At 72.2% G+C, this 56862-nt stretch carries 49 protein-coding genes and 1 pseudogene (1 of these 50 running past the window's edge); 25 read left to right on the forward strand and 25 right to left on the reverse strand.

Going from position 1 to position 56862, the window contains the following annotated elements; all coding sequences use genetic code 11:
- Positions 1-108 precede the first annotated feature (108 nt).
- Both aceE and ACWDX7_RS06685 read left to right on the forward strand, forming a co-directional pair.
- Positions 109-2793 carry a pyruvate dehydrogenase (acetyl-transferring), homodimeric type gene (gene aceE, locus ACWDX7_RS06680; RefSeq protein WP_451492967.1) on the forward strand — a complete coding sequence of 895 codons (2685 nt, stop codon included), beginning with the start codon at positions 109-111 and terminating at the stop codon, positions 2791-2793.
- A 231-nt stretch (positions 2794-3024) separates the two neighbouring features.
- Complete coding sequence (locus ACWDX7_RS06685) at positions 3025-3543, forward strand: DUF4240 domain-containing protein (RefSeq protein WP_451492989.1); 519 nt, start codon at positions 3025-3027, stop codon at positions 3541-3543.
- Between the two features lie 57 nt (positions 3544-3600).
- Here the strand turns inward: ACWDX7_RS06685 and ACWDX7_RS06690 are convergent, their stop codons facing one another.
- Positions 3601-4374: an SDR family NAD(P)-dependent oxidoreductase gene (locus ACWDX7_RS06690; protein WP_451492966.1), complete on the reverse strand. Its 774-nt coding sequence runs from the start codon at positions 4372-4374 to the stop codon at positions 3601-3603.
- A gap of 87 nt (positions 4375-4461) precedes the next feature.
- Here ACWDX7_RS06690 and ACWDX7_RS06695 point away from each other — a divergent pair, with 87 nt between their 5' ends.
- The gene (locus ACWDX7_RS06695) at positions 4462-5127 is read left to right on the forward strand and encodes a TetR/AcrR family transcriptional regulator (RefSeq protein WP_451492965.1); all 666 of its coding nucleotides are present in this window, start codon (positions 4462-4464) and stop codon (positions 5125-5127) included.
- On the opposite strand, the gene ACWDX7_RS06700 is transcribed toward ACWDX7_RS06695, so the two are convergent.
- Positions 5112-5630, reverse strand: coding sequence for a hypothetical protein (locus ACWDX7_RS06700; protein ID WP_451492964.1), 519 nt, complete (start codon positions 5628-5630; stop codon positions 5112-5114). The two genes, ACWDX7_RS06695 and ACWDX7_RS06700, sit on opposite strands and share 16 nt — an antisense overlap.
- Before the next feature lie 300 nt (positions 5631-5930).
- Between ACWDX7_RS06700 and ACWDX7_RS06705 the strand changes: the two genes are divergently transcribed.
- Positions 5931-6284: a VOC family protein gene (locus tag ACWDX7_RS06705; protein ID WP_451492963.1), complete on the forward strand. Its 354-nt coding sequence runs from the start codon at positions 5931-5933 to the stop codon at positions 6282-6284.
- Positions 6285-6441: 157 nt separating this feature from the next.
- Here the strand turns inward: ACWDX7_RS06705 and glnA are convergent, their stop codons facing one another.
- Positions 6442-7851, reverse strand: a complete 1410-nt coding sequence (gene glnA, locus ACWDX7_RS06710) for a type I glutamate--ammonia ligase (RefSeq protein WP_451492962.1) — start codon at positions 7849-7851, stop codon at positions 6442-6444.
- A gap of 186 nt (positions 7852-8037) precedes the next feature.
- On the opposite strand from glnA, the gene ACWDX7_RS06715 reads away from it, so the two are divergent.
- A complete protein-coding gene (locus ACWDX7_RS06715; RefSeq protein WP_451492961.1) occupies positions 8038-8508 on the forward strand; it encodes an RDD family protein in 471 nt (156 codons plus the stop codon).
- Between the two features lie 127 nt (positions 8509-8635).
- Here the strand turns inward: ACWDX7_RS06715 and ACWDX7_RS06720 are convergent, their stop codons facing one another.
- From ACWDX7_RS06720 to ACWDX7_RS06740, 5 genes are all read right to left on the reverse strand, one after another.
- Entirely contained in the window at positions 8636-9334 is a 699-nt protein-coding gene (locus ACWDX7_RS06720) for a DUF4191 domain-containing protein (protein WP_451492960.1), read from the reverse strand.
- A 9-nt stretch (positions 9335-9343) separates the two neighbouring features.
- Positions 9344-9541: an SCO2195 family GlnR-regulated protein gene (locus ACWDX7_RS06725; protein ID WP_451492988.1), complete on the reverse strand. Its 198-nt coding sequence runs from the start codon at positions 9539-9541 to the stop codon at positions 9344-9346.
- A 291-nt stretch (positions 9542-9832) separates the two neighbouring features.
- Complete coding sequence (gene lipA, locus ACWDX7_RS06730; RefSeq protein WP_451492959.1) at positions 9833-10780, reverse strand: lipoyl synthase; 948 nt, start codon at positions 10778-10780, stop codon at positions 9833-9835.
- A 139-nt stretch (positions 10781-10919) separates the two neighbouring features.
- Complete coding sequence (gene lipB / locus ACWDX7_RS06735) at positions 10920-11735, reverse strand: lipoyl(octanoyl) transferase LipB (RefSeq protein WP_451492958.1); 816 nt, start codon at positions 11733-11735, stop codon at positions 10920-10922.
- A 77-nt stretch (positions 11736-11812) separates the two neighbouring features.
- Positions 11813-12133: a hypothetical protein gene (locus ACWDX7_RS06740; RefSeq protein WP_451492957.1), complete on the reverse strand. Its 321-nt coding sequence runs from the start codon at positions 12131-12133 to the stop codon at positions 11813-11815.
- A 172-nt stretch (positions 12134-12305) separates the two neighbouring features.
- Here ACWDX7_RS06740 and ACWDX7_RS06745 point away from each other — a divergent pair, with 172 nt between their 5' ends.
- Positions 12306-13745 carry a regulator gene (locus ACWDX7_RS06745; RefSeq protein ID WP_451492956.1) on the forward strand — a complete coding sequence of 480 codons (1440 nt, stop codon included), beginning with the start codon at positions 12306-12308 and terminating at the stop codon, positions 13743-13745.
- A gap of 104 nt (positions 13746-13849) precedes the next feature.
- On the opposite strand, the gene ACWDX7_RS06750 is transcribed toward ACWDX7_RS06745, so the two are convergent.
- Both ACWDX7_RS06750 and ACWDX7_RS06755 read right to left on the reverse strand, forming a co-directional pair.
- On the reverse strand, positions 13850-15121 hold the full coding sequence (locus tag ACWDX7_RS06750) for an NAD(P)/FAD-dependent oxidoreductase (RefSeq protein ID WP_451491197.1): 1272 nt from the start codon (positions 15119-15121) through the stop codon (positions 13850-13852).
- A 204-nt stretch (positions 15122-15325) separates the two neighbouring features.
- On the reverse strand, positions 15326-16225 hold the full coding sequence (locus ACWDX7_RS06755) for a TIGR01777 family oxidoreductase (RefSeq protein WP_451491196.1): 900 nt from the start codon (positions 16223-16225) through the stop codon (positions 15326-15328).
- Positions 16226-16381: 156 nt separating this feature from the next.
- Between ACWDX7_RS06755 and ACWDX7_RS06760 the strand changes: the two genes are divergently transcribed.
- The gene (locus ACWDX7_RS06760) at positions 16382-17500 is read left to right on the forward strand and encodes a PP2C family protein-serine/threonine phosphatase (RefSeq protein ID WP_451491195.1); all 1119 of its coding nucleotides are present in this window, start codon (positions 16382-16384) and stop codon (positions 17498-17500) included.
- A gap of 101 nt (positions 17501-17601) precedes the next feature.
- Here ACWDX7_RS06760 and ACWDX7_RS06765 read toward each other — a convergent pair whose 3' ends face one another.
- Entirely contained in the window at positions 17602-17856 is a 255-nt protein-coding gene (locus tag ACWDX7_RS06765; protein ID WP_451491194.1) for a hypothetical protein, read from the reverse strand.
- A gap of 107 nt (positions 17857-17963) precedes the next feature.
- On the opposite strand from ACWDX7_RS06765, the gene ACWDX7_RS06770 reads away from it, so the two are divergent.
- The 3 genes from ACWDX7_RS06770 to pdxR all read left to right on the forward strand — a co-directional run bounded on the left by ACWDX7_RS06770 (position 17964) and on the right by pdxR (position 19998).
- Positions 17964-18335: an ArsC/Spx/MgsR family protein gene (locus tag ACWDX7_RS06770; RefSeq protein ID WP_451491193.1), complete on the forward strand. Its 372-nt coding sequence runs from the start codon at positions 17964-17966 to the stop codon at positions 18333-18335.
- 119 nt (positions 18336-18454) lie between these two features.
- On the forward strand, positions 18455-18589 hold the full coding sequence (locus tag ACWDX7_RS06775) for a hypothetical protein (RefSeq protein ID WP_451491192.1): 135 nt from the start codon (positions 18455-18457) through the stop codon (positions 18587-18589).
- Positions 18586-19998 (forward strand): MocR-like pyridoxine biosynthesis transcription factor PdxR, encoded by a 1413-nt coding sequence (gene pdxR, locus ACWDX7_RS06780; RefSeq protein WP_451491191.1) that lies wholly within the window; start codon positions 18586-18588, stop codon positions 19996-19998. Before ACWDX7_RS06775 ends, pdxR begins: the two co-directional genes overlap by 4 nt.
- Positions 19999-20037: 39 nt before the next feature.
- On the opposite strand, the gene ACWDX7_RS06785 is transcribed toward pdxR, so the two are convergent.
- On the reverse strand, positions 20038-20907 hold the full coding sequence (locus tag ACWDX7_RS06785; protein ID WP_451491205.1) for a Gfo/Idh/MocA family protein: 870 nt from the start codon (positions 20905-20907) through the stop codon (positions 20038-20040).
- 370 nt (positions 20908-21277) lie between these two features.
- Here ACWDX7_RS06785 and glnII point away from each other — a divergent pair, with 370 nt between their 5' ends.
- Positions 21278-22297, forward strand: coding sequence for a glutamine synthetase (gene glnII, locus ACWDX7_RS06790; RefSeq protein ID WP_451491190.1), 1020 nt, complete (start codon positions 21278-21280; stop codon positions 22295-22297).
- Positions 22298-22793: 496 nt separating this feature from the next.
- On the forward strand, positions 22794-23390 hold the full coding sequence (locus ACWDX7_RS06795; RefSeq protein WP_451491189.1) for a winged helix-turn-helix domain-containing protein: 597 nt from the start codon (positions 22794-22796) through the stop codon (positions 23388-23390).
- 60 nt (positions 23391-23450) lie between these two features.
- On the opposite strand, the gene ACWDX7_RS06800 is transcribed toward ACWDX7_RS06795, so the two are convergent.
- Together ACWDX7_RS06800 and ACWDX7_RS06805 are read right to left on the reverse strand one after the other, a co-directional pair.
- Positions 23451-24878, reverse strand: coding sequence for a PepSY-associated TM helix domain-containing protein (locus ACWDX7_RS06800; RefSeq protein ID WP_451491188.1), 1428 nt, complete (start codon positions 24876-24878; stop codon positions 23451-23453).
- An 81-nt stretch (positions 24879-24959) separates the two neighbouring features.
- Entirely contained in the window at positions 24960-25877 is a 918-nt protein-coding gene (locus tag ACWDX7_RS06805) for a hypothetical protein (RefSeq protein WP_451491187.1), read from the reverse strand.
- A 65-nt stretch (positions 25878-25942) separates the two neighbouring features.
- Here ACWDX7_RS06805 and ACWDX7_RS06810 point away from each other — a divergent pair, with 65 nt between their 5' ends.
- From ACWDX7_RS06810 to ACWDX7_RS06840, 7 genes are all read left to right on the forward strand, one after another.
- Complete coding sequence (locus ACWDX7_RS06810; RefSeq protein WP_451491186.1) at positions 25943-26530, forward strand: rhomboid-like protein; 588 nt, start codon at positions 25943-25945, stop codon at positions 26528-26530.
- A 47-nt stretch (positions 26531-26577) separates the two neighbouring features.
- Positions 26578-27372 (forward strand): tyrosine-protein phosphatase, encoded by a 795-nt coding sequence (locus tag ACWDX7_RS06815; protein WP_451491204.1) that lies wholly within the window; start codon positions 26578-26580, stop codon positions 27370-27372.
- Between the two features lie 79 nt (positions 27373-27451).
- Positions 27452-29374, forward strand: coding sequence for a hypothetical protein (locus ACWDX7_RS06820; RefSeq protein ID WP_451491203.1), 1923 nt, complete (start codon positions 27452-27454; stop codon positions 29372-29374).
- An 85-nt stretch (positions 29375-29459) separates the two neighbouring features.
- On the forward strand, positions 29460-30404 hold the full coding sequence (locus ACWDX7_RS06825; protein WP_451491185.1) for a metal-dependent hydrolase: 945 nt from the start codon (positions 29460-29462) through the stop codon (positions 30402-30404).
- Positions 30401-31447, forward strand: coding sequence for a PDR/VanB family oxidoreductase (locus ACWDX7_RS06830; protein ID WP_451491184.1), 1047 nt, complete (start codon positions 30401-30403; stop codon positions 31445-31447). Before ACWDX7_RS06825 ends, ACWDX7_RS06830 begins: the two co-directional genes overlap by 4 nt.
- 56 nt (positions 31448-31503) lie before the next feature.
- Positions 31504-32340, forward strand: coding sequence for a TetR/AcrR family transcriptional regulator (locus ACWDX7_RS06835; RefSeq protein ID WP_451491183.1), 837 nt, complete (start codon positions 31504-31506; stop codon positions 32338-32340).
- A gap of 34 nt (positions 32341-32374) precedes the next feature.
- Complete coding sequence (locus ACWDX7_RS06840; protein WP_451491182.1) at positions 32375-32911, forward strand: N-acetyltransferase family protein; 537 nt, start codon at positions 32375-32377, stop codon at positions 32909-32911.
- A gap of 82 nt (positions 32912-32993) precedes the next feature.
- Here the strand turns inward: ACWDX7_RS06840 and pulA are convergent, their stop codons facing one another.
- The 8 genes and pseudogenes from pulA to ACWDX7_RS06880 form a co-directional block, all read right to left on the reverse strand.
- Complete coding sequence (gene pulA, locus ACWDX7_RS06845) at positions 32994-38357, reverse strand: pullulanase-type alpha-1,6-glucosidase (RefSeq protein ID WP_451491181.1); 5364 nt, start codon at positions 38355-38357, stop codon at positions 32994-32996.
- Positions 38358-38450: 93 nt separating this feature from the next.
- Positions 38451-40157 (reverse strand): carbohydrate-binding module family 20 domain-containing protein, encoded by a 1707-nt coding sequence (locus ACWDX7_RS06850; RefSeq protein WP_451491180.1) that lies wholly within the window; start codon positions 40155-40157, stop codon positions 38451-38453.
- Between the two features lie 278 nt (positions 40158-40435).
- Positions 40436-40636 (reverse strand): annotated as a pseudogene (locus tag ACWDX7_RS06855) (HAD family hydrolase); the annotation flags it as partial.
- A gap of 388 nt (positions 40637-41024) precedes the next feature.
- Entirely contained in the window at positions 41025-42047 is a 1023-nt protein-coding gene (locus ACWDX7_RS06860) for a LacI family DNA-binding transcriptional regulator (RefSeq protein WP_451491179.1), read from the reverse strand.
- Positions 42032-43633, reverse strand: coding sequence for a glycoside hydrolase family 13 protein (locus tag ACWDX7_RS06865; protein WP_451491178.1), 1602 nt, complete (start codon positions 43631-43633; stop codon positions 42032-42034). The genes ACWDX7_RS06860 and ACWDX7_RS06865 overlap by 16 nt, the downstream gene beginning before the upstream one ends.
- A gap of 52 nt (positions 43634-43685) precedes the next feature.
- Entirely contained in the window at positions 43686-44525 is an 840-nt protein-coding gene (locus tag ACWDX7_RS06870) for a sugar ABC transporter permease (RefSeq protein WP_451491177.1), read from the reverse strand.
- A gap of 2 nt (positions 44526-44527) precedes the next feature.
- Entirely contained in the window at positions 44528-45586 is a 1059-nt protein-coding gene (locus ACWDX7_RS06875; RefSeq protein ID WP_451491176.1) for a carbohydrate ABC transporter permease, read from the reverse strand.
- 6 nt (positions 45587-45592) lie between these two features.
- The gene (locus ACWDX7_RS06880; protein ID WP_451491175.1) at positions 45593-46867 is read right to left on the reverse strand and encodes an extracellular solute-binding protein; all 1275 of its coding nucleotides are present in this window, start codon (positions 46865-46867) and stop codon (positions 45593-45595) included.
- 221 nt (positions 46868-47088) lie between these two features.
- On the opposite strand from ACWDX7_RS06880, the gene ACWDX7_RS06885 reads away from it, so the two are divergent.
- The 3 genes from ACWDX7_RS06885 (at position 47089) to ACWDX7_RS06895 (ending at position 51021) form a co-directional block, all read left to right on the forward strand.
- Entirely contained in the window at positions 47089-48933 is a 1845-nt protein-coding gene (locus ACWDX7_RS06885) for a glycoside hydrolase family 13 protein (RefSeq protein WP_451491174.1), read from the forward strand.
- Between the two features lie 24 nt (positions 48934-48957).
- Positions 48958-49989: a LacI family DNA-binding transcriptional regulator gene (locus ACWDX7_RS06890; RefSeq protein ID WP_451491173.1), complete on the forward strand. Its 1032-nt coding sequence runs from the start codon at positions 48958-48960 to the stop codon at positions 49987-49989.
- A 141-nt stretch (positions 49990-50130) separates the two neighbouring features.
- Positions 50131-51021, forward strand: coding sequence for a phosphatase PAP2 family protein (locus ACWDX7_RS06895; protein ID WP_451491172.1), 891 nt, complete (start codon positions 50131-50133; stop codon positions 51019-51021).
- 40 nt (positions 51022-51061) lie between these two features.
- On the opposite strand, the gene ACWDX7_RS06900 is transcribed toward ACWDX7_RS06895, so the two are convergent.
- Together ACWDX7_RS06900 and ACWDX7_RS06905 are read right to left on the reverse strand one after the other, a co-directional pair.
- Complete coding sequence (locus ACWDX7_RS06900) at positions 51062-51322, reverse strand: DUF397 domain-containing protein (RefSeq protein ID WP_451491171.1); 261 nt, start codon at positions 51320-51322, stop codon at positions 51062-51064.
- Positions 51319-52179, reverse strand: coding sequence for a helix-turn-helix domain-containing protein (locus tag ACWDX7_RS06905; protein ID WP_451491170.1), 861 nt, complete (start codon positions 52177-52179; stop codon positions 51319-51321). Before ACWDX7_RS06905 ends, ACWDX7_RS06900 begins: the two co-directional genes overlap by 4 nt.
- A gap of 97 nt (positions 52180-52276) precedes the next feature.
- Between ACWDX7_RS06905 and ACWDX7_RS06910 the strand changes: the two genes are divergently transcribed.
- The 3 genes from ACWDX7_RS06910 to ACWDX7_RS06920 all read left to right on the forward strand — a co-directional run bounded on the left by ACWDX7_RS06910 (position 52277) and on the right by ACWDX7_RS06920 (position 54925).
- Positions 52277-52741, forward strand: a complete 465-nt coding sequence (locus ACWDX7_RS06910; RefSeq protein WP_451749779.1) for an ATP-binding protein — start codon at positions 52277-52279, stop codon at positions 52739-52741.
- 204 nt (positions 52742-52945) lie between these two features.
- Positions 52946-53866, forward strand: a complete 921-nt coding sequence (locus ACWDX7_RS06915; RefSeq protein ID WP_451491168.1) for a helix-turn-helix domain-containing protein — start codon at positions 52946-52948, stop codon at positions 53864-53866.
- A gap of 180 nt (positions 53867-54046) precedes the next feature.
- On the forward strand, positions 54047-54925 hold the full coding sequence (locus tag ACWDX7_RS06920) for a DMT family transporter (RefSeq protein ID WP_451491167.1): 879 nt from the start codon (positions 54047-54049) through the stop codon (positions 54923-54925).
- Between the two features lie 199 nt (positions 54926-55124).
- Here the strand turns inward: ACWDX7_RS06920 and ACWDX7_RS06925 are convergent, their stop codons facing one another.
- On the reverse strand, positions 55125-56862 hold the final stretch of the coding sequence (locus ACWDX7_RS06925; RefSeq protein WP_451749783.1) for a tetratricopeptide repeat protein. 1769 nt of this gene lie beyond the right edge of the window; only the last 1738 of its 3507 coding nucleotides appear in the window; the start codon falls outside the window, past its right edge; it ends in the stop codon at positions 55125-55127.

The following is a 56862-nucleotide window of genomic DNA, read 5'->3' on the forward strand; positions in this document are numbered from 1 at the left end:
GATCAGCGACTTACAGTCATTGCGGACCCCAACCGGGTCCACCCACCCTGTCCTGCCCGTCAGGGATTTTTCACCACCTCTCCTTTGTCCGGAAGGCGGCGCACACCGATGTCCGACCCCGTAGGAAAGCTTCCGAGCGAGCTCGACCAGCTCCCGGACCGCGACACCGAGGAGACCGCCGAATGGGCGGCCTCCCTCGACGCCGTCGCCAAGGCCGCCGGTACGCGCCGCGCCGAATACCTGCTCCGCCGTACGCTCCAGCACGCCGAGGCCGCCGGCCTCGCGCTGCCGAAGCTGCTGGAGACGGACTACGTCAACACCATCCCCACCTCCGCCGAGCCGGAGTTCCCCGGCGACGAGGAGATGGAAGCCCGCATCACCGCGTGGAACCGCTGGAACGCGGCCGCCATGGTGACCCGCGGCTCCAAGTACGGCGTCGGCGGCCACATCGCCACCTTCGCCTCCGCCGCGTGGCTGTACGAGACCGGCTTCCAGCACTTCTTCCGCGGGAAGGAGGCCGACGGATCGGGTGACCAGCTCTACATCCAGGGCCACGCGTCCCCCGGCATCTACGCCCGCGCCTTCCTCGACGGACGCATCAGCGAGCAGCAGCTCGACAACTTCCGCCAGGAGTCCGGCGGCAACGGCCTGCCCTCCTACCCGCACCCGCGGCGCCTGCCGTGGCTGTGGGAGTTCCCGACGGTCTCCATGGGCCTCGGCCCGCTCTCCGCGATCTACCAGGCGCGCTTCAACCGCTACCTGCAGAACCGCAGCATCAAGGACACCGCCGGCTCGCACGTCTGGGCCTTCCTGGGCGACGGCGAGATGGACGAGCCGGAGTCGACCGCCGCCCTGGCCCTCGCCTCGCGCGAGCAGCTCGACAACCTGACCTTCGTCATCAACTGCAACCTGCAGCGCCTCGACGGTCCGGTCCGCGCCAACTTCCGCGTGGTGCAGGAGCTGGAGGCCCAGTTCCGCGGCGCCGGCTGGAACGTCATCAAGTCGTTGTGGGGCTCCGCCTGGGACGAGCTGTTCCAGCTCGACACCACCGGCGCCCTGGTACGCCGCCTGCGCGAGGTACCCGACGCGCAGTTCCAGACGTACGCGACCCGCGACGTGGCCTACATCCGCCAGCACTTCTTCGGCGCCGACGCCGAGCTCGTCCAGCTGGCCGGTGTGCTCTCCGACGCGAAGATCGCCGAGTGCTTCCACAGCTCGCGCGGCGGCCACGAGCCCCGCAAGGTCTACGCCGCCTACAAGGCCGCCCTGGAGCACAAGGGCGCGCCGACTGTCATCCTGGCGCAGACCGTCAAGGGCTACACGCTGGGTGCCGGGTTCGAGTCGAAGAACGCGAACCACCAGATGAAGAAGCTGACGATCGACGAGTTCAAGAGCATGCGCGACCTGCTCGGACTGCCGATCCCGGACAGCGCCTTCGCCGACGGCCAGGTCCCGTACGGCCACCCGGGCGCGAACAGCCCCGAGGTGCGGTACCTCAACGAGCGCCGCGCGGCCCTCGGCGGCCCTGCCCCGGCCCGCAAGGTCAAGCACGTGGCCCTGCCGGCTCCGGCCGACCGCTCCTTCGCCCCGCTGCTCAAGGGCTCCGGCAAGCAGGAGATGGCCACCACCATGGCCTTCGTCCGGCTCGTCAAGGACCTGATGCGGGACAAGGAGACCGGCAAGCGCTGGGTGCCGATCGTCCCCGACGAGGCCCGCACCTTCGGCATGGAGTCCCTCTTCCCGTCGGCCGGCATCTACTCGCCGCTGGGTCAGACGTACGAGCCGGTCGACCGCGACCAGCTCATGTACTACAAGGAAGCCAAGGACGGCCAGATCCTCAACGAGGGGATCACCGAAGCCGGCGCCATGGCCGATTTCATCGCCGCCTGCACGTCGTACGCGACGCACGGCGAGCCGATGATCCCCTTCTACATCTTCTACTCGATGTTCGGCTGGCAGCGCACCGCCGACCAGATGTGGCAGCTCGCCGACCAGCTCGGCAAGGGCTTCATCGTCGGCGCCACGGCGGGCCGCACCACCCTCACCGGTGAGGGCCTCCAGCACGCGGACGGCCACTCGCACCTGATCGCGTCCACGAACCCGGCGTCGCTGAACTACGACCCGGCCTTCGCGTACGAGATCGCGGTGATCGTCAAGGACGGTCTGCGCCGGATGTACGGCGAGCGGCCGGAGGACGTCTTCTACTACCTGACGGTCTACAACGAGCCGAAGGTGCAGCCGGCGATGCCGGAGGGCGTGGAGCAGGGCATCCTGCGCGGCCTCTACCGGTTCAACCAGGCCGCAGACCTGGGGGAGGCGGCCCCGGCCGCCGACGCCCCCAAGGTCCAGCTGATGGCCTCCGGTACGGCGATCCACTGGGTCCTGGAGGCGCAGAAGCTGCTCGCCGCCGACTGGAACGTGGCCGCCGACGTCTGGTCCGCCACCTCCTGGGGCGAGCTGCGGCGCGACGCGCTGGAGTGCGACGAGGCGCTGCTGCGCGGCGAGGTGCGCACCCCGTACGTCACCCGCGCGCTGGAGGGTGTCACCAGCCCGGTCCTCGCCGTCTCGGACTGGATGCGCCAGGTCCCGGACCAGATCAGCCAGTGGGTGGAGCAGGACTACACCTCGCTGGGCACGGACGGCTTCGGCCTGTCCGACACCCGCGAGGGTGCCCGCCGCCACTTCGGTGTCGACGCCCCGTCCATCGTGGTGGCCGCGCTGGCCCAGCTCGCCCGCCGCGGCGAGGTGCCGGCGTCCTGCGTCAAGGAGGCCCGGGAGCGCTACGGCCTCTGAGCCGTGCGCGCCGCAGGTCCTCGACCGTGAGGCGGTCCGACCCTTCGGGGGCGGGCCGCCTCACGGCGTTTCGCGGGCCGGCGGTACACGTCCCACCCGCCGGGTACGCTGCTTCGGCCGCCCGGTACGGTGCTTCGGCCGCCGGGTGTGGGGCCGAGAAGGTGGCACAACCGGCCTTTCGCGGCCTGCGCGGTGGCGGCACGCGGGTGGACCCGTGATGCTGGACCCGTGATGGACGAGACGGAGTTCTGGGAGATCGTGGACAGCACCCGCGAGGCCGCCGAGGGCGACCCCGTGGAACACGCCGAGCTGCTCGTGGAGCGGCTGGTACAGCTCGACCCGGACTCCGTCCTGGACTTCGCCCGCCACTTCGAGTCCCGTTACAACCGGGCCTACACCTGGGATCTGTGGGGCGCCGCCTGGGTGCTGCTCGACGGGGCGAGCGACGATGCCTTCGACTACTTCCGGTGCTGGCTGATCGGCCAGGGGCGGGAGGTCTTCGAGGGGGCCGTCCACGATCCCGACCACCTGGCGGAGCTCCTGGAGGACTTCGACGAGGAGATCGACGGGGACGGCGAGGAGCTGGGGTACGCGGCCGACGAGGCGTACGAGCAGCTGACGGGTGCGGTGGCGCCGGACCTGGGCGTCCCCCTCCAGCCGGCGGAGCCGGAGGGCACGCCCCTGGACTTCGAGAACGAAACCGTGCTCGCGGAGCGCTTCCCCCGGCTGTGGGACCGCTTCAGCTCCTGACGCCCCGTCATGTGCGGTGACTTCTGTGCGGGCCGGGCGGCCTTGGTGCGGGCCGGGCTAGTAGTGCGTACCGCCGTCGACGCGGATCTCCGTACCGGTGATGAACGCACCGTCCTCCGAGCCCAGCATGGCGACGACGCCGGCCACGGTCTCGGGACCGGCGAAGCCCTGACCGAGGGCCGGGGCGAGTTTGGCGAAGAGCGACCAGTCGGTGTCTTCGGGCAGGCCGGGGCCGGTCCCGGTGGTCATGCCGCTCTCGATGGAGCCGGGCGCGACGCTGACGAAGCGCAGGCCCCGCTTGCTGTACTCGGCGGCCAGCGCGTGGGTCATGGACTGGATGCCGCCCTTGCTGGCGGCGTAGGCGGACATGTAGGGGTGGGCGAAGGACGCCGAGGTGGAGCTGAAGTTCACGACGACGGGCCGGTCGCCCTCCAGCAGCGCGGGGAGGGACTCGCGGATCATCAGGAAGGTGCCGGTCAGGTTGACCCCGATGACCTGGTTCCACAGGTCGAGCGTGGTGCGGTGGGTGTGCGCGGAGCGCAGGATGCCCGCCGCGTTGACGAGGACGTCGAGTCCGCCGAGGCGCTCGACGGCAGCCGTGACACCGGCCTGAACGGCGGCCTCGTCGGATATGTCGAGGACGGCGGTGGTGAGCCGGTCCGCCTCGCGCCCCGCGGCGGCGGCCTGCTCGGCGGTGGTCTTCAGGCCTGCCTCGTCGACGTCCGCCGCGTGGACGCGGCCGCCCTCGGAGAGGATGCGGTGGACGGTGGCACGGCCGATGCCGGAGCCACCGCCCGTGATGAGGACGCGGCGCCCTTGATAACGGTTCATGGCGCGGAGCGTACCGACTGACTGACACGCTTTGCCAGAGTGTCTCCGTACGCCGTCAGGCAAGCGACCGAGAGGTACGCTTCATTGGTGAGATCCCCTCGGCCGTACTCTCCCCAGACGGGTCCCGGAGCCCAGTCCCTGACCGAGCGCCGCAAGGCCGCCACCCAGCTCGACATCGCGCGGGCGGCGTACGAACTCTTCGCGGAGCACGGCCCCGACGGAACCACCGCCGAGGACATCGCCCGCCGGGCGGGGGTGGCGCTGCGTACGTTCTACCGCTACTTCCGCAACAAGCAGGAGGCCGTGGCCCCGCTGCTCGCGGGCGGCGGCGACACCTGGCGCGCGCTGCTCGCCGAGGAGGAGCCGGGCACCCCGCTGGGCGAGGCACTGGAGCGCGCCGTCCTTCGCTCCCTCACCGACCCGCGGGCGGTCGCGGAGGGCCTGGAGGCGACCCGCGGGCTGTTGCGCGCCGCGGCGGCCGACCCGGCGCTGCGGGGAGTCTGGTACCGCGTGAACCAGGACTCCGAGGAGCACCTGGTCCCGCTGATCTCCCGCCTCGCCGGGCCGGCCGCCGACCCGCTGTCCGTACGCCTGCTGGCCGCGGCCGCCACCGACGCGATCCGGGTGTCCCTGGAGGTGTGGTCCTCGACCGACGCCCCGGTCCAGGGCCCCGGATCGCCGTCGGAGCTGGCCGTTCGTGCCGTGCGCGAGCTCACGCGCGGGATGTCTCTCCTGGATCAGTGGCCGCCGTAGCCGCCCCGACCGTCGTGGTCCCCGTGGCCGTTGCCGCCGTAGCCGCCGTGGCCACCGTGGCCGCCCCGACCGTCGTGGCCGCCCCAACCGTCGTGGTCGCCATGGCAGTTGCCGCCGTAGCCGCCGTGGCCGCCCCGACCGTCGTGGTCGCCATGGCCGTTGCCGCCGCGACCGTCATGGCCCCAGTGGCCGTTGCCGCCGCGACCGTCGTGGTCCCAGTGCTTCCAGTGGCCGTTGCCGCCGTTGCCGCCGCGACCGTCGTCGTCCCAGTGACTCCAGTGGCCGTGGCCGCCGTTGCCGCCGCGACCCGGCTCGTCCCAGCACCACGCCGGGAACTTACCCGAGTCGTTCCAGCGGTTGTCGCAACAGCGGTAGTCGCGCGAGCTGTCGGAGCACCTGTGGCCGTCGTGGGAGCCACCCGCGAAGGCGGAGCCCACCGGCATCAGTCCGAGCGCTATTCCAGCAGCCCCCGCGAGGACCCCCGAGACCATCCTGCGATGCATATCCATACACCTCCGAGCCTTGCTTGTTTGTGACACATCGGGCATTTCCACCCTCCGCCCACCCCATCCCGATGTCAAAGCCAAGCGTGACCCTCCGCAGTCATCCATCACTCTGTGTAGAGAATGACGGGCGACTCCCTACTCCCGCCTGGTCGAACTTTTTTCAGACCGCCGGTGGACGCGTCGACCGACCCGCCGTGGATCGAGACACCCTCAGGCCGCTCCGGCAACCGACAGACCGCACGGGAAGCAAGACCTCGGGCCTGTTTTCCGCAGCCCCGGCAGATCTAAGATCAGCGGATGACCTTGGAATGGGAACAGGTAATCGTTCACTCGGTGGATCCCGCGGCCTTGGGGCAGTGGTGGGCCGAGGCTCTGGGCTGGGTCGTCGTCTACCAGTCTGATGACGAGTTCGAGATCCGCCCGGAGCCGGACCGCCTGCCGGGACTGGACTTCGTCCGGATCGATGAGAGCAAGAAGGTCAAGAGCCGACTGCATCTCGACTTCAGGCCGGATGACCAGGACGCCGAGGTGGCTCGCCTGCTGGCCCACGGCGCCGAGCGGGTCGACATCGGCCAGGGCGATCAATCCTGGGTCGTCCTGGCAGACCCGGAAGGCAACGAGTTCTGCATCCTCGGCCACCGCCCCCAGTAGGGTCCCCTGGCAGGTCTCCGCCCGGCCGTAGCGGGCCGCGCCACCCGAGGACCCCGGCGCTCAGAGACCGCATGAAAAACAGGCCGTGACCACGCTGTTCGGCGTGGCCACGGCCTGGCTCAGTCTCTAACGAAACCGCGGGTCAGAAACCTGCGGCTTAGAGGTCGAAGTAGAGCTCGAACTCGTGCGGGTGGGGGCGCTGGGCGATCGGGGCGATTTCGTGGGTGCGCTTGTAGTCGATCCACGTCTCGATCAGGTCGGGGGTGAAGACACCGCCGGCCAGCAGGTACTCGTGGTCGTTCTCCAGCGCGGTCAGGACCGCGTCGAGCGAGGTGGGGACCTGGGGGACGGCCGCGTGCTCGTCGGGGGCGAGCTCGTAGAGGTCCTTGTCGATCGGCTCCATCGGCTCGATCTTGTTCTTGACGCCGTCGAGGCCGGCCAGCAGGAGGGCCGAGAACGCCAGGTACGGGTTCGAGGACGGGTCCGGCGCGCGGAACTCGACGCGCTTGGCCTTCGGGTTCGAGCCCGTGATCGGGATGCGCATGGCCGCGGAGCGGTTGCGCTGCGAGTAGACCATGTTGACCGGCGCCTCGAAGCCCGGCACCAGGCGGTGGTAGGAGTTCACCGTCGGGTTGGTGAACGCCAGCAGCGACGGGGCGTGCTTGAGGATGCCGCCGATGTAGTAGCGCGCGGTGTCCGAGAGGCCCGCGTAACCGGCCTCGTCGTAGAACAGCGGGTCGCCGTTGGCCCACAGCGACTGGTGGACGTGCATGCCCGAGCCGTTGTCACCGAAGATCGGCTTCGGCATGAAGGTCGCGGTCTTGCCGTTGCGCCAGGCGACGTTCTTCACGACGTACTTGAAGAGCATCAGGTCGTCGGCCGCGGCGAGCAGCGTGTTGAACTTGTAGTTGATCTCCGCCTGGCCACCGGTGCCGACCTCGTGGTGCTGGCGCTCGACCTGGAGGCCCTGGGCGTCCAGTTCGAGGGAGATCTCCGCGCGCAGGTCGGCGAAGTGGTCGACCGGGGCGACGGGGAAGTAGCCGCCCTTGTAGCGGACCTTGTAGCCGCGGTTGTTCTCCTCGGAGCCCGTGTTCCAGGCGCCGGCCTCGGAGTCGATGTGGTAGAAGGACTCGTTCGCCGAGGTCGCGAAGCGCACGTTGTCGAACACGTAGAACTCGGCCTCGGGGCCGAAGTACGCGGTGTCGGCGATGCCGGTGGAGGCGAGGTACGCCTCGGCCTTCTTCGCGATGTTGCGCGGGTCGCGGCTGTAGGCCTCGCCCGTGATCGGGTCGTGGATGAAGAAGTTGATGTTCAGCGTCTTGTCACGACGGAACGGGTCCAGGCGCGCGGTCGACAGGTCGGCGCGCAGGGCCATGTCCGACTCGTGGATCGCCTGGAACCCGCGGATGGAGGAGCCGTCGAAGGCCAGTTCCTCGTCCGGGTTGAAGACCCCTGCCGGGATGGTGAAGTGCTGCATCACACCCGGCAGGTCGCAGAAGCGGACGTCGACGAACTTGACGTCGTTGTCTGCGATGTACTTCTTCACGTCGTCGGCGTTCTGGAACATCCAACTCCTCCTACTCCCGGCCCCGGGGTAGGGACGGGCTGTATAGCTCGTGGTGCGTCAGTGCGGTGCCGCACGCTGACCCGACCATAAGCAGACGGGATTTCTCAAGCATGACCCATTTGTTTCGCACAAGTTAACCAGGGTCCCGCGGGAGTGGTGTGGAGCACCACGGGTACCGTGGGTCGGGTGGACAACAGGCAAGCAATCGGATCATGGCTCTCCGGCCCCCGCGCGGCCGCCGAGGACATGGGCGTCGACTTCGGCTATCCGGGCCAGCGGCTCGGTCTGCCGCAGGAGGGCCCCGGCTCCCTGGCGCGACCGGGGCGCCGGCTCGGCGCCGTCGCCCTGGACTGGATCGGCTGCCAGCTGATCGCGTACGGACTGATCACGGGCGGCAGCCTGGCCGCGGCGGGCAACTGGACGCTCGGGCTCTTCGTGGCCCTGAGCATCCTGACCCTCGGCACCGTGGGCTCCACCCCCGGCAAGCGGCTCCTGGGCCTGCGGGTTGTCTCGCAGGACGGCGGCCGGCTGGGCATCGTCCGGGTGGTGGTGCGCACCGCACTGCTGGCCCTGGTCATCCCGGCGCTGATCTGGGACCGCGACGGCCGCGGCCTGCACGACCGGCTGGCGCGCGCCGTCCAGGTCCGTATCTCGTGAGCATCTGGTAGCGGGCACGTAGCGGGCATCACACGGAGGCGCCCCCCGAAGCTGTCAGCTTCGGGGGGCGCCTCGCGTCGTACCCGTGTGTCGCGTCGTATCCGTGTGTTCGTATACGAAAAGCGGGTCAGCGCATCTTTCCGCCGCGCGGCATCTTCATGCCCTTGGGCATCGGGCCCTTCGGCAGCGGCATGTTGCTCATGAGGTCGCCCATGGCGCGCAGCTTGTCGTTGACCTGGGTGATCTGGGGGCCGGCCAGCACGCGCGGCAGCTTCAGGAGCGTGGTGCGCACCTTCTGGAGCGGCACCTCGCCCTCGCCCGTACCCACGATGAAGTCGTGGACCGGCACGTCCGGCATGATCCGGGCCAGCTTCTTCTTCTCGTTCGCGAGCAGGGGCTTGAGGCGGTTCGGGTTGCCCTCGGCGATCAGGACGACGCCGGCCTTGCCCACGGCCCGGTGGACGATGTCCTGGTTGCGGGTCATCGCGATGGCCGGGGTGGTCGTCCATCCCCGTCCCACGTTGTCCAGTACGGCCGCGGCCGCGCCCGGCTGTCCCTCCATCTGCCCGAAGGCAGCCCGCTCGGCCCGTCGCCCGAAGACGATCGCCATCGCCAGGAACGCCACCAGGAAGCCCAGGATGCCCAGGTAGACCGGGTGGCCGATCAGGAAGCCGATGGCGAGAAAGACACCGAAGGTGACGATTCCCACGCCCGCGACGATCAGACCGACCTTCGGGTCTGCCTTGCGCGTCATCTTGTACGTCAGGGCGATCTGCTTCAGTCGCCCGGGGTTCGCAGCAGTCTCTGCGTTTGACTTCCTCGCCATAGGGCGAGTTTACGTGGCCTGCGGGGTCCGGGTCGCCGCGGCCTCAAGTACGTGTTCGGTTTGGACCCGGTCCTTGGCCCTGCGGCGGTCTTCGAGGACGGCCGTCCAGGCGTTGCGGCGGGCCCCGCTCATGAGCAGGGACTCGATGCCGCGGAAGGCGTCGGTGAAGGACGGAAGGGCGGTGGCGCGTACGGGCGCGGCCTGCATGATGTCGGTCCCTTTCACGGTGCTCACGTCGGCAGGGTGTGCGGTACATGCTGTGCGTCGTGTCCGAAGACACGGGTGTACGGCGACTGCGCACGGCGAACCCGGCGTCCGAAGCGCGCCGGGAAGCGCGTGTGCGAAGCGTGGATCCATCGTCACTGATTGGTGTTACCAGCGCATGACCGGTCGGTCAAACGTGTCGAAACATTGACGCGGCCCGCCGGACTCTTCCGAGGAAAAGCCTAGGGGCCGCGTCGCTGCGGGTTACCGCCTAGTAGGACTTTGTGCGCGATTTCACACGCCCGCGCGCTTCTCCATCGCCTGCTGGTAGAGGCGGCCCGCGCGGTACGAGGACCGGACGAGCGGGCCGGACATCACACCGGAGAAGCCGATGTCCTCGGCCTCCTTCGCCAGCTCCACGAACTCGGCCGGTTTCACCCAGCGCTCGACGGGGTGGTGGCGCGGCGAGGGCCGCAGGTACTGCGTGATGGTGATGAGCTCGCAGCCGGCCTCGTGCAGGTCCTTCAGGGCCTGGGTGACCTCTTCGCGCTCCTCGCCCATGCCGAGGATCAGGTTCGACTTCGTCACCAGGCCGTACGCGCGGGCGCGGGTGATCACATCGAGCGAGCGCTCGTAGCGGAAGCCGGGGCGGATCCGCTTGAAGATCCGCGGCACGGTCTCGACGTTGTGCGCGAAGACCTCGGGGCGGGAGGCGAAGACCTCCTCCAGCAGCTCCGGGACGGCGTTGAAGTCGGGGGCCAGCAGCTCGACCTTGGTGTGACCGCTCTCGCGGGCCGCCGTCTGCTGGTGGATCTGGCGCACGGTCTCGGCGTACAGCCAGGCTCCGCCGTCGGGCAGGTCGTCGCGGGCCACGCCCGTGATGGTGGCGTAGTTCAGGTCCATGGTGACCACGGACTCGCCGACGCGGCGGGGCTCGTCCCGGTCCAGCGCCTCGGGCTTGCCCGTGTCGATCTGGCAGAAGTCACAGCGCCGCGTGCACTGGTCGCCACCGATGAGGAAGGTGGCCTCGCGGTCCTCCCAGCATTCGTAGATGTTGGGGCAGCCGGCTTCCTGGCAGACCGTGTGCAGTCCTTCGCCCTTCACCAGGGCCTGCATCTTGGTGTACTCGGGACCCATCTTCGCCCGGGTCTTGATCCACTCGGGCTTGCGCTCGATGGGGGTCTGGCTGTTCCGGACCTCCAGGCGCAGCATCTTGCGTCCGTCGGGTGCGACTGCGGACACGACCGGCTCCCTGTGACTTCGATTCTTCGGCGCCCACCAGGGTACGCCCGTAATTTCATACGCTCTTACGTCGGCCAACCTGCGGGGGGGCCGACCCCATTCCCCGGACCTCGGCCTCCTCGCCGAAGCCGCACCCGTCCTACGAGCCCACCGCCGGTTCCACTTCACGCGGCCGCAGCTCCGCGTGCTCCAGGACCTCCTTCAGGTGCCGCTCGATGACCGGCAGCACCTCGGCGATGGTGATCTCGCGCCCCAGCTCGTACGAGAGCGAGGTCACACCGGCGTCCCGGATGCCGCAGGGCACGATCCGGTCGAACCAGGTGTTGTCCGGGTTCACGTTGAGGGCGAAGCCGTGCATGGTGACGCCCTTGGCGACCCGGATGCCGATGGCGGCGAGCTTGCGGTCCTCGCGGCGCTGGCCGGCATTGGACGGGGCGTACTCGGGCCCGGCCAGCCGGGGGTCGAACTCCTCGTCGTCCGGGCGCGGGGCCGGCGGGGAAGCGGGGAAGTCGAGGGACAGGCCGCCGGCCTGCGGGCGCTCGTGGACGGGATCGCCCAGCACCCAGACGCCCGAGCGGCCCTCGACGCGGCTGGTCTCCAGGCCGAATTCGGCGGCGGTGCGGATCAGTGCCTCCTCCAGCCTGCGGACGTGGGCGACCACGTCCACCGGGCGGGGCAGCTTCATGATCGGGTAGCCGACGAGCTGCCCGGGGCCGTGCCAAGTGATCTTGCCGCCGCGGTCCACGTCGACGACCGGCGTGCCGTCGAGCGGCCGCTCGCTGTCGTCGGTGCGCCGGCCGGCGGTGTAGACCGGAGGGTGCTCCAGCAGGAGGCAGGTGTCGCCGATCTCGTCGGCGAAGCGGGCGGCGTGCACCCGGCGCTGCTCTTCCCAGGCCCGGGTGTACTCGACGGATTCCGGTCCGAAGCCCAGACGCACAAACCCAAGCTCAGCCACCGCAGCGCCTCCTCGTTGAACCTGCCGTGTGCACGTATCGCACTCAGCCAAGGGTACGGCGGCCCGCGCGGGCGTTTTCAGCGCCCCGTCCCCGGGCCCGTACCGGCCTCCGCCGCCGGACTCGGCGCCGCCTCCGCGGGGTCGGGAAGCCGCCTGGGGCGGCGCCTTCCCCGGGCGGCGGGGCGGTCCGGGTCCTCGTCGGCCCGGGGTAGCCGCCGGTGGCCCTCCGAGTGGTCGTTGACCCAGCCGCACACCCCGCACGCGTACCGCCCGTCGAGCCCCGTGATGTAGGTCCCGCAGCGCCGGCACTCCGCCTCCGTCAGTTCGGGCGCGGGCAGCGGAGCTGTGGATTCCGTGTACGCGTGGGGGAGGTGTGTCGCGGGGGGCCGGCGGGTCATGGGCCGCAGCGTACGCGGGCGCAGGGGGGCGATCCGTAAAGGGTCCCACCCGTTCTGCACACGATCGGATGAATGTGGGACAGAGCGGGCGGTCCGGGCGAAGTTCGCCGCTACATTCACGCCGTCACAGGGCCGGGACTCCGGTCCGTCACGTCAGGAGACCGTGGAGCCGATGACGGAACGACCTGCCCAGCGCGTCCCCAACCGGCAGCTCGCGGCACTGATCGCGGAAGCCGGCTTCTCCAACGCCGGGCTCGCCCGCCGCGTCGACCAGCTCGGCCTGGAGCACGGTCTCGACCTGCGGTACGACAAGACCTCGGTGACCCGGTGGCTGCGCGGGCAGCAGCCTCGCGGGACCACGCCCGCGCTGATCGCGGAGGTCTTCACCAGACGGCTCGGGCGGCGGCTGTCGGCGCAGGACCTCGGCCTGGACGCGTGCGCGCCCGTGTACGCCGGGCTGGAGTTCGCGGCCACCCCGGAGGAGGCCGTGGACATCGCGAGCGGCCTGTGGCGCAAGGACTCCGGCTCCCACGCCGAGCTGCGGAAGATCGCCTTCACCCCGGCGGGCCTGGTCGTGCCCAGCCGGGACTGGCTGATCGGGCGGGCCGACGAGCGGGTGGGCCGGAGCACGGACCTGGCCCATACCCGGGTCCCCGCGCAGGGCCGGACCTCGGTGCCCCGCCAGCGCCAGATCGACCGGGGGCCCGGGCAGCGGGTGACCGCCGGTGACATCGCGGCGCTGAGATCGGTCAGCGAGCTCTTCCGCACCCTGGACCACGCCTACGGCGGCGGCCACGCCCGGCAGGCACTGGTGCGCTACCTGGAGCACGAGGCCGAGCCGATGCTCCGCGGCACCTACGGGGAGACCACCGGGCGCCGGCTGTTCTCCGCCGCCGCGGACCTGACCCGGCTCGCGGGCTGGACCTCGTACGACATCGCCGCGCACGGGCTCGCCCAGCGGTACTTCGTGCAGGCGCTGCGCCTGGCGCAGGCCGCCGGCGACCGGCCGTACGGCTCGTACGTGCTGGTCACCATGAGCCGGCAGGCGGTCTACCTGGGCCACGGCCGGGAGGCGGTGCAGCTGGCCCGGGTCGCCCAGCAGGGGGTCGGCGCCGGGCCGCCGCCGGTGGTGCAGGCCCTCCTGCACTCGGCCGAGGCGCGGGGGCACGCGGTGATGGGCGAGGTACGGGCGGCCACGGCGTCGCTGGTGCGGGCCGAGCGCTCGCTGGGCGCGGCCCGGCCGGGGGACGACGTGCCGCCCTGGGCGCGGTACTACGACGAGGCGCAGCTGGCGGACGAGTTCGCGCACTGCCACCGGGACCTGCAGCAGTTCCGGGCCACGGCGCAGCACGCGGAGCGCTCGCTCCAGCTGCGGGCGCCCGCTTACGCGCGGTCGCGGCTGTTCTGCCGGGTGGTGCTGGCCACGGCCCGGCTGGGGCTCGGGGAGCTGGAGCAGGCGTGCACGCTGGGCGCGGAGGCGGCGCAGCAGGCGATGGAGATGCGGTCGGTGCGGGCCGTGGAGTACGTACGGGACTTCGAGCGACGGCTGGAGCCGTACCGGGACGCTTCGGCCGTGCGCACCTACCGGGACCGGGTGGCGGCCCTGTCCTGACCCTCCCCCGCCCCCGGTCGCCCGCGCCGGACCCCAGCGCCTCCGGCGCCCGCGCCGAGGCCGTCGGCGGGGCGCGCATGCGGCCCCGCCGACGGCCTCGACCCTCAGGCAGCCATCGGAAGCGCGGATTCCGGGGTGGCCGGGAGCGGGATGCCGAAGTCCCGGAGGACCGCCGTGGTGGCGCGGCGCGCCGAGTGCAGGGCGCCCTGGACGGTGTTCGTGTCCCGGTGGTCGCCGCACACGTACAGCCCGGCGAGGACCCGCACGGGGCGGCGCCGATCGTAGGGCGGCGGCATGGCGGGGACGGCCTCCGGGGTGTGGTGGACGGCCAGCAGCTCCCAGTCCCGGGTGGCGCTCTCGTAGAGCCGGGCCAGCCGTGAGGCGACGGTGCGCGGCGGTGGCGGCGGGCCGAGCACGGTGGTGGTGACCAGGCTGCGGCCGGCCGGGGCCCGGGTCGGATCCACCGCGCTCATCACGGCGGTGTGCGAGACGGGCCAGCTGGGGTCCCCGTCCAGGAGCAGCGAGCCGTCCCACGGCAGCGGCTCGGCGGTGGCGTGGTGCAGGACGGTGACCTGGTGGAAGTCCGGGACCCGCAGACCGGGCAGCAGGCCGGCGGCGGCGCGGGCGCCGGTGGCCAGCAGCACGGAACGGCAGACGAAGTCGCCGTGCTCCTCGGTGGTGACGAGGTTGGTCGCCACCGAGCGGACCCGGACGCCGGTACGCAGCGTGCCGGGCGGCAGGCCCCCGGCCAGCAGGTCGGGCAGGGCCGCCGCGCCCCCCTGCGGCACCGCGAGGCGGCCACGGGCGAAGCCGCGCAGGGCCAGGTCGGCCACCCGGCTGGAGGTGGTGAGCTCCGGGTCGCGCAGCAAGGTGGCGAGCAGGGGCCGCAGTACCCCGTTGAGGGTGCGCGGCGGCAGACCGCGGGAGCGCTGGGCGGCGAGCGCGGTGCGTTCGGGGCGGGCGAGCAGGCGCTCCTCCGGCAGGGCGGCGAGCCGGCCGAGAGCGGCGCTGAGCCGGGCCTGGTCGAGGGAACCGCTGGCCAGGGCACGGGCCGGGGTGAGAGCCCCCGCGCGGAGCTGCCTGCCGTCGGTGTGGACCAGGACCCCGGGCGCGAAGGGGCGCAGGGTCAGGGTCTCCAGGCCCGGGGTGCGGGCCAGTTCCGTGTACGAGGTGTTGAGCAACTGGCCGATCCGGTCCAGCCGGAATCCGTCGGCCGATTCCGTGGCCATCCGGCCGCCGGGGTCGTCGGCGGCCTCCAGGACGGTGACGGTGACCCCCGCTGCGATCAGGTGGTGCGCGGCCGCGAGTCCTGAGACTCCGGCTCCTACGATGACGATGTCCGCATGGTGTGCGGCGTGGTGCGCGCTGCTGAGCACGTGCCCCTCCCCGAGGTCGGCGCGGCTGTGTCTGCTCCTCCTTCCCCTAACCCGCTGCGCCGGAACCCGAGTTTGCCCCGTGTTTCCGGTCAACTCCGGTCGCACGGCGGTCGCATTCGGGTCACGAACGGTCGCACGGCGATCACGCCGCGCCCCCGCCGGTGCGCTCCGCGCGGGGGGTGCGGGGCTTCGCCGGGGGTGCCGCTAGTGGTTCCCGTCGAGGGCGGCGCGGATCGCCTGCTCGATGCCGGGGTCGCGGAAGACGAAGCCCGACTCCAGCAGCCGGGCGGGCCGGGCGCGCTGGCTGCCCAGTACGTCCTCGGCGAACTCCCCGAGCGCGATGCGCAGGGCCACGGCCGGTACGGGCAGCACGGCGGGCCGGCGCAGTACCCGGCCCATGGCCGCCGTGACCTGGCGGTTGGTCAGCGGCTCGGGGGCGGTGAGGTTGACGGGACCGCTGAGGGACGGGGTGTCGATGATGTGGCGCAGAGCCGCGATCTCGTCCCGGAGCGAGATGTGCGACCAGTACTGGCGGCCGTTGCCGAGCCGGCCGCCGACGCCCGCGCGGAAGACGGGGAACAGCCGCCCCCAGGCACCGCCCTCGCGGGCGACGACCAGGCCGGTACGGGCGAAGGCCGTACGGATCCCGGCCGCGCGGGCGGGCGCGGCGGCGGCCTCCCACTCCACGCAGACGGAGGGCAGGAAGCCGTGTCCGGGCGGGGCGTCCTCGTCGACGGTGCGGTCGCCCGTGTCGCCGTAGTAGCCGATGGCGGAACCGCTGACCAGGACGGCGGGCGGCTGCTCCATCGCGGCGAGGGCCTGCGCGAGGGCCGCCGTCCCGAGGACCCGGCTGTCGCGGATCTCCTTCTTGTACGCGGCGGTCCACCGGTGCTCCCCGACCCCGGCCCCGGCCAGGTGCACGACGGCCGCGCAGCCGGCCAGCCCGGCCGGATCGACCTGCCCGCGCGCGGGATCCCACCGGGCCTCCTCCGGGGCGGCGGTCGCCCGGCGCACGAAGCGGACGACGTCGTGCCCGTCGGCGCGCAGGGACCGTACGAGGGCTTTGCCGATGAGTCCGGACGAACCGGTGACCGCGATACGCATGCCCCCATCCTGCCGGGTCGCCTCCCGGCGGGCCGGGCGGTGACGGCGGGGTCGCCCCCGCGGCGACCGGGTGACGCCGCCACCTCCACCGGCCCGCGGCAGCCCCTTCGCACCGTCCGGGGTGCGGGCTTCGCGGACCCGTACCAGGGTGGAGGGGTGAGACGCGGACGCGGGGAACCGGGCTGGCTGCGCGGGGAGCCACCGCCGCTCTGGGCCCGGATCGCGCCCGCGGTGGCCCTGGTGCTGCTCGTCCTCGCGCAGAAGGCCACGCCGGGCGTCGAGCTGGGGTTCTTCCTGGCGGGTCTGCCGCCGGTGGCCGCCTTCGCGTACGGGGCGGTCGGCACCGCCTTCTTCGCGGCGCTGGTGCTGGTACTGCTGGGCGTGCCCGAGCTCGGCATCACCCAGGCCCGCGGCTCGGACGTGGCCACGGTGGCCGCCATCGGAGTGCTGAGCGTGGTGATCGCCCTGGTCCGGCGGCGCCGGGACGCGCAGCTGGTGAGCGTACGAACGGTGGCGGAAGCCGCCCAGCTGGCCGTCCTGCCGCCCGTGCCGGGGCGGGTCGGGCATGTGCGGTGCTCCCTGCTGTACCGGGCGGCGCAGCGCGGCACCCTGGTGGGCGGGGACCTGTACGACGTACGCGCGGGGCCGTACGGGGTACGCGCGCTGGTCGGCGACGTGCAGGGCCACGGTCTGGACGCCGTGGCCACGGTCGCCGCGCTGCTCGGGGCCTTCCGGGAAGCCGTGCTGGACGACACGGAGCTGGCGGCGGTGGCCGGGCGGCTGGACCGGCGGCTGGTGGCGGATGCGGCGGCGGGCCCCGTGGACCGTCCGGAGCTGTTCGCGACGGCGCTGCTGCTGGAGTTCCCGCCCGGCCTGGACCTCGTACGCATGGTGTCGTGCGGCCATCCGCCCGCCCTGCGGCTGCGCGGGGCCGCCGTCGAAGAACTGGCCGTGGAGCCGGGCCCGCCGCTCGGCCTCGGACTCGCGGGGCCGGCCCCGCCGACGGTGGCGGAACTGCCGGTGCGGCCCGGGGACCGGCTACTGCTGCACACCGACGGCGTGACGGAGGCCCGCGACGCGACGGGGCACTTCTATCCCCTGGCCGCCCGCGTACCGGTGCTCGCCCGGGACCCGGGCGGGCTGGTCGAGGCGGTGTGGCGGGACCTGGAGTCCTTCACCCACGGTGGTCTGCGGGACGACGTGGCGCTGCTGCTGCTCTCGCTGGACGGCGGCGCCCCGGCCGAGAGGCGCGCTGAGCGCCGCACGGTGGCCTGACCCCTCCCCCTCCTCGCCCGGCGCACCGCACTCGTCACCCGGATCCCCGGGAGCCGCCGCCGCGGCGGCTCCCGAAGACCCCGTAGCTGCGGCCGTGACGATCAGGCGCAGTCGCGCATGAAGGCGCGGACCAGCTTGCAGGTGACATTGGACGGCCGGTGGATCCCCGTCCGGACGGCCATCGTCCGTATCTTCCGGTTGGTGGCGCGCCGCTCGTCATAGGTGCCCGAGTCGAGCAGGGATATCGCCAGCCGCATCGCCTTCAGGCGGCGGTTGTGGCTCTCGTACCACTCGCGGGGCAGGCCCGCCGGCAGCGGCTTCTTCTTGACGTGCTGGACGATGGTGGCAGTGGCCATCTACAGCCTCCCAAACGGTAGTTGGCGTCCTGTCGTTGTCCCTCGATTCTACCGGCGACCACTGACAGAAGGCCCTGGCCAGGCTCCCTCTGGATAGGCTGGGCGGCATGGAGATCTGGATCAATCCGGCCTGTTCGAAGTGCCGCAGCGCCCTGACCCTCCTCGACGCGGAGGGCGCCGACTACACGGTGCGCCGCTACCTGGAGGACGTGCCCTCCGAGGACGAGATCCGCGAGGTGCTCGGCCGCCTCGGGCTGGAGCCGTGGGACATCACGCGTACGTCTGACCCGCTGGCGAAGGAAACCGGCGTACGGGAGCTGCCCCGCGAGGAGACCGACGCGGCGCGGGGGCGCTGGATCGCGCATCTGGCCGCGCACCCGAAGCTGATCCAGCGGCCGATCATCACCGCCGAGGACGGCACCGCCGTCGTGGCCCGCTCCGAGGAAGCCGTCCGCGAGGCGCTGTCCCGCAAGGCGTAGCCAGCCGACCCCCGCCCGGCCGGGCCGGGCCGGGCCGGGCTGCGCAGGACGCCCGGCGGCTCTCGCCCTCCCGCCGGGCGGTAGGGTCGCTGGGCTGGTGATGCCGGGGCGGAGGCGATGTGGACGACGGGCGGAAACTGGGGCCGGTGCCGCGGCCGGCGACCGCCGGCCGCCGCCTCCTGCCGGTGACGGCCATGGCCACGGCCACGGCTACGGCCACCCGTACGGTCCTCACCTCGGAGCCGGGCGCGTGACGGCCCCCGGTGACCGCCCCGGCGGCGATGCGGGCTCCGGCGCCGACCTGCACCTCGAACTCCCCGCCGAGGGCGCCCGGCGGACCGCCCTCGCCCAGGCCCTGCGGAGCGCCGTACGCAGCGGCCGACTCGCCGGGGGGACCCGGCTGCCGCCCTACCGGGCCCTGGCCGCCGACCTGGGGCTGGCCCGCAACGCCGTCGCCGACGCCTACGCCGAGCTGGTCGCCGAGGGCTGGTTCACCGCCCGGCAGGGGTCCGGGACGCGGGTCGCCGAGGGCGCGGCCACCGCCGCCGTACGGGCCGCCGCGGCCGGGCCCGCACCCGCGGGCCCCCGCCACGACCTGCTCCAGGGCAAGCCGGACCCCGCCTCCTTCCCGCGCGGCCCCTGGGCCGCCAGCACCCGGCGCGCCCTGTCCGAGGCACCCACCGAGGCCTTCGGGCCGGGCGACCCGCGGGGCCGCCCGGAGCTGCGGCGGGCGCTGGCCGCGTACCTGTCCCGGGCGCGGGGCGTGCGTACGGGCCCGGAGAGCATCGTGGTCTGCTCCGGCTTCGCCAACGGACTGCGGCTGCTGGCCTCCGTACGGCCCCGGGACTGGGCGGTCGAGGCGTACGGACTCCCCTTCCACCACGCCATACTCGACGCGGCCGGAGTGCGCCCGCACGCCGTCCCCGTCGACGAGGACGGCGCCCGGACCGGTCAACTGCCCTCGCGGGCCCGCACCTTGATGCTCACCCCCGCCCACCAGTTCCCGACCGGCGGCCGCCTGCTGCCCGGCCGGCGCGCCGCCGCCGTGGAATGGGCCCGTACGACCGGCGGCGTGATCGTGGAAGACGACTACGACGGGGAGTTCCGCTACGACCGCAAGCCGGTCGGCGCCGTGCAGGGCCTGGCGCCCGAGCACGTCGTCTACGCGGGCTCGCTCAGCAAGAGCCTGTCCCCCGCCATCCGCCTCGGCTGGATGGTCCTGCCCGACCACCTGATCGGCCCGGTCCTGGAAGCGAAGGGCCTGCGGGAGTCCTGGGCGAGCGCGCTGGACCAGCTGGCGCTGGCCGACTTCATCGAGTGCGGCGCCTACGACCGCCACGTCCGCCGGATGCGAAGGCGCTACCGGGACCGCCGCGACCAGCTGGTCTCGGTCCTGGCCGCCCGCGCCCCGCAGGTCCGGCTGACCGGCATCTCCGCCGGACTCCACGCCGTGGTGGAGCTCCCGCCGGGCACGGAGGCCCCCGCCCTGGCCGCCGCCCGCGCCGCCGGGCTCGCGCTGGACGGCCTCTCCGGCTACCAGCACCGCGCCGACCCGGATCCGCCGCACGAGGGGCTGGTGGTCGGGTACGCGGCCCCCGCGGACTCGGCCTTCAGCCGGGCCCTGGACGCCCTCGCGGAGGTGGTCCGCCGGGTGGGGCCGTAGGCCGTCTTCCACGCCCGCTGCCCTCGGGGGCCCGGTGGCTCAGCCGGCCGGGAGCTGCGCCTGCGCCTGTTCGAGGATCTCCGTCAGCCGGGCCCCGAACTCCGCCCCGCGCGGGTCCGGTACTCCTGTCCGGGCCGCGGTGAGCAGCGCGTCGAGGGCGCGGCCGTAGGCGCCCGGCACGTCGCTCCAGCCGGGCAGCGCGAAGACGCCCTCGGCGCCGCGCAGCTCCAGCCCGACCCCTGCCGCCGCCTGCGGGGCGCCCAGGCTGAGCACGGCGGTACTGGCCGCTCCGGAGGTGTGCCGCAGGGCCAGCTGGACCACGTCGGAGGGGCCGCGGGTGGCGCTGACGGAGGTGACGTCGCCGAGGACCGGGATCAGGACGGACAGGGCGTGCGGGCCGACGTCCCACAGCCCGCCCTTGGCCTTGCGCCAGGGGGAATCGGCGTACGGGCTGGGCGCGCCGTCGGGCGGGAAGACGGCGCCGAGCCAGTGGGCGGCGGCCGTGAACCAGCCCGGGCGGGCGGCCTGTTCCGCGACCCAGCCGGCGGTGGGCTCGGCGAAGCGCAGGGTGAGGAAGACGACGGAGGCGACCTGGTGCCGCGCCGCCGCGTCGGCGACGGCCCGGGCGTCCTCGGCGGTCGTCGCGACGGGTTTGTCGAGCAGCAGGTGGCAGCCGGCGGCGGCCGCGCGCACCGCGAGCGGAGCCTGCACGTCCGGCGGCAGGGCGAAGGCCACGGCGTCGCAGTAGGCGAAGAGCGCGTCGGGGTCCTCGTAGACCTTCACGCCGTACGTGTGCGCCAGCTCGGCCGCGGCTTCGGGACGGCGGCCCCACACGCCGGCGAAGTCCAGGCCGGTGTGTGCGGCGAGGGCGGGGGCATGGGTGCGGTGGGCCCAGGGGCCGGTGCCCATCAGCCCGACCCGGGGGCGGGGACCGGCGGGTGTCCGGCCGGTGGCGCCCTCCGCCGAATCTCCGGCGGGGGTGGGGCCGGCGGGATTCACATCAGATGAAAAGCTCACCCGCCCAGTCTGCCGCACCGGGGCGGGGGCGCCTCCGCCCGCGCCGCCATCCGCCCGCGCCGCCGCCGTCGATGCCGTCGTCGATGCCGTCGATGCCGCCGTCGTCAACCCGCACGGCGCGCCGGGCCCGCGGCGCACACCTCGGTAACACGGGGTTCACACACGGGCAACCGAAGAGAAACGGCGGGCGGGCACGCTGCGGTCATCACCCGAGCGAGTAGCAGCGACCAGCAGCACCCGCAGAGTCTGAGGATGGGGCCCCGTGAGCTACAAGGCTGAATACATCTGGATCGACGGCACCGAGCCGACGGCGAAGCTTCGCTCCAAGACCAGGATCCTGGCGGACGGGGACGCGCTGCCGATCTGGGGCTTCGACGGATCGAGCACCAACCAGGCCGAGGGCCACGCCTCCGACCGCGTGCTGCAGCCGGTCTTCTCCTGCCCCGACCCCATCCGCGGCGGTGACGACCTCCTCGTGCTGTGCGAGGTCATGAACATCGACATGACCCCGCACGAGTCGAACACCCGCGCCCTGCTGCGTCCGGTCGCCGAGAAGTTCGCCGCGCAGGAGCCCATCTTCGGCATCGAGCAGGAGTACACCTTCTTCGACGGCGCCCGCCCGCTCGGCTTCCCGGTGAACGGCTTCCCGGCCGCGCAGGGCGGCTATTACTGCGGTGTCGGCTCGGACGAGATCTTCGGCCGCGAGATCGTCGAGAAGCACCTGGACCACTGCCTCGCGGCGGGTCTGAGCATCTCCGGCATCAACGCCGAGGTCATGCCGGGCCAGTGGGAGTTCCAGGTCGGCCCGGTCGGGCCGCTGGAGGTCTCGGACCAGCTGTGGATCGCGCGCTGGCTGCTCTACCGCACCGCCGAGGACTTCAACGTCTCCGCGACGCTGAACCCGAAGCCGGTGAAGGGGGACTGGAACGGCGCGGGCGCGCACACCAACTTCTCCACCAAGGCGATGCGCGAGGACTACCGCGCGATCATCTCGGCGTGCGAGGCGCTGGGCGAGGGTTCGAAGCCGCTGGACCACGTGAAGAACTACGGCGCCGGCATCGACGAGCGCCTGACCGGTCTGCACGAGACGGCCCCGTGGAACGAGTTCAGCTACGGCGTCTCGGACCGCGGCGCGTCGGTCCGCATCCCGTGGCAGGTGGAGAAGGACGGCAAGGGCTACATCGAGGACCGCCGCCCGAACGCGAACGTGGACCCGTACGTGGTGACCCGCCTCATCACGGACACCTGCTGCGCCGGCCTGGAGAAGGACGGCCTGGTCTAAGTCTGGTCTAGGTCTGCGCGGGCCCTGTCCGGGACCCTGCGCCCGGCGCCGACGCCCGCCGCGCCCTCCGGGGCCGGCGGGCGTCGCCGTGCCTTGTGGCAGGCCGGCGGCCCCCAACAGCTCCCGCGGCGAAGCGCGTTGCGGTCCCTCCAGGCGGGACGGGGACACCGGAGTCCGGAGATGAGACGCTCGTCCGCCCATTGAGACGCACTCTGCCCCGGGCGGCGGACATCTGCTTCAATGAGCGCATGGCCAGCCATTCGCACGCCTCGACCGGTCGCAGCGACCTTGAGCCGTTCTGGCCGTCCCGTCAGCATCACGATTTCGACCGGGTGTGTTGCCGCGCGAAGAACGCGCCGGCCCTCTAAAGCCTCCGGGATCCTCCGCACCCTCCGGGATCTCCCGCCGGAGCTTCCCCCGAGGCCTTCGGTCCGCGCGGTACGACGACGTCCGTACGTCTCCTGTCGACCACTTCGCGTGAAAGAGCTGACCACTCATGGCCCACACCCGTCCCCTGACCTCCGCCGCCTCCGTCCCGGCCGCTGCGACCACCACTCCCCTGCCCTTCCCGCCCGGTCCGCGCCAGCGGCTCCGAGCCGTGGAGCGGGATGAGGTGGCCCGCGTGGTGGACCTCCTACCGCCCGGCGCCACCTGGCTGCCCGCGCCCGCGCACACCCTGCCGACGCTGCCGGGCCGGCCTCCGATGGTCGGCTACCTGCTGCTCGTCCCGGCCGACCAGCATCCGTCCGCCGTCGTCGCCCCGCAGGCCGTCCCCGCCCCTCGGACTTCCGGCACCCCGGCCGGCCCGGGTGACGCCCTGGTCCGCATTGACGCGGCGCTACGCACCGCCGAGGTCGACGGAAGGGCGCTCGACCTGACGTTCCTGGAGTTCGAGCTCCTGGCCCACTTGGTGGCGCACCCGTACCGGGTGCACAGCCGGGACCAGTTGGTCACCACCGTGTGGGGTTACGGGCACGTCGGGGACGGCCGGACCGTGGACGTGCACATCGCCCGCCTGCGCCGCAAGCTCGGCGCCGCCCACCGCGACGCGATCCAGACCGTGCGCCGGGTGGGCTACAAGTACGCGCCCTGACCGGTTCGCCGGCCCGCGCGTGGGCCCGTACTCCCGCTCCCGGAGCACGGGCCCACCCGGCTACGCGGCCTCGGTGCGGCGGCGGGCCGCGAGGCCGAGCAGTACGTCGACCGCGAGGAACGCCAGCAGGCTGATGCCGAGCAGCGGCAGGAACCAGCCGAGCACGGCGGTCACCGCGGCCGTCGGGAGCAGCACGGTCACCGGCAGCCTCCGCCAGGCGCCGCGCGGCTGCGGGCGGCCGGCGGACAGCTTCCGGTCCTGGGTGGGACGGCGCAGCCACCACATGCGGTAGCCCCAGACGACGAGGAACATCACCGCGACGGCGAGCGCGGCCAGTGCGAGCTGGTTGGCGAGGCCGAAGGTCAGCCCCATGTGCAGGTCGATGCCGAAGCGGGTGAACTGGGCGAGCAACGGGTAATGGGCGAAGCGCAGTTCGTCCACGATCCGGCCGTCGGCGGGATCGACGGCGACGGTGTCCAGGTGCACCGGGACCTGCTTGTCCTTCTCCTTGACCACGTACCCCTTGCCCTCGGCCGGCAGCGTGACCTGGAGGTGCTCGGTGACCCCGGCCGCCCGGGCGGCGGCCACGGCCCCGTCGATGCCGATGTCGGCGGCGGGGGCCGGGGGCGGCATCTCCATGCCCTCGGTCATGTGGTGTCCGGCGTGCTCCCCGGCCCCGGCCCCGGCCCCGTTGACCGACGCGGAGACGGTGGGCGTGGCCCCGCCGAGGCGGTCCTGGACCTGCCCGATGTTCTCGCCCGCGTACCGGGACCAGGTCAGTCCGGTCGCGGACAGGGCGACGAGTCCGGCCACGGCCCAGAGCCCGACGGCCCCGTGCCAGGACAGGGTCCGGCGCCGGCCGGTGGCCTTGGGGTCCGGGAGGACGAGCCGCGACTTCCGCTCGCGGCGGCGGCCGATCCACAGGGCGAGCCCGCCCAGCGCGACCACCCACAGCCAGCTGGCGGCCAGTTCGCTGTAGAGGCGGCCGAACTCGCCGAGCTGGAGGCTGGAGTGGAATTCGCTCAGCCAGGCCCGCAGCGGCAGTGCGTCACCGGCGGTGGTGAGCTGTCCGCGCACCTGGGCCGTATACGGGTCGACGAACACGGTGAGGGTCTCGCCCTCGGCAAGCCCCGGGCTCTCCATGATCACGCGGGTGGTGGCCTCGGCGTCGGGCGCGGGCCATACGGACACGATCTCGCCCCGGGGCGCGGCGCCCTTCGCCGCTTCCACCTGGGCGCTGAGCGGCAGCGGGCTCCCGCCCGCCCGGTCGACGGTCAGTTCGTCGGCGTAGAGGATCCTCTCGGCCTGCCACGAGGCGGCGTACAGCAGCCCGGTCGCGGCGGCGGCGAACAGCAGCGGGGCGATGAGCAGGCCCGCGTAGAAGTGCATGCGCAGGAGCAGTGGCCGCAGGGCGGCCCAGCTCCCGCGGCGGTCGGCGGGTATGTCGGCGTCCGCGGCGCGGACGTCCTGAACCTCGTCAAGGGACATGATGGTCCTAGGTGTTGGCGAAGACATGGGGAAATCGGCCCCGGGTCTCGCCTCTCACCTCGCGCCGGTCGCGTGCGCGACTCAGGCGGGGGCAGGCCGGCCGGGGGCCGTGGCACGCGGTTCGCGCCGGGCGGGCGGCCCGCGGCGCACCACGGCATGGGCGGGTACGGCGCCGCGCAGGCGGCGCGGCCGCCTGCGCGGGGGGCGCTTCACGGACACCGGCGGTGGCGGTACGACGGCCGCCCGCGCCCGCACCAGGGCGAGCGCGCGGGCGAGCGGCCGGGCGGCCAGCAGCGCGGCCGATCCCAGGACCCCGGCCAGCCGGAAGACGGCGGCCTCGCCCCGGGCCAGCCAGGCGGCGCAGAACAGTCCGGCGAGCAGGTGCGCGAGGATCATCCCGGCGCCGCCGTGCCCGGCCATGGCGGCCAGGTCGGCCAGGTCGGCCAGGCCGGTCGGATCGGCCAGGCCGCCCAAGCCGCCCAAGCCGCCCAGGTCACCCAGGTCACCCAGGTCACCCAGATCGGCCGCACCGGGCAGATCGGTCGGGCCGGTCACGTCGGTCACGCCGCCCCCGCCCGCCGCGTCCGCCCCATGGGGCGGTCCCGGCACGGCGTGGGTCCCGGCGTCCCGCGGGACCCCGCCCCCGCCCGGCATGTGCACGCCCGGCTCATGGTGCGCCTGGTGCGCGTGGTGGTGCCCGGGCATCGGGTCCGGCGCGGGTGCGGCCGTGGCCGCGGACTTCGCCGCCTGGCCGCCCGAGAAGACCAGGTGCAGCACGGCTTGCACGCCGAGCAGCGCCGCCGTGATCCCGCCCGGGCCCCGGCGCCGCCCGGCGCCGAGCCATGCGAGCGCTCCGGTCACGGCGAAAGCCCCCAGAAGCCCCACGAACGGGATATCCATCCCAGACATGGACGAATGCCCCATCGCACCCAGGGCGACGCACACCGCCGCGAACATCGCGGCCCGTACGGCGCGCATCGGCGCTGGGTTCTCGGACATGGCGCAGACATGCTCCCACGGGGCCCGGTGATGCCGGGCCCGGGGCCGTATCCGATCATGTGCGGGTGAAGCCATTGCCACTGGGAGCGGTCTACGGCGTCGGGGTCCAGCTCGGGGCGTACGCGCTGGAGCGGATGGGCGCCGCGGAGCGGGAGCAGGTGCTGCTGAGCTGCTCGACGAATGTCGACAATCTCGCCGCCGGACGCTGGGAGACGCTGCTGAGCAGCGCCTTCGTCGTGGAGGAGCCCATGCCCCTGCCCTACGTGCTGCTGCTGGTCGCGGTCCTGGGCTACGCGGAGTACGCGTACGGGGCCTGGTGGGCGGCGGGCGTGTTCCTCCTCGGCCACGCCGCGGCGACCCTCCTCGTCTACGGCGCCCTGCGCGGGAGGGCCGGTCCGCTGACCCGCCGCGCCCTGGACGTGGGGACCAGCTACGGATTCAACGCCGTACTGGGCGCCCTGACCTCGGCCCTGCCGCGCGGGCCGGTCCGCACGGCCACCCGGCTGGGCCTGCTGGCCCTCGCGGCGGCCCCGGTGGTCAAGCGCGGGCGCACCTTCACCGACGCCGGGCATCTGGCGGCGCTGGGCATCGGCATCGCGGTGTCACTGGCATCCGATTATCTTTCCGGGACGAACCGGCAGAAAATTGCATGACGCCGCCGCCTGACACGAACACCTCGCACACCACGGGAGCCACCAGGATGTCCGCCACCCCCTCCACCACCGTCGCCAACCTCCGCGACCTCGGCGGCACCCCGCTCTCCGGCGGCCGGACCGTCCGTCCCGGCCTGGTCCTGCGCTCGGGCCAGCTCGACCGGCTCGACCTCGACGCCGATCCGGTCGTGGCCGCGCTGGGTGTGCGTACCGTCATCGACTTCCGCACCGAGGCCGAGCGCGCCGACCACCCCGACCGGCTTCCGGACGGTGTCCGGATCATCGTCGGGGACGTCCTCGCGGACCAGCTGAGCTCCGCCGAGAAGCCCGCCGCCGTACAGCTCAAGGACCTGCTGTCCGACCCGGTGGTCGCCGAGGAGCACCTGGGCGGCGGCAAGGCGCAGGCGCTGTTCGCCGACACCTACCGGGCCTTCGTGCACTCCGGCTCCGCCCAGGCCGCCTACCGGACCCTGCTCACCGCGCTGGCCGACCCCGGGGCCGGCCCGCTGCTCTTCCACTGCACCGCCGGCAAGGACCGTACGGGCTGGGGCGCGACGGTCGTCCTCGCGCTGCTCGGCGCGGACGAGGAGACGATCATGGCGGAGTACCTCTCCGTCAACCCGGCGGTCAAGCAGGCCTTCGCCCCGCTCATCCAGGGTTTCACGGCGGCCGGCGGCGACCCGGACATCGCCCTGGCGCTGATCGGCGTCTTCCCCTCCTACCTGGAAGCCGCGTTGGCCGAGGTCGAGACGCGCTACGGCTCCATGGAGAAGTACGTGCGCGAGGGCCTCGGCGTGGACGACGCGACGGTCGAGGCCCTGCGCGCCCGCCTGGTGGCCTGACGCTCATCGCCCAGGCCCGGCACGTTTTGACCCGAACGGGTGCGCTGGGGGCGGGTGACCATCCGACGATTCGCTCGTTCTGCTGAACGTGACTGCGCCGGATACCGCCAACCGCCCCCTGTCTCCCGATGTCGAGCAGGCCGAGGCCGCCATCGTCGAGCACTACCCGCGGCTGGTGCGGCTCGCCTACCTGGTGCTGCCGCCCACCCTCGGCCGCAACCGCCGGGTGCTCACCGCCCATGCGCTCGTCCAGCGGGCCCTGCCGCGCGGGCGCCGGCACGCTGCCGCCGCCGTGCGGGGCGGGATCCCCGGGCAGCGCGGGCCGGACTCCCAAGCGGGGTACGCGTACGTCCGGCTGCGGGTGCTGCGCGCCGCCCTGGAGGCCGGGATCCCCCTGACCTTCCGCGCCCTGCCCCGGCGTGCGCAGCTGCCGCCGGTGCTGCCCCAGGTGTGGGGGCTGCGGCTGTTCCCGCGCTCCGGCGGGGCCGAGGAGCTGGCGCTCGACCAGTGGCTGGCGACCCTCGACGGGCCCGGCCGCGCCGCGTGCGTGCTGCGCGCCCTGGAACGGCTGCCCGAACCGGAAGTGCTGCGCGTGCTCACCGAGGCGGGGGTCGCGGATCCCGCCGCCGCGGTCGCGGAATCCGGGGACCCGGCGAACGACGCCCTCTTCACCTCCCCCGAGTTCGACGCGTGCGTGCTCCAGGCCCGCCCCACCGACCTGCTGCGCCGGCGCCGCTTCGCCCGGGCCGCCCTCGCCGCCGGCGCCGCCCTCGCCGTGTGCGGGGCGCTGCTCGCGCTGCCGGGCGGCGGCTGGGGCGCGGACGGCGCCGCCGCACCGCCGTACTCCCGCAACGCCGCGGCCGAACAGGCCCTCGATCCCGCCAACCTGCTGCGGACCGCGCCCACGGTGTGGCGTACGTCGTCCCGTACGGACTTCTCCTCCTGGCCCGCCCGCGGCGACCGCGCCGACGACGCCGCCCTGCTGCGCCGGGCGCTGGCCGTGTGGGCGCGCCCCGGCTCCTCCGTGGTCGTCTCGGCCACCCCCGGCACCCCCGCCGGACCGCCGATGGGACCGCCGCAGCTGCTGTTCGCCGGCGCCGTCGACCAGGCCGTCGTGGTGCTGCTGTACGACGGGCTGCGCGTGGTCCGCTACGCCGAACCGCTCGCCGGGACCGCGGGCGCGGCCCTGGACTTCGCCCGCACCGACGGCGCTTCGGCGGACACCGCCACCGCTCTGGTGCTCAGCCGGGTCGACGGCAATGTCCGCTACCTCACCGCGCCCTGGGTCACCGGCGCGGCACTGCGGGACCTGCTCAAGCCGGGCGAGGCCGCCGTACCGCTGAAGCCGGGCCCCAACGGGGTCACCCCGCCGGTGGCGAGCCCCGCTCCGGCGGGCGACTGCACCAGCTGGAACGCGCTGTCCCTCACCGGTGACGGCGCCACCCGCCTGATCACCGACCTCGGCGAGCTGACCCCGGCCCGGCTGACGTCGGGCGCGCCGGGCGCCGAGCGTGATGTGACGGAGACCGCCGAGCTCGCCGACTGGTCGAAGACCGCCTGCCTGCTGCCCTCGGTCCGCTCGCACGGGGTGCGCACGGTCAACGCCTGGACGTACGCGAAGCAGCCGCTGCCCGAGGGCGACGGCACGGCGACCTGGCTGTGCACGCGGGCCGAGACCTGGCGGGGCACGGCGGACCGGGTGCAGGCGCAGTTCCTGGCCCCGGGCGTCCCGCTGGCGGCGCAGGCCGCCAAGTCGGAGGGATCGGCGGCGTGCGGACAGCGGGAGCCGCGGGTGCTGGCGGGCGTGCTGTGGAAGTCGCGCGGGGGCCAGTGGTACGTCCTGGCGGCGGGCAGCGCGCAGTTCGCCTCGCTGTCGGTCTCGGGAGGCGGGGTGAGCGGGTCCGCGAACGGCAACCGGCTGGCGGTCAAGGCCCCGGCGGGCGCGCAGGTCGACCTGTCGGGCAAACTCACGGACGGCACGAAGGCGGGGGTGCTGCGCTAGCGGGGCCCCGGGGGCGCGTGCGACGCGGCAAGGAAGTGGGTGCAGAGGGGTTCTCCTCGCACCTACCCCTCAGTACATTGACGCCATGTCTAATACGCCGCCCGCGCCCGCTCCCGTGGCGTCGGAACACATAGCCCTCAAGCCCCGGAAGGTGTCCTTCGGCTGGGAGGACACGCCGCTCCACTGGCTGCCCGGCGAGCCCTTCGCCGGGCACATGATCAATGTGCTGCATCTGCTCCTCCCCGCGGGTGAGCGGTGGTTCGTACACGTCTACAAGCAGGTGCTCCCGTACATCAAGGACGAGCGGCTGCGCGCCGATGTCGTCGGCTTCATCGGCCAGGAGGCCACGCACGCCGCCGCGCACGACGACGTACTGCCCCACCTGAAGCGGCTGGGCCTGGAGCCCACTCCCTACACGGCGCAGGTGGACTGGCTCTTCGAGAAGCTGCTGGGCGACCGGACCCTGCCTCCGGGCCGGGCGCGGCACTGGTGGCTGATGGAGCGGGTCGCGATGATCGCGGCGATCGAGCACTACACGGCCTTCCTCGGCGACTGGGTGCTGAACGCCGAGGAGCTCGACCGGCGGGGCGCCGACCCGACCATGCTGGACCTGCTGCGCTGGCACGGGGCGGAGGAGGTGGAGCACCGCTCGGTGGCCTTCGACCTCTTCATGCACGTCGACGGCGGCTACCGGCGCCGGGTCCGGACCTGGGCGACCGCCTTCTCGGCCCTGGTCTTCCTGTGGCAGCGCGGGGTCCGCTTCTTCATGGAGAACGATCCCCGGCTGGCCGGCGGCAAGGCCTCCTTCCGCCAGTTCGTCCGGGCTGGGCGCCGCGGCGTCCTGCCTTCGGCGGGCTCGATGCTGAAGTCCGTCCCCAAGTACCTCTCCCGTACCTACCACCCGTCCCAGGAGTGCTCCACGGCCCAGGCGGTGGCCTACCTCGCCTCCTCCCCCGGCGCGAACGGCATCAGGACCGGCGGCCCGACCGGTGCCACAACGGGCGGCCCGAACGGCGGTGCCGGGGCATGAGGCGGGCCCTCACGATCACCACGACGGCAGCGGCGGCGGCCTGGCTGGCCAGGCGCGCCCTGAACCGCCGCCTCGGCGCCTCCCCCCTCTGGCCGCTGCCCGCCCTGGAGACGCCCGTCTCGGGCCACTCCCCGCGCCGCCCGCTGCGGGCGCTGATCACCTCCCGTACGGAGCCGGCGCTCGGTGTGCTGGAGCTGGGGCTGCGGTCGCCCGACCTCCCGCCGTGGACGCCGGGCGCGCATGTGGACGTCACCCTGCCCTCGGGGCTGATCCGGCAGTACTCCCTGTGCGGCGACCCCGCCGACAGCGGCACGTACAGGATCGCGATCCGCCTGGTCGAGGACGGCCGCGGCGGCTCGCGCGAGGCGCACGCCCAGCTGGTGGAGGGCGCGGAGCTGGAACTGCGGCCCCCGCGCAACCGCTTCGAGCTGGTCCCGGCGCCGTCGTACGTCTTCGTCGCGGGCGGCATCGGCATCACCCCGGTCCTGCCGATGCTGCGGGCGGCCACGGCGGCGGGCGCCGACTGGACCCTCCTCTACGGCGGCCGCTCGCGCGCCTCGATGCCCTTCCTCGCCGAACTCGCCGCGTACGGGCGGCGCGTCACGGTCGTCCCGGAGGACGAGGGGGGCCTGCCCGACCTGGCCCCGCTCGCCGGGATCGGGCCCGGCACGCTGGTGTACTGCTGCGGCCCCGATCCCCTGATGCGGGCCGTCACCGCGGCCGTGCCCGACCCCGCCGCCGTCCACCTGGAGCGCTTCGCCCCGCCGGAGACCGGCCCGGCGAAGGGCTTCGCGGTCGAACTGCGCCGCTCCGGGCGCACCGTCGAGGTCGGCGCGGAGGAATCCGTGCTCACCGCCGTCCGCAGGGAGCTTCCGGACACCCCGTACTCCTGCCAGCAGGGATTCTGCGGCACCTGCCAGCACCGCGTACTGGCGGGCGAGGTGGACCACCGCGACGAACTGCTCACGGACCAGGAGCGCGCGGATTCGATGCTGCTGTGCGTCTCGCGCGCCAAGGGCCGCCACCTGGCCCTGGACCTCTGACTGCCGCCCCGCGGTGGGCTGGTGAGGACGGAGGAGGGGCGAAGTAGGGTGTCCGCATGACAACCGGGGTGCGGCGCAGGATGGGTGTCGAGGAGCGGCGACAGCAGCTGATCGGGGTCGCCCTGGAGCTGTTCAGCCACCGCTCGCCCGACGATGTGTCGATCGATGAGATCGCGGCGGCCGCGGGGATATCGCGGCCGCTCGTCTACCACTACTTTCCCGGCAAGCTGAGCCTCTACGAGGCCGCGCTGCGGCGGGCGGCCGATGAGCTGGCGCTGCGGTTCGTGGAACCGATGGAGGGGCCGCTCGGGGCGCGGCTGCTGCGGGTCATGGGGCGGTTCTTCGCCTTCGTGGACGAACACGGGCCCGGTTTCTCGGCGTTGATGCGGGGCGGCCCCGCAGCCGGGAGCAGCCGGGCCAACGCCATGATCGACGAGGTCCGGCAGGCGGCGTACGAGCAGATCCTCGCGCACCTGGGGATCGAGGAGCCGCCCGCCCGGCTGGAGTTGGTCGTGCGGTCCTGGGTGTCGCTCGCCGAGTCCACGGCGCTGCTCTGGCTGGACGGGCGGAAGATCCCGCGCGGGGAGCTGGAGTTGCAGCTCGTGCACGACTTCGCCGCGCTGGCCGCGGTGAGCGCCGCCTACGACGAGCGGATGGCGGGGATCCTGGTGCGGATCCTGTCGGACGAGCCGGCGGACGGGCCCTTCGGGCAACTGGTCGGGCGGCTGGTGGCGCTGCTGCCGGGCGAGGCACCGGACGCGGAGGCGGTACCGGAGGCGGTACCGGAGGCGGGCGGGACGGCGGATGCGGGCGGGACGGGGGGCGCGGCGCCGGGCGGGATGCCAGGCGGGATGCCGGGCGGGCCGGGGTCCGGGCCCGCGGTGGTCCGTTGATCCGGTAATCCGTTGATCTGGCGATAATGCCCGCGTGATCATTGACGACGGGATCTTGTTCCGGCAGGCCGAGGAGAAGGACGCCGGCACCCTGGTGGAGCTGTACGACCAGGCTGCCCGGTGGATGCGCGAGCGCGGGATCGAGCAGTGGAAGCCCGGGGAGAAGGACGCCGCGCACTTCCGGGCGATGATGCGCGACGGGGAGGTGTGGATGGCCTCCGACGACGACGGCCGCGTGTGCGGCGCGTACGAGCTGTGGTGGGCCGACGAGGAGGCCTGGGGCGTCCAGCCGCCCGTCGCGGGCTATGTGCACCGGCTGATGGTGGAGCGCGGGGCCGCGCCCGCCGGGGCCGGGCGCCGCATGCTCGAACACGCCGAGCGGCGGATCGCCAGGACCGGGCGGGAGCGGGCGCGGCTGGACTGCGTCTCCACCAACCCCCGGCTGCTCGCGTACTACCGGGATGCGGGCTACCGGGTGGTCGGGGAGTTTCCGTCCAAGCAGGCCGCGGACGGCCGGGTGTACGGAGTGATCCTGCTGGAGAAGCGGCTCGACCGGCTGAGCGCCGTCTGAAGACGGCGCTCAGCGTCGCGCGGGGCCGCGACTCGGCATCGGGTGAAGACGACCGGCTCAGCGTCGCGTGGAGACGACCGGCTCAGCGTCGCGTGAAGACGGCGACCGTGCGGGCCGGCGTCGTGAACTCTCCCGTCGTCGTGTCGTAGGCCGCCCGCTTGACCGTGGTGTCGGAGCCCGCGGCCTGGACCGGGTGCAGCCCGTACGCGCGGCCGGCCAGGCCGGGGATCCGCTGGGTCTGGCCGGTGGGCGTGGCGTTGAAGACGACCACCAGGTCGCCCAGGGTCATGGTGATCACGCCCGGGGTCTCGTCCTTGCCCGAGAGGGGGAAGGCCAGCTGGGACTGGACCGCCTCCGTGGTGGTGAGGGCGAAGGCACCTTCCGTCGTACGGATCTTCAGCAGGTCCCGGTAGGCCGACGCCGCTCCTGTGATGTCGGCGCAGGTGGGCGCCGGGGCGGTCAGGAGGGGCTTGGCGTAAGGCCACTTGGGGGCGTTGTCGGCGGCCGGGGGCAGACCGCGGCCGAAGCCGTTGCCGTCCTGGCAGTTCCAGTGGATGGCGTTGAACCAGTCCCCGCTGTCGTAGGAGTTGCGGTCGAGGGACTTGGAGCGGAGCAGGTCCGTGCCCGCCTGGGAGAGGGCCGGGCCCTGCGAGAGGGCGGCCGTCGCCATGGCGAGGACCTGCATGCGGGCCTTGTCCCCGGCGCTGGTGGCGGGCGGGAGCTTGTAGGTGAGGGCGTCGGCGAGGGTTTCGTTGTCGTGGGCGTCCGCGTAGGCGAGGGCGTCGCCGGGGGCGGCCGCGTATCCGGCCGGGGCGCCGTTGTAGTCCACGTCGGAGCCCTTGACGCGGCGGCCGGCGGTGTCGGTGAAGGAGTACGAGGCGAGGTTGCCGGAGAGACCGACCTTGATCAGGTCCTGGGCGTGCAGGAGCCGGGACTTCTGCTCGGCCGGGGTGCCGTTGGCGGGTGAGCCGTTCGGCTCGGTGAACAGGCCCGAGGCGAAGCCCTGTACGCGCGGGTCCTCGTCGAAGGGGCCGCCGCCGCGGACCGCGTCGCGGGCCCGGTCGGAGAAGGTGGCGATGCCGGTGCCGGCCATGTTCTTCTGCGTGGCCTGGACGAAGCGGGCGTCGTTCGCGATCTCGCCGAAGTTCCAGCCCTCCCCGTAAAGGATGATCTTCTTCCCGTCCACGCCGTCCTTGGCGAGGGTCAGGGAGTCAAGGGCGGCGCGCACCGCCAGGATGTTGGCCTTGGGGTGGTGCCCCATGAGGTCGAAGCGGAAGCCGTCGACCTTGTACTCCTTGGCCCAGGTGACGATCGAGTCGACGACCAGGCGGCCCATCATCGCGTTCTCGGGCGCCGTGTTGGCGCAGCAGGTGGAGGTGGCGACCGAGCCGTCCGCCAGCAGGCGCTGGTAGTAGCCGGGGACGATGCGGTCCAGGACGGACTTGTCCGACTGCCCGGAGGCGACGGTGTGGTTGTAGACCACGTCCATGACCGTGCGCAGGCCGGCCCCGTTCAGGGCCTGGACCATCTTGCGGAACTCGGGCGTACGGGCCGTGCCGCTCGGGTCGCTCGCGTACGAGCCCTCCGGCACGGTGTAGTGCAGCGGGTCGTAGCCCCAGTTGTAGGCGTCCTTCGCGGCCGCGGCGGCCACGCAGGCCTGCTGCTCCTGGGAGTCGGGCGCGTACACCTTCAGGTCGCAGGCCGGTTCGGTCCGGTCCGCCGGGTTCTCGGGGATGGTCCCGATGTCGAAGGCGGGCAGGAGGTGGACGTACGAGGTGCCCGCCGCGGCCAGGTCGCGCAGGTGCCGCATGCCCGCCGAGGCGCTGTCGGTGAAGGCCAGGTACTGCCCGGGGTGGCCGCTGGTGCGGTCCGCGACGGAGAAGTCGCGGATGTGCAGCTCCTGGATCTGCGCCGAGGTGAAGGGCACCGGTGCGGGCTTGCGCAGCTCGCGCCAGCCGGGCGGGGCGAGCTGCGGGTCGGCCAGGTCGACGGCCAGGCTGTGCGTGGAATCGGTGGTCAGGGCGGTGGAGTAGGGGTCGGTGACGAGGTTGCGGACCATCTGGCGGGTGCTCGGGGCCCAGACGGTGACGGCGTAGCGGTAGCGCTTGCCGGTCCAGTCGCGCTCACCGCGCACCGACCAGACGCCGGTGGCGTCGTCGCGGCGCATGGCGACGGTGCGGCCGTCGAGTTCGAGGTCGACGTGCCGGGCGGTCGGGGCCCACACGGAGAGGGTGGGGCGGCCGTCCTTGAAGACGGGCCCCAGGGGCGCGCCGGCCGCCGCGACCGCGTACAGGTCGTCCAGTACGCCGGCGAGCTGGACGCCCGTGGCGGCGAGGACGGCTCCGTTGGCGGCGCGGGCGCTGGCGACGAGCTGGCCGCGCAGGGCCTCGCGGACGCGGTCCCGGTCGCGCGGGTCGACGGTGTGGGCGGCGTATGCGGCCAGGTGCGGGAACTTCTGCTTCTGGGCGGCGGTGAGCTCGGACCTGTTCAGGCGCAGCCACTGGGCCCCGCCCTCGTGCAGGGTGCCGTTCTCGGCTTTGACGGCGCCCTCGCGGGAGGCGAGGAGCTGGACGGAGGCGGCGGCCGCGGGGGCGTTCCAGGCGAGGGTGTCGCGGTCGATCCAGACCGCCTCGGACTTGGTGAGGTCCAGGGCGGCGGCGGAGCCGGCGGGCTGCGGGAGGAGGTACTTCTCGCGCCCCGCGAGCATCCAGACCTCGTGGCCGGTGGCCTTCAGGTCCAGGGACTGGTCGGAGGGGAGGTCCTTTTCGTCGCCCTTGTGGAGGATGTAGCTCAGCGAGGTCGCGCCGGGGGCGAGCGGGACCTCGTACACCGCTCCGTAGGAGTCGACGCGGGCCGGGAGCAGCGGCTTGGCCCAGTCGGTGGGGGCGGCGGCGCCGGTCCACACGTGCAGACCCCAGCCGTCGTACGCGCCGTCCGGGCGCTGGTAGTGCAGGACGGCCTTGGCCGGGTCCTGCGGCGGCTGGGCGGGCCGCTCGGTGCGGACCTGCTCCTTGCCCTGCTCCACCCAGATCTCGCCGGTCCTCGTCACGTCGATCGTGCGGTCGGTGGCGACGTCCTTGTTGCCGTCCTTGTCGATGACGAGGTAGCTGACGGTGGAGGCGCCGGGCTTGAGCTTGACGTACGCGAAGGCGCCGTGGGCGTCGCGGCCGGTGAAGCCGTGGCCCGCGGGCCAGGGCGTGGCTTCGCCCTCGGCGATGTCGCCCCAGGCGTAGAGCCGCCAGTTCGTGTAATCGCCGTCGGGCCGGTTGTAGTGGACGACCGCGTAGTCCCGCTGGGTGGCGGTCGGAGGCTGGGCGACGGGGGCCTGGCCGGCAACGGATTCGGCGAGGGCGCTCGCGGTGCGGCCGGCGGAGTCGATGACGACGGCCTTGTACCGCAGGGGCGTTCCCGCCGGGGCGGTGACGTGCTGGGTGACCTTGTAGGGGGCGTGGTCGGCGGAGCCGAGGACCTGCCACTTGCCGGCGCCGCTCTGCGCGGCGAAGACGACCCGGTTCAGGCCGCCGCCGGTGACCTCGGCCGACAGCTCGACGGTGCCGGCGGCCCCGGGCGCGGGGGCCTTCAGGGTCAGGGCCGGCTTGGTGGCGGGCGCCGCGAGGGGGGTGGCGCCCTGGAGGACGACCGAGCCGAGGGCCGGGACGGGGACGGTGAGCTTGCCGGCCGCGGAGGCGCGGATCAGCGCGGTGCCGCCGTACAGGGTGCGGTACTGGGCGCCGGGCGGGGCGTCGATCTCCACGGTCCGGGGCGCGGCGGCGTTGTTCGCGGCGACCAGGTACTCGGTGCGGCTGCGGACGTCGGTCCGTGCGAAGGCGTAGACGGAACCGTCGGCGAGGCGCTCGCTCTGGACGCCGTCGCGCAGGGCCGGGTGCTCCTTGGCCAGCTTCGAAAGGCCGCTGATCTGCCGGTAGAGCGGGTGCGCCGGATCGTAGGCGTCGCTCGCGTGGGTGCGCGGGGTCCCGAGCTGGTCGTCGTCCAGGTAGTCGGCGGTCTGCGAGGCGAAGAGGGGCTGGCGGGCGTCCTTGTCGCCGCCCGCGCCCGTGAAGCCCTGCTCGTCGCCGGAGTAGACGACCGGGTTGCCCCGGGAGAAGAACATCAGCTCGTTGGCGAGCCGGTAGCGGTCCAGCAGCTCCTGCTCCCCCGCTCCCGGCCGGTCCTGCTTCAGGAAGGTCCCGAAGCGGCCCATGTCGTGGTTGCCGAGGAAGGTGACCTGCTCGTAGGCGTTGGCCTTGCCACTGGTGTACCGGTAGTCGTCGCCGAGGACGGAGGCCAGCCGCGCCGCCTGGCCGCCCTGGGAGGCATACGAGCGGATCGCGTCCTGGAGCGGGAAGTCCAGGGTGGCGTCCAGGCGGCCCTGCGTCACGTAGGGGGAGGTAACGGCGGTGTCGGCGGAGTAGACCTCGCCGAACATGAAGAAGTCCTCGCGTCCGCGCTCGGCCGCGTACTTGTCGAGGGCGGTGGCCCACTGGGTCCAGAACTCGGTGTTGACGTGCTTGACCGTGTCGATGCGGAAGCCGTCGATGTCGAAGTCGCGGACCCACTTCTCGTAGATCTTCTCCATCCCGCTGACGACTTCCGGACGCTCGGTCCACAGGTCGTCCAGGCCGAAGAAGTCACCCTGGCCGGAGGATTCCCCGGCGAAGGTGGAGTCGCCCCGGTTGTGGTACATCGTCGGATCGTTGAGCCAGGCGGGGACCTTGGTGTTCTCCTTGCCGGGCGGGACGAAGGGCGTGCGCGGGAAGGACTCCTCCGACACCTTCGGGAACTTCCGCTTGCCGTCCGCGTGGTTGGCGTAGTCCGCGTCGTCGAAGGGGACTCCGTCCTTCGTCAGGTACGGGAAGGCGCCCTTGGAGAGGTAGGAGTAGGACTTCTCGCGGTAGTCGACCACATCGGCGGTGTGGTTGGTGATGACGTCGAAGAAGACCTTCATCCCCTTCGCGTGCGCCTTGTCGATCAGCCGCTCCAGGTCGGCGTTGGTGCCGAAGTGGGGATCGACCTGCGTGAAGTCGGTGATCCAGTAGCCGTGGTAGCCGGCCGATACGTCGTCGCCCTTGCCCTGCACCGGCTGGTTCTTGAAGATCGGCGCCATCCAGAGGGCCGTCGTCCCCAGGCCCTCGATGTAGTCGAGCCGGTCGGTCAGCCCCTTGAGGTCGCCGCCCTGGTAGAAACCCTTGTCCTTCGGGTCCAGGCCGGTCTCCAGGCGGGTGCCGGTCAGGCCGCCCCGGTCGTTGCGGGGATCGCCGTTCGCGAAGCGGTCCGGGAGCACGAAGTAGAACTGCTCCCGGGTCAGGTCGTGGCGGGCCGGTTCGGCGGCCAGTTTCGCGTCCGAGGGCGGGGCGGGGGGCCGGGCCGTGGCGGCCGCCGCGGGCAGAGCGGGCAGGAGCGTCACGGCCAGCGCGGCGGCCAGGGCTCCTGCGGCAGGGCGTATCAAGGCGGGTCTCCTTGTGTACGGGACGGGGTGAGGGCCGCCCGGCGGCGGGGGTTCGGTGTTGCCGGGCGGCCCTGGTCCAGGGGAGGGCGGGGCTCAGGCGCGCCAGGTGTCGTTCAGCGCGACGGCCCCGCTCGCGGGGACGGTGGCGGTGCGGTTGGCGCCGCTCTCCCAGGTGACGTTGCCGGAGGCGTCCTTGCGGAGGTACTTGTACGCGAAGGACGTGCCGGCGGGCAGGGTGACGTCGAGCTTCCACACCGGGTAGGCGGCCGGGTCGAGCTTGAGGGCGGCGCCGGTGTTCCAGTTGCCGAGGGCGGACTGGTCGCCGGTGACGTAGATGTCCTGGCCGGGGACGGTGGTCGCCTCGACGCGGAAGGAGGCGCCCGTGGCGGCGGGGGGCGGCGGGGTCGTCGGCGCGGCGCCGGAGCAGGTGCGGGCGTTGACGTGCAGGGCGAGGGCGGTACCCGCGCCGAGGGTGGCCGTGAACTGGCCGGCGGAGTCCACCTGTACCGTACGGCCGCTCTGCACGTCGCAGTAGTCACCGGCCGCGAGGGAGGTCTGGAAGGTACGGGTCAGGGCCGAGCCCTCGTGGTTGAGGGCGACGTACGCCTTGGCACCGCGCCCGAAGGCGATCCGGTCACCGCCGTTGTCCCACCAGTCGGTGACGGACTGGCCGCGGGACGCGTTGCGGAAGCCGACCATCGAGGAGATCTCCCGCCACGCGTGCTGGCACTTCCAGCCGTCGGCGTAACAGGCGCTCACGGAACCGCCGTTCGGCGGGCCCGCGTCGTGCGCGGTGAACTCGTAGCCGGAGTGCACGTCGGGGGACCCGTAGGGCCAGGCCAGCATGAAGACGTTGGCGAGGGTGTAGGCCGATCCCGCCTTGTAGTTGAGGGTGTCGCCGCCGCGCTCGGTGTCGTGGTTGTCGACGAAGACGGCGGACTGGCCGCTGGGCAGGTGGCCCCAGGCCTCACCGAAGTTCTTGAGGTAGGCGAGGTTCTCGTTCTGGAAGACCCGCTTGAGGTCGCGGGCGTAGCGGAATTCCTGCACGTCCCCGCTGCCCAGGTACTCGCTCGGCGAGACCGCCTCGCCGGCGCCGTGGATCGCCTCCAGCTTCCAGTAGGCGTTCGGGTTGCTGAGCCGGGATTTGATGTCGGTGAGGTCGGCGGCGGGCATGTGCTTGGCGGCGTCGATCCGGAAGCCGTCGACGCCGAGGGAGAGGAGGTCGTTGAGGTATCCCGCGATCCGGCCGCGTACGTGGGCCTCGCCGGTGTCCAGGTCGGCGAGCTGCACGAGCTCGCAGTTCTGGACGTTGCCCCGGTCCTGGTAGGTGGAGATGACGGAGCGGCAGTCGTCCATGTCGGAACCGGAGTAGATGCCGGGGTAGCCGTACTTCGTGTACGAAGTCCCGCCCGTGCCGGTGCCGTCGCCGGCCGCCATGTGGTTGATGACGGTGTCGGCGACGACCTGCACCCCGGCGGCGTGGCAGGTGTCCACCATGGCCTTGAAGGCGGCGCGGTCGCCGAGGCGACCGGCGATCTTGTAGCTGACGGGCTGGTACGAGGTCCACCACTGGGGGCCCTGGATGTGCTCCTGGGGTGGCGAGACCTGGACGTAGCCGTAGCCGGCGGGGCCGAGGGTGTTCGTGCAGGCCTTGGCGACGGAGTCGAACTTCCACTCGAAGAGGACGGCGGTGACGTCCTTGCCACCGGGAGGCACCGCGGCGGCGTGGGGAGCCTGCGCGGTGAGGGTGGCGGCGGCGAGGGCGGTGGCTGCCAGCAACGTTCTTGCGGTACGGGGCATGTGGGGCCTCCTGGCGGAGAGGTGGGGATGCTGGCGACCGTAGGGGCCCGACCCCACCACCTGCAAGACTTTGCGCAAGGGATTGCAGGATTGTTTCCGCCACGTGTCACGTGGGGGCCCCTGGCACCCCCGCCGGACACCCGATCCCCGTAGGCCGCGAAGGCTCAGGTACGGGCGCCCCGCCCACCCATCAAGCCGGCTCCACTGTGCCGACGGCGGTCATGACTTGGCCACGCCGCACACGCCGGAGGTGACGACTAAGTCCACAGGGAGGCCGAGGCGGCGTGTTCCGCGGCGATGTCGATGTCCGGGCGCACGAGACGAATGGCGTCGGCGTTGTCCCTGCCGTCCACGACCATGGCCCCCACCAGCGCGGACAGGGTGTGCCGGGATACGCCGAGCCAGTCGGCCCAGCTGTTCCAGTAGCGGTCGTCACGGGTGAGGGTCTCACCGACGTCCAGTACGACAGTCCGAATCATCCGGCCAGCGTACTGAGCCGGGCACACGTGGACCGCCCCTCCCGATCATGAACTGCGGGCAGGGGCGGCTAACGCGACAGGACACGAAAACGACCTACGAGATGGGCTCCCTGCGCCGGTATGACCCGGATCAGGTAGTGGGGGTCGCCTTCCGGTCTTGCGACCTTCCGGCCTCTCAGCCCATCCGATGACGTCGGCCACGGCGGACTCAAGCTCTCCGCCAAAGTCGGCTACTCCGGTTGGGCTCCCTCGCTCATCCCGTAGGCCTACCTCAAGAATAGCGCTCCACCCACCGGAGAAAAGGGCCCATACCATGATTTTTTGCCGCTACTTCGCAGGCCTGCCAAGGCCGGGCGGCCCCCCGCACCCGGCGGGCCGCCCGGTCCCCTCACGGTGACTCCGGCACCTGCGCCGTGGAACCGCGCACCACCAGTTCGGGCTGGAACACGTACTCCGTGCGCTGCACCGGCGTGCCCGCCACCGCCTCCAGCAGCGCGCCAACCGCCGCCGTCGCCATGGCCCGTACCGGCTGGCGCACCGTCGTCAGCGGCGGATCCGTGAACGCGATCAGCGGCGAGTCGTCGAAGCCGACCACCGACACGTCCTGCGGCACCCGCAGCCCCCGCTCGCGGGCCGCGCGGATCACCCCGAGCGCCATCGGGTCGCTGCCGCACACGATGCCCGTACAGCCGCGGTCCAGCAGGGCGCCGCCCGCCGCGTGCCCGCCCTCCACCGTGAACAGCGTGCGCTGGACGCGGCCCTCGGCCTCCGCGGAGGGCAGCGCCGCCAGGAAGCCCTGCTCCTTGCGGGCCGAGGGCACGTAGCGCGTCGGGCCGATCGCCAGGCCGATCCTGCGGTGCCCGAGGTCCTCCAGGTGCCGTACGGCCATGTCCGCCGCCGCCCGGTCGTCCGGCGAGACGAAGGGGGCGCTGATCCGCGCGTTGAACCCGTTGATCAGTACGAACGGCACCCCCCGCGCCGCCAGCCGCTGGTAGCGCGCGGGGTCGGCGGAAGAGTCCGCGTGCAGGCCGGACAGGAAGACGATGCCAGTGACCCCCCGTACCTCCAACTGCTCGACCAGCTCGTCCTCGGTGGCCCCGCCCGGGCTCTGCGTGCACAGCACGGGCGTGTAGCCGTGCCCCGCCAGCGTCTGCTCTATGACCTGGGCGAAGGCCGGGAAGATCGGATTGGTGAGCTCCGGAGTCAGCAGGCCGACCAGCCCGTTGCTGCGCCGCTTGAGCCGGACGGGCCGCTCGTAGCCGAGCAGGTCGAGCGCGGCCAGCACCCGGTGCCGGGTGCCGGCCGCCACGCCCGACTTGCCGTTGACCACACGGCTGACGGTCGCCTCGCTGACCCGGGCCTGCGCGGCGATGTCCGTCAGCCGTAGCGGGGAAGTCACCCCTGCCACCACACCGTGCAGTCCGCCGGGAGGATGCCGGGCTCCGCGAACTCCGCGCTGGCGAGCAGGACGGTGCCGGGCGCGGGCAGGAGTACGGGCGCCTCCGTCGTGTTGACCGTGCAGACGAAGTCCCCGCGGCGGAAGGCGAGTACGCCGGCCGGGGCGGGCAGCCACTCGACGGCGTCTCCCGCGCCCAGCGCCGGGTGCGCGCGCCGCACCCGCAGCGCCGCCCGGTACAGCTCCAGCGTGGACGCCGGGTCGCCGGTCTGCGCCTCGACGCTCAGGGCGGCCCACTCGGCGGGCTGCGGCAGCCAGCTGCCGCCGGCGCCGAAGCCGTACGGGGCCCGGTCGCCGGACCACGGGATCGGCACGCGGCAGCCGTCGCGCAGCCCGTCCTGACCGTTCGCCTTGAAGAAGGAGGGGTCCTGGCGCACCTCGTCCGGGAGGTCCACCACCTCGGGCAGGCCGAGCTCCTCGCCCTGGTAGACGTACGCCGACCCGGGCAGCGCCAGCATCAGCAGCGCGGCCGCCCGCGCCCGGGCCAGGCCCTGCGCCCCGCCCCCGTACCGCGTCACATGCCGCACCACATCGTGGTTCGACAGCACCCACGTGGTCGGCGCCCCCACCGGACGCATCGCGTCGAGGGACTCGTCGATGGCCGAGCGCAGCGCCTCGGCGTCCCAGCCGGTGTTCAGGTAGTGGAAGTTGAAGGCCTGGTGCAGCTCGTCGGGGCGCAGGTAGAGCGCGGTGCGGTCCGCGCTCGGCGTCCAGGCCTCGGCGACGCCGATGCGGTCGCCCGCGTATTCGTCCAGGACCAGGCGCCAGGAGCGGTAGATCTCGTGCACCCCGTCCTGGTCGAAGAAGGGCAGCACCTGGTTGCCGAGGAGCTTGAGCTGTTCGTCGCGGCCGAGGTCGGGCAGGCCCGGGGCCTTCACCAGGCCGTGGGCCACGTCTATGCGGAAGCCGTCGGCGCCGAGGTCGAGCCAGAACCGCAGGATGGAGCGGAACTCGTCCTGGACGGCCGGGTGCTCCCAGTTGAAGTCCGGCTGTTCGGGGGCGAAGAGGTGCAGGTACCACTCGCCGTCCGCGACCCGGGTCCAGGCCGGACCCCCGAAGATCGACTCCCAGTCGTTCGGCGGCTCCGCGCCGTCGGCTCCCCGCCCGGGCCGGAAGTGGAACCGCTCGCGCAGCGGGCTGCCGGGACCTTCGCGCAGCGCCTGCTTGAACCATTCGTGCTGGTCGGAACAGTGGTTGGGGACGAGGTCCACGATGATGCGCAGCCCCAGCGCGTGGGCCTCGCGGATCACGGCGTCGGCGTCGTGCAGGGTGCCGAACATGGGGTCGATGGCCCGGTAGTCGGCGACGTCGTAGCCCGCGTCGGCCTGCGGGGAGGCGTAGAAGGGGCTGAGCCAGACGGCGTCGACGCCCAGCTCCTTGAGGTAGGGCAGGCGGCTGCGGATGCCTTCGAGGTCCCCCATGCCGTCCCCGTTGGAGTCGGCGAAACTGCGCGGATAGACCTGGTAGATCACCGCTTCTCTCCACCAGCCGGGCTGGGTGCCGGTGGAGGTGGGAAGTACGTCGGCGAGGTGCTGGGTCATGTCGTCCTTGTGAGATCGGGCCGGGAGAGACGTCGGGCGGGCGCGCGGGGGGTCAGCCCTTGGTGGCGCCCGCGGTCATTCCGGCGACGAGGTGACGCTGGGCGAAGAGGAAGAAGATCGCTGCGGGGATGGCGATGAGCACGGAAGCGGCGCTCATCGCACCCCAGTTGGAGGTGTACTGCGTGACGAAGGTCTGCAGCCCGCCGGCGAGCGTGAGGTTCTCCTCGCCGACCATGAAGGCGGATGCGTACGCGACTTCGCCCCAGGCGGTGATGAAGGCGTAGAAGCCGGTGACGGCGAGGCCCGGCTTGGCGAGCGGCAGGATCAGCCGCCAGAAGGTGCCGAAGGGGTTGAGCCCGTCGACCCGGCCGGATTCGTCGATCTCCACCGGGATGGAGTCGAAGAAGCCCTTCATCATCCAGGCGCAGAACGGCACGGCGATGGTGAGGTAGGTGATGATCAGGCCGACCGGCTGGTTGAGCAGCCCGAGCTGGCCCATCAGGTTGTAGAGCGGGACGATGAGGATCGCCATCGGGAACATCTGCGTGATGAGCAGGGTCCACATCAGCGGCCGCATGCCGGGGAACCTGAACCGGCTGACCGCGTATCCGGTGGTCGCGGCGATGAACACGCCGAGGACGGTGGTGATGCCCGCGACCAGGACGGAGTTGGCGAACCAGCTGAGGAAGTGGCTCGACTCCAGCAGGTATTCGTAGTTGCCGAGGGTCGGCTCCTTGACGAAGTCCGTGGTGACCGCGTGCTGCGCGGGCTTCAGCGAGGTCAGCAGGATCCACAGCACCGGGAAGACGGCGATCACCGAGGCGGCGATCAGGGTGGCGTGCAGGCCGACGGAGGCGAGGGGGGCGCGCTGCCCCCGCGTGCGGGCGGTCATGGTCACCACACCTCTCCCTGCTTGCGCAGCGAGCGCCGGTAGACCAGCGCGAAGATCATGAGCAGGGCGAGGATGAGCACGCCCCAGGTCGCGGAGCCGGCGAAGTCGCGCGGGCTCGTGATGAAGGCCTCGCGGAAGGCCTGGGTCACCAGGATCTCCGTGGAATCGCCCGGTCCGCCCCGCGTGAGCAGGAAGATCACCGGGAACATGTTGAAGGTCCAGATGGTGGAGAGCAGGATCACCGTCATGCTCACCGCGCGCAGGCTGGGCAGGGTGATGTGACGGAAGCGCTGCCAGGGGCTGGCCCCGTCCATCTCGGCGGCTTCGTAGAGCTCACCGGGGATGGACTGCATGCCGCCGAGCAGGGCGACCATCATGAAGGGGACGCCGAGCCAGACGTTGACGGCGATGACCGAGAACTTGGCCCAGGTCGGATCGTCGAGCCACGGGACGGCGGCGATGCCCCCGCCGTCGAGCAGCTTGTTGAGGATGCCGTTGTCGCGGTTGAAGAGGAACCGCCAGGCGAAGACCGAGACGAAGCCGGGGACGGCCCAGGGCAGGATGAGCGCCATCCGGTAGGCGGCGCGGCCCCGGAAGTTCCGGTTGAGCATGTTCGCCAGGACCAGTCCGAGCGAGAAGGTGATGGACACGCAGGCGACGGTCCACACGACCGTCCACACCAGCCGCTGCAGGAACACCGGGTCGCTGAGGACGGCGGCGTAGTTGTCGAGCCCGACGAACTCGTACGTCGCCTCGATGGTGTTGGAGCCGATCGTACGGGCGACGTTGCGCTCGTTGGCGTCGGTCAGCGACAGGTAGACGCCGCGGACGAGCGGCCAGCCGATGATCACGCCGAGGACGAGCACCACCGGGGCGACCATGGCCCAGGCGTACCAGTGCGTGGCGAGGGCGCGCCGCAGCCCGGATGGCCGGTGCGCGCCGGACCCGCCGCGGTTTCCGCGGTCGCTGTCAGTCATGCGGCTCCGGCCGCGGGCGGCGGCGTCGTTCCCGACTCCGTCACCCGCGGCCTTCGCCACCGACTGGCTGGTGTGAGCAGCCATGTTTCGTTACTTCCAGCCCTTGAGGATCTTGCGGAACTCGACGCCGGTCGCCTTGGCGGCTTCCTCCGGGGTCGACGACCCGGTGATCGCCTTGGTGTATTCGACCTTCAGCGGCTCGAAGAGGGAGCCGTTCTCCGGGATCCAGGCGCGCTGGACGGCCTTGTCCACGGCCGGCTTGAAGAACTGCACCATCTCGCTGCTCTTGACGTCCGGCTGCTCGTAGGCGGCGGTCCGGGTCGGGAGCAGGCTGAGCTCCTTGGCGGACTGCACCTGGACCTCCTGGGAGGTCATGTACTCCACGAAGGCGTGGGCGGCGGCGCGGTTCTTGGAGCCCGCGAAGACGGCCAGGTCGTGGCCGCCCTGCGGGGCGCCCGCCTTGACCGAACCGGCCGGGACCGGGGCGACGCCCAGGTTGGCCTTGTCCTTGAACTGGTCGCCGGCGTAGCTGTCGGCGACGGCCCAGGGACCGTTGATCATCATGGCGGCCTGGCCGGTCTTGAAGGCCGTCTGCATGTTGTTCCAGCCGTCGGTGGCGTTGGTGATCGCCGCGCCGGAGGTGACCAGGTCGCGGGCGGTCTTGAAGGCCTTGACGCCCGCCGCGTTGTCGACGGTGACCGTCTTGTTCTTCGCGTCGACCAGGTCGCCGCCCTCCCCGTAGATCAGGGGGAGGAACCAGTAGGAGTCGTCGCCGCGCAGGTAGAGCCCGGCCTTGCCGGTCTTCTCCTTGATGGCCGCGGCGGCGGTCTTCAGCTCCTCCAGGGTGGTGGGGGGCTGGACGCCGGCGTCGGCGAGCATCTTCTTGTTGTAGAAGAGGCCCAGGGTGTCGATGACCTGCGGCACGGCGTAGGTCTTGCCCTCGTACTTCCCGCTGGCCGCGGCCTGCGGGAGGAACTCGGCGTCGACCCTCTTCGCCGTCTCGGCCGGCACCTCGTCGAGGTAGCCGAGCGAGGCGAAGTCGGCGACCCAGCCGACATCGGCGCGGATCACGTCGGGCGCGTCGGAGCCGCTGCTGAAGGCGTTCTTGACCTTGTTCTGCGCGTCGCCGTACGGGACGTTGACGTACTTGACGGTGACCTTGGGGTGCTTGGCCGTGAACGCCTCGGCGATCTTCTGGAAGCTCGCCTTCTCAGCGTCGTTCGCCGTGTCCCACCACGTGACCGTGCCGGAAAGCTCGCCGCCGGCCTTGGTCGCACCACCGTCGTCCTTGGTGTCACCACCGCAAGCCGTCGCCGCGAGCGCCAGGGCCGCGACCAGCGCGGTGGCCGCTATGCCACGCCGCATATGAACTCCTTCGATGATCCCGGCCGCGCCTCGCGGTCCCGAGTTGCCAGGAACGTAACAAGCCTGAAAGCTGTCCGAAAGAGCTTGCGGCAATTTTCTGCAAGAGACGCTGATCGTTACATCCGTGTGTCCGTACGGTTGCCGCCGCTTGCTGTTAGTTCGAGTCACCTTCGACTCCTCAGGCCCGCAACCAGGGGGCGTGTCCCCGCGTTGACCCCGATATGACCCATGAGCTGACCGCCTCCCGTCTTGCAAGCGCTTCCAGCGACGCGACCGCGAGCGGCGGCTGGTGGCGTGATGCCGTCATCTACCAGGTGTACGTGCGCTCCTTCGCCGACAGCGACGGAGACGGCATCGGAGACCTCAGCGGGGTGCGCAGCCGCCTCCCCCACCTGGCCCGGCTCGGGGTCGACGCCGTGTGGCTGACCCCCTTCTACGTCTCCCCGCAGGCGGACGGCGGCTACGACGTCGCCGACTACCGGGCGGTGGATCCGCTCTTCGGGGACCTCTCGGACGCCGACGAGCTCGTCCGGGCGGCCCACGCGCTCGGGCTGCGGGTGATCGTGGACGTGGTGCCGAACCACACCTCGGACCAGCACCCGTGGTTCCGCGCCGCCCTCGCCGGGGAGAAGGGCGCCCGGGAGCGCTACCACTTCCGCGCGGGGCGCGGGAGCGACGGGTCCCTGCCGCCGAACGACTGGGAGTCCGTCTTCGGCGGTCCGGCCTGGACCCGGGTCCCGGACGGCGAGTGGTACCTGCACCTCTTCGCCCCCGAGCAGCCCGACCTCGACTGGGAGCATCCGGAGGTCGCCGCCGAATTCGCCTCCGTGCTCCGCTTCTGGCTCGACCTGGGCGTGGACGGCTTCCGCGTCGACGTCGCCCACGGCATGGTCAAGGCCCCCGGGCTGCCGGACATCGGCCGCGGCGCGCAGGCCACCCTCATCGGCACCGAGCCCCTCCCCTTCTTCGACCAGGACGGGGTCCACGAGATCCACCGGTCCTGGCGGCGGCTCCTGGACTCCTACGAGGGCCCGCGCATCGGCGTCGCGGAGGCGTGGGCGCCCACGTCCGAGCGGCTCGCCCTCTACGTCCGCCCCGACGAGCTGCACCAGGCCTTCAACTTCCGCTTCCTGAACTGCCCGTGGGACAGCGGCACCATGCGCACCGTGATCGACGAGTCGCTGGCCGCCACCGCCTCGGTGGGGGCGCCGACCACGTGGGTGCTGTCGAACCACGATGTGGTGCGGCATGTGACGCGGTACGGGGGCGGGGCGCAGGGCCTGGCCCGGGCGCGGGCGGCCGCGCTGCTGATGCTGGCGCTGCCCGGGTCGGCGTACGTCTACCAGGGCGAGGAGCTCGGCCTGCCCGAGGTGGTGGACCTCCCGGCCCGCGTACGCCAGGACCCGGCCTTCCGCCGCGGGCGCCGGCCCGCGGCCGGGCTCGGGGCGGGGGCAGTACCGGAGGTCCCCGAGGCGAGGTGCGGGGACCTCCGGCCGGAGCCCGCCGCCGGGACGGAAGGCCAGGAGGGCCAGGAGGGGCTGCGCGACGGGTGCCGGGTGCCGATCCCCTGGTCCGGCGCGGAGCCGCCGTACGGCTTCGGCCCGGTCGGCAGCTGGCTCCCGCAGCCGGCGGGCTGGGGCGAGCTCAGCGTCGCCGCCCAGACCGGCGACCCCCACTCCACCCTGGAGCTCTACCGCGCCGCCCTGGAACTGCGCCGGGCCATGCCGGGCCTGGGCGCACCGGAGGCCGGTCTGCCCGGTGAGCACGGACCGGACGGTCAGGGCGGCGATGACCGGGGTCACGATCAGTACGGTGACCCCTGCTCGGCCGACCCCTCGCAGGCGCCGGCCGCCGGAGCTCCCGGCCTCTGCGGAATGCGGTGGCTGCCCGCACCGGAAGGCGTCCTCCTCTTCACCCGCCCCGGCTTCGCCTGCACCCTCAACACCCGTCCCACCCCGGTCGAACTCCCCGCGCCCGGACGGCCGGTGCTGTCCAGCTCCCCCGTCGAGACGGACGGCCGCACGGTGCTGCTGCCGCCGGATTCGTGCACCTGGTGGGCATTGTGACGTGCGACCGGTACAGTCCAATCCGTGACCGCACGGCTAGCCGACATCGCAGCCCAGGCGGGGGTCAGCGAAGCCACAGTCAGCCGCGTGCTCAACGGCAAGCCTGGTGTGGCCGCCGGCACCCGTGAGTCCGTGCTGGCCGCGCTCGACGTGCTCGGCTACGAGCGGCCCGTACGGCTGCGCCAGCGCAGCGCGGGCCTCGTCGGACTGATAACCCCGGAGCTGGACAACCCCATCTTCCCGGCGCTCGCCCAGGTCATCGGCCAGGCTCTGACCCGCCAGGGGTACACCCCGGTCCTGGCGACGCAGACGCCCGGCGGGTCCACCGAGGACGAGCTGACCGAGATGCTGGTCGACCGCGGCGTCTCCGGGATCATCTTCGTCTCCGGTCTGCACGCCGACACGACCGCCGACATGGGCCGGTACGAGCAACTGCGCGGGCAGGGCGTTCCGTACGTCCTCATCAACGGGTTCTCCGACAAGGTCCAGGCCCCCTTCGTCTCCCCCGACGACCGGGCCGCGATGCAGCTCGCCGTCACCCACCTGACCGCGCTCGGGCACACCCGGATCGGCCTGGCGGTCGGACCGAAGCGGTTCGTGCCCGTCCTGCGCAAGATCGAGGGCTTCCGGCTCGGGATGAAGGAGCGGCTCGGACTCGGCGAGGACGAGATCGAGGAGCTGATCCAGCACTCGCTGTACACGCTCGAAGGCGGGCAGGCCGCCGCGACCGCCCTCATCTCGCGCGGCTGCACGGCGGTGGTGTGCGCGAGCGACATGATGGCGCTCGGCGCGATCCGGGCCGCCCGGCAGCAGGGTCTGCGGGTGCCGCAGGACGTGTCGGTGGTCGGTTTCGACGACTCCCCCCTCATAGCGTTCACCGATCCGCCCCTGACCACCATCCGCCAGCCCGTGCTGGCCATGGGGCAGGCGGCCGTCAGGACGCTGCTGGAGGAGATCGGCGGCACCCCGGCCCCGCACAGCGAGTTCGTCTTCCTGCCCGAACTGGTGGTGCGCGGCTCCACCGCCTCGGGCCCCGGGCAGTCCCGCAAGGCGTAGGCCGCACCGCCCGACGCCCGCCCGGCCCGACCGCCGGTAACCCCTGCCGGGTCCGGGTCCTCCGCAAGGGGGAGCCGCTGCGCCGAAGACCGTCCCGGGGGATGATCGGAGGGGAGGCCGCATCTGGCAGACTCTCTCCCCATGGGTGAAGCGAGCGTGAAGACACTGGAAACCCGGACGGCCGTCTCGTCACCCACCGTGACCGAGGGCGGGGCCCGCCCGGGGTCCGAGCGCACCCTCGTCTCACGGTTGCGGGCCCCGCGCCGGCCCAGGATCTGGTTCGAGATCCTCCTCATCGCGGTCAGCTACTGGACGTACTCGCTGATCCGCAACGCCGTTCCCGAGCAGAAGGCGGCCGCCCTCGCGAACGCCGACTGGATCTGGAACGTGGAGCGCGCCCTCGGCATCGCCATCGAGGAGACCGTCAACCGGTCCGTGAATTCGGTGACGTGGCTGATCGTGGGCATGAACTACTACTACGCCACGCTCCACTTCATCGTGACCATCGGCGTACTGGTGTGGATCTACCGTTTCCATCCGGGGCGTTACGCGGCCACGCGCCTCGTCCTCTTCGCCACCACGGGCGTGGCCCTGGTCGGCTACTACCTGTACCCGCTCGCGCCGCCCCGGCTGATGAACGGGCAGAACTTCATCGACACCGTGCTGGTCCACCAGACCTGGGGCTCCATGGCGTCGGGGAACCTCAAGCACATGTCGAACCAGTACGCCGCCATGCCCTCCATGCACATAGGCTGGTCGCTCTGGTGCGGGCTGACGATCTACGCGGTCGCCTCCGCCCCCTGGGCCCGGATCCTAGGCCTCCTCTACCCCTCGCTGACCCTGGTCGTCATCGTGGCCACCGCCAACCACTTCTGGCTCGACGCCGTGGGCGGCCTGCTCTGCCTCGCCTTCGGTTACGCCGTCTCGCGGACCTGGTTCGGCTCCTTCCCGCACCACCTGCCGCGCCACCCTGAGCACACGGGCCCGCACCCGGCGTCGGAGCTGCTGAACCGCTTCCGCACCCGCGCCTGAGGGGCCCGCCGGGCCCCCGGCGCATGCCGATGGGCCTACCTCACGAGGTAGCGGCGTGCGCGACGAAGCCGGTCCAGGTGTCCGGGGTGACGGCCAGGTGTGCGCCGTCCTTGTTCTTGGAGTCCCGGATGAGGACGGCCCCGCCGGTGGTCGCGACCTCGACGCACTCGTTGCTGTCGCTGGCGCTGTAGCTGCTCTTGGTCCAGGCGACCTCGACGCACTCAGGCCCGTCGTTCGTGCTGTAGCTGCTCTTGACCCACGTCAGTGCAAAGGCGCCCTCAGTCGAAGGCTTGATGCTCATGTCTCCCCCAGTACCTTTTCGATGAACGTCAGCGATTCACGAGGCGTCAGCGCCTGTGCCCGGATCATGCCATAGCGCATGTCCAGGATCTGGACATCTTTAGGGTCGGTGATCAAGCGGCTGACCAGCTGACCTTCGTTGTGTCCCACGGTCGTTCCATCCTTGATTCGCATCAACTGGAGTGAACCGGCGAGCCCTGCGTGTTCTTCCACGGTTGTGGGCATGACCTGGATCTCGACCTGCCGCAGACCGCCCACATCCAGTAGGCGTTCCAGTTGGCGGCGCAACACCATCTTGCCCCCGACAGGCCGCCGAAGCACCGTTTCCTCATGCACGACAGTCAGCAGCGGGGCAGCCGGTTGGCCGAGAATCTGTTGGCGGGCCATGCGAGCGGCTACCAGGCGCTCGATCTCGTCCTCGGAGTACCCAGGCCGACGTTGCGCGTAGAGGGCGCGGGCGTACTCCTCTGTCTGCAGCAGCCCGTGCACGACGATGCTGGCGTAGGCGCCAAGCTCAATCGCCTCGGACTCCAGCTTGGCCAGATCTCGGACCTTCTTCGGATAGCGGGCCCGTTCCACATCGGTCTTCATCGCGGCGATTTTGCCGCCCGCCCCGAGGACCTCGTCCGCCTTGTCCAAGAACTCGGGGCGGGGAATTCGGGAGCCGCGCTCGATCTTGTAGATCAGGTTCGGGCCGTAACCCATCCGCTCACCGAACTTCGCCTGGTCAAGTCCGGCGGCCTCGCGCCACATTTTCAGCTGGCGTCCCACCGTGGCGATGACCGCCCCCGATTCGTCCTCCGGGTCGAGTTCCCAGCTCGACTCGTCGGCGCCGTCTGTGTTCACTTCCACCTCCATGGGACCGGGAGGACACCGCAGGACCACTTTGGACAGCCGCCGTACACAGCACCCTCAACTCTTTTCAGAGTACGCACGGATGACCACGCTGAGTCACGTGAATCAGGAAATCTCCCTCGTCGCCACGCTCCCCTCCACCCCGCGAGGAGCCCGCGCCGCCCGTGCTCTCACGGTGGCCCAACTTGCGGAACAGAAGCTTCCGTTCGAAGACGCGGCGCAGGTCGTCGCCGAGCTCGCCGCTAATGCCGTGACGCACGGGAGGGTGCGGGGGCGGGACTTCCGGCTCGTGTTGCGGATCGCGCCCGGGCCTACGCTCCGTATCGAGGTGTCCGACACCCGGTGGGAGTCCGGACTGCCCGCAGTCAACGGGCTGCCGGGCGCAGAGGCGGAGTCGGGACGGGGGCTCGCCCTCGTGGCCGCGCTCGCCGCGCGCTGGGGGACCGATCACGGGCCCGCGCCGGTGAAGACGGTATGGGCGGAAATGGATTTGGCGAGCCCGATTTCACCGGATCGAGGTTTCCACGACCTGGTGGACCAGGGATTGGCGCGGCACGACGCCTAAAGACCAATAACCGGGGGAGATGACCTCTCCTTACCTCCCCCCTCCCCCTCTCACCCGGTCGGGTGAATCACCCCACCCCGGCTGGCGCATATGTCAATTCGCCGGGCACTCTGACTCCGACACAACCCCATAAACGCGATCGGCCCTCGACGGGACTGGCATCCCGGCCGAGGGCCTGACCACAGAGGAAGAGCAAACCTTCCCATGGCTGACCAGCAGCTTAGCGCGCCTGCGCGCGTCCCGTCGGGCATCCGGCACATCAACCACGACCACCACCGCGGCTACGTCAAGATCGGCAACCACCTCGCCCAGCACCGCGAGCTGAGCCTGACGGCGATCGGCGTGGCCACGCACATCCAGTCGCTGCGGGCGGGCGCCAAGGTCACCATCAAGGCCCTCACCGAGCGCTTCCCCGAGGGCGAGGTCCGCATCGCCGCCGCCCTGCACGAGCTGGAGGAGCACGGCTACTTGGCCCGCTTCCAGGAACGGCTGCCGTCCGGGCGGGTCGTGACCTGCACCGTCTCGTACAACAACCCGCCGGCCCGGGCGGCGGAGGCGCTCCGCGAGCGGCACGTCGCGCCCCCGGCACCCGAGTCGGGGTCCACCCCCGACCCGGACCCCCAGCCGGACCCCGACCCGATCCCCGAGCCGGAACCGGGCCTCCAGCCGGACCCCGACCCGGTGCCTGAACCCGACGCGGAGCCCGGCCCAGCACCCGCGGCCCACCCCGCCCCGGCCGTCACCGGAACCGAGCTCCAGGCCCGCGAGTTGCTGGCCCGGCTGCGGCTGCGCGATCCCCGGCTGGTGCTGTCCGAGCGCGACACGGTGCGGCTGGCGCCCGCCGCGGCCGTCTGGCTCGAGCGCGGGCTCGTGCCGAGTGCCGTCATCGCCGCGCTGACGCGCTCGCTGCCGTTGGCGTCGATCCACTCCCCGGCGGCACTGATCGCGCACCGCCTGCGGGAACTGATCCCGCCCCGCCTGCCGGACGCCGCCTGGACGGCGCGCCCCGCACCCCCGGACCGGGTGATCCTCCCCCTCCGCTCCTGCGAGGACTGCGACCGCGCCATCCGCTCCGCCACCCCGGCCCACTGCACCGACTGCGCCCCCGCAGCGGCAGCCGCTTAGGGCCCGTCCTCCGGGTCTTTCCGGGCCCGCCCGGACCGCTCCGCTCAGGGTCGGTTGGGAGCGAAGGCTGTCACCGACATGCCCACGGGGAAGCTTGCGAGCGGCGCCGCCGAGGGGCCCGCGCCAGGCGGGCGGGTGTGTCCCGGTCGGGCCGGGAACCGCGGCGGCTACGGTGATCAGGTGCAGCGAGCCGCAGACCGCCTGACACCCGCCGCGTTCCTCGCCACCGCGGTCCTCGCGGGCGGAAACGCGGTAGGCGTCCGATTCAGCAATCGCGAACTCGATCCGCTGTGGGGCGCTGCCCTGCGTTTCGGCGCCGCCTCCCTGCTGCTCCTGGCCGTCATGGCCGTACGCAGACTGGAGTTCCCGCGCGGCAGGGCGCTCGCCGGAGCGGTCCTCTTCGGCGTACTCAACTTCGGTGTGACGTTCGCGCTCGCGTACTACGCGCTGGTCCGCATCCACGCCGGACTCGGCCAGACCATCCTCTCCCTGGTCCCGCTGGCCACGCTGCTGCTCGCGGTGGCGCAGCGGCTCGAACGGTTCCGGCTCATGGCAGCCGTGGGTACCGTCTTCGCCGCGGCGGGCGTCGCCGTCATCTCACGGGCCCCGCTGGAGGGCGACGTGCCCCTGCTGTCCTTCCTGGCGATCCTGGGCAGCATGCTGGCGTTCGCGCAGGCCACCGTGCTGGTACGACGGCTGCCGAAGGTCCATGCGGTGACGATGAACGCGGTGGGTATGACCGCCGCCGCCGTCCTGCTGTTCGCCGGCTCGCTCGCGGCCGGCGATACCTGGCGGCTGCCGGACCGCGCGGCGACCTGGTGGGCGCTCGCCTACCTCGTGGTCGGCGGCTCGGTGCTGACCTTCGTCCTCTACCTGTTCGTCGTCCACCGGTGGGACGCCTCGCGCGCCTCGTACGTCTTCGTCGTCGTCCCGGTCGTCACGATCGTCCTTTCCGCCTGGCTCGACGACGAACCACTCACGTCCGGGCTGCTGATCGGCACCCCGCTCATCCTGATCGGCGTCTACCTCGGCGCCCTGCGCAAGCGCCCCAGCCCTTAGTACTGCAACCGTCTTTTGCCTGAAAGGTCGGCAGCTTCTGGCGGTGTGTGTCCGCGTCGTAGAGATGACGCTCCGGCTAGGGTTGCGGCTTGCTGCTGCCGCATGCCGGTCCCCAGGCCGATCAGGGGTCTGGTCGCCTGACCGATGACGGAGGACCGACGTGAGGCGTCTGGGGGCTTCCCGGACGCCTCGGAGCTGGTCAACTATGCGGACCGGGAGCGATCCCGTGCTCCCCGAGCCATACGCGGATCTCATCCGCCTCATGCGAACGCCCCAGACCGTCCAGGAGTTTCGCCTGTAGGTCCAGCATGGCGGGCAGTTCTGGCGGCACGTGATGGGTCACGGCGACTTGAGCGCGCCAGAACTCCACGACCTCGCCGGTGACACGCAGTGCTCCGAGAAGATCCTTCTTGTCCGACAGCAGCACGGCCAGGACGGACAGGGGCCGAACGAGGTCGCGCTCGTACGCGGCAGGATCGTCCGGCACCAGCCGGCGGTAGATCTCCACCGCCTGCTCGGTCATGCTGAGGGCTTCCGTCTGCCCGCCCGCCTGCGCCAGATAGGAACCGAGGTTGGTCAGCGAACGGGCGAACTCGGGTTCGTGCGCGGCGGGATCCTCCTTCACCAACCGACGAAGGATCTCCGCCGCCTTCGCGGTGACGGCCAGGGCTTGGCCCAACCCGCCTGCCTCCACCGCCCTGACGCCGAGATTGATGAGCGAGGCGGCGAGGTCAGGTTCGTACGCGGCAGGGTCTGCCTTCGCCAGCCGACGGTAGACCTCCACCGCCTGTCCGGCGACGGCAAGGGCTTCCCCCTGCCGCCCGGACTCCTCCAGGCGCTCGTCGAGGCTGGTCAGCGACCGGGCGAGGCCTGGTCCGTACGCGGCGGGATTGTCCTTGGCCAGCCGGCGGTAGATCTCCACGGCCTGCTCGGTGAGGGTGAGGGCTTGGGTCTCGCTCCCCGCCTCCGCCAGAAAGGAGCCGAGAATCGTCAGCGACCGGGCGAGGTCGGGTGCGTACGCGGCGGAATTGTCCTTCGCCAACCGGCGAAGGATCTCCGCCGCCTGCGCGGTGACGGCAAGGGCTTGGCGCTGCTGAGCACCCTCATGCAACCAGATACCGAGATTGATGAGCGAGACAGCAAGCTGGGGCTCGTGCGCGGCAGGATTGTCCTGCGCCAGCCGACGAAGAATCTCCACGGCCTGCTCGGTGATGGTGACAGCGTCTTCCTGATGCCCCGACCGCGCCGACCAGAGGCCGGCATTCGTCAGCGAGAGAGCGAGGCGGGGTTCGTACGCGGCAGGGTTGTCCTTCGCCAGCCGGCGAAAGATCTCCACCGCCTGCGCGGTGACGGACAAGGCTTCGCTCAGGCCTCCGAGTTCCCCCGCCCGGCTGCCGAAGTTCGTCAGCGAGCCGGCGAAGTCGGGTTCGTACGCAGCAGGGTTGTCCCTCGCGAGGCGACGGTAGATGTCCACCGACTGCCCGGTGACGATGAAGGCGTCGCCCTGCCGGCCCACTTGCGCCAGATGAACACCCAGGCTGGGCAGCGACCGGGCGAGTTCAGCTTCGTATGCCGCGGGGTTGTCCTTCGCCAGCCGACGAAAAACCGCCACCCCGTGCTCGCTGATCGTGACAGCGTCGGTCGGCCGGCCCATCTCCGCCAGTCGGTTGCCGAGATTGATGAGGGAGGCGGCGAGGGGGGGTTCGTGCGCGGCGGGGTCGGTCTTCGTCAGATGGCGGTAGATCTCCACCGCCTGCTCGGTGACGGTCAAGGCTTCGCCCTGCCGGCCCACGTCCGCCAGGTGGTTGCCGAGGGTGGTCAGCGAGCGGGCGAGGTCGGCTTCGTACGCGGCGGGGTCGTCCTTCGCCAGATGGCGGTAGATCTCCACCGCCTGCTCGGTCATGGTGAGGGCTTCCGCCTGCTCCCCCACCTGCGCC

This window comes from Streptomyces sp. NPDC003034, from assembly GCF_053591375.1.

Coding starts and splice junctions, on each gene's coding strand:
- ACWDX7_RS06725 (WP_451492988.1), bottom strand. CDS start 9,541: ATGCAGGCCGCGCCCGTACGCGCCACCGCCCTTCCGTCCTTCACCGAC.
- ACWDX7_RS06755 (WP_451491196.1), bottom strand. CDS start 16,225: ATGCGTATCGCGGTCACCGGTTCGTCCGGACTCATCGGCAAAGCCCTC.
- ACWDX7_RS06885 (WP_451491174.1), top strand. CDS start 47,089: ATGACCCATGAGCTGACCGCCTCCCGTCTTGCAAGCGCTTCCAGCGAC.
- ACWDX7_RS06905 (WP_451491170.1), bottom strand. CDS start 52,179: ATGGAGGTGGAAGTGAACACAGACGGCGCCGACGAGTCGAGCTGGGAA.
- ACWDX7_RS06740 (WP_451492957.1), bottom strand. CDS start 12,133: ATGACCCGCCGGCCCCCCGCGACACACCTCCCCCACGCGTACACGGAA.
- ACWDX7_RS06865 (WP_451491178.1), bottom strand. CDS start 43,633: ATGACCCAGCACCTCGCCGACGTACTTCCCACCTCCACCGGCACCCAG.
- ACWDX7_RS06795 (WP_451491189.1), top strand. CDS start 22,794: ATGGCCCACACCCGTCCCCTGACCTCCGCCGCCTCCGTCCCGGCCGCT.
- ACWDX7_RS06895 (WP_451491172.1), top strand. CDS start 50,131: ATGGGTGAAGCGAGCGTGAAGACACTGGAAACCCGGACGGCCGTCTCG.
- ACWDX7_RS06900 (WP_451491171.1), bottom strand. CDS start 51,322: ATGAGCATCAAGCCTTCGACTGAGGGCGCCTTTGCACTGACGTGGGTC.
- ACWDX7_RS06745 (WP_451492956.1), top strand. CDS start 12,306: ATGACGGAACGACCTGCCCAGCGCGTCCCCAACCGGCAGCTCGCGGCA.
- ACWDX7_RS06800 (WP_451491188.1), bottom strand. CDS start 24,878: ATGTCCCTTGACGAGGTTCAGGACGTCCGCGCCGCGGACGCCGACATA.
- ACWDX7_RS06850 (WP_451491180.1), bottom strand. CDS start 40,157: ATGCCCCGTACCGCAAGAACGTTGCTGGCAGCCACCGCCCTCGCCGCC.
- ACWDX7_RS06880 (WP_451491175.1), bottom strand. CDS start 46,867: ATGCGGCGTGGCATAGCGGCCACCGCGCTGGTCGCGGCCCTGGCGCTC.
- ACWDX7_RS06685 (WP_451492989.1), top strand. CDS start 3,025: ATGGACGAGACGGAGTTCTGGGAGATCGTGGACAGCACCCGCGAGGCC.
- ACWDX7_RS06870 (WP_451491177.1), bottom strand. CDS start 44,525: ATGACCGCCCGCACGCGGGGGCAGCGCGCCCCCCTCGCCTCCGTCGGC.
- ACWDX7_RS06805 (WP_451491187.1), bottom strand. CDS start 25,877: ATGTCCGAGAACCCAGCGCCGATGCGCGCCGTACGGGCCGCGATGTTC.
- ACWDX7_RS06875 (WP_451491176.1), bottom strand. CDS start 45,586: ATGGCTGCTCACACCAGCCAGTCGGTGGCGAAGGCCGCGGGTGACGGA.
- ACWDX7_RS06915 (WP_451491168.1), top strand. CDS start 52,946: ATGGCTGACCAGCAGCTTAGCGCGCCTGCGCGCGTCCCGTCGGGCATC.
- ACWDX7_RS06815 (WP_451491204.1), top strand. CDS start 26,578: ATGTCCGCCACCCCCTCCACCACCGTCGCCAACCTCCGCGACCTCGGC.
- ACWDX7_RS06700 (WP_451492964.1), bottom strand. CDS start 5,630: ATGCATCGCAGGATGGTCTCGGGGGTCCTCGCGGGGGCTGCTGGAATA.
- ACWDX7_RS06765 (WP_451491194.1), bottom strand. CDS start 17,856: ATGGCCACTGCCACCATCGTCCAGCACGTCAAGAAGAAGCCGCTGCCG.
- ACWDX7_RS06835 (WP_451491183.1), top strand. CDS start 31,504: ATGACAACCGGGGTGCGGCGCAGGATGGGTGTCGAGGAGCGGCGACAG.
- aceE (WP_451492967.1), top strand. CDS start 109: ATGTCCGACCCCGTAGGAAAGCTTCCGAGCGAGCTCGACCAGCTCCCG.
- ACWDX7_RS06830 (WP_451491184.1), top strand. CDS start 30,401: ATGAGGCGGGCCCTCACGATCACCACGACGGCAGCGGCGGCGGCCTGG.
- ACWDX7_RS06690 (WP_451492966.1), bottom strand. CDS start 4,374: ATGAACCGTTATCAAGGGCGCCGCGTCCTCATCACGGGCGGTGGCTCC.
- ACWDX7_RS06720 (WP_451492960.1), bottom strand. CDS start 9,334: ATGGCGAGGAAGTCAAACGCAGAGACTGCTGCGAACCCCGGGCGACTG.
- glnA (WP_451492962.1), bottom strand. CDS start 7,851: ATGTTCCAGAACGCCGACGACGTGAAGAAGTACATCGCAGACAACGAC.
- ACWDX7_RS06785 (WP_451491205.1), bottom strand. CDS start 20,907: ATGGGCACCGGCCCCTGGGCCCACCGCACCCATGCCCCCGCCCTCGCC.
- ACWDX7_RS06825 (WP_451491185.1), top strand. CDS start 29,460: ATGTCTAATACGCCGCCCGCGCCCGCTCCCGTGGCGTCGGAACACATA.
- ACWDX7_RS06770 (WP_451491193.1), top strand. CDS start 17,964: ATGGAGATCTGGATCAATCCGGCCTGTTCGAAGTGCCGCAGCGCCCTG.
- ACWDX7_RS06705 (WP_451492963.1), top strand. CDS start 5,931: ATGACCTTGGAATGGGAACAGGTAATCGTTCACTCGGTGGATCCCGCG.